The following is a 55,418-nucleotide window of genomic DNA, read 5'->3' on the forward strand; positions in this document are numbered from 1 at the left end:
GATTGAGCGTTTACGGTGAGCCTGTGTACTCGGCGAATCGGGTTGGTCATGAATGCTCTCAGGCTGGCGGGTAGGGAGTGTGGGGCTGATTTGCATAGTGGGCATCTCGTCATTGAAAGTGTGCGGTCTGTGTTAGCGCATTAGGTGGCCCTGGGCGTGGGAAGCGTTCCCGTCGTTATGTAAGTTCGTTCTAGTTGGCATCAGGGAAATGTGCGCAGAGTTGTTACCCAAGCTTTGCAGTGGAGGCGCAAACCATCTGATATGCCGCTGAACGCAGGCTGAACAACCCGCTTTGGGCCGCACGGAGCCCTGAACCGATCCACTATGATCGGTTCAAACGCCTGTCACTTTTTCTTACCGAGCCTGAACGATGAATCAGAACGCTGAGTACTCTGCGGTCAATGACGCGGTGCGTGGGCACTTCTTTCGCCGAACCTGGGCGATGATCACGCCTTATTGGCGCAGTGAAGAGAAGGGCAAGGCCTGGCTGCTGCTGGCTGCGGTGATTGGTTTGTCGTTGTTCAGCGTGGCGATTTCGGTGTGGATCAACCACTGGTACAAAGACTTCTACAACGCCCTGGAGAAGAAGGACACGGCGGCGTTCTGGCAGTTGATCGGCTATTTCGGCGGGATCGCGGCCGTGGCCATCCTCGGTGCGGTGTATCGCCTGTACCTGACCCAGATGCTGACCATTCGCTGGCGCGCCTGGCTCACCGAAAAGCACTTCGCGCGCTGGCTCGCGCACAAGAATTACTACCAGCTGGAGCAGGGCGGCTACACCGATAACCCGGACCAGCGGATTTCCGAAGACCTCAACAACTTCACCTCCAGCACGTTGAGCCTGGGCCTGGGCTTGCTGCGCAACGTGGTCAGCTTGGTGTCGTTCTCGATCATCCTGTGGGGCGTGTCGGGCAGCATCGAGGTGTTCGGTATCACCATTCCCGGCTACATGTTCTGGTGCGCATTGTTGTACGCCGCAGTAGGCAGTTGGGTGACGCACTTGATCGGCCGTCGCTTGATCGGCTTGAGCAACCAACAACAACGCTTCGAAGCGGACCTGCGTTTTTCCATGGTGCGTGTGCGCGAGAACGCCGAGAGCATCGCCTTGTACAACGGCGAACCGAACGAGAACCAGCGCTTGAGCGCACGCTTCGCCAAGGTCTGGCACAACTTCTGGGACATCATGAAAGTGTCCAAGCGCCTGACCTTCTTCACTGCCGGCTACAGCCAGATTGCGATCATCTTCCCGTTTATCGTCGCCGCGCCGCGCTACTTCACCGGCAAGATCGAGCTGGGCGAGCTGATGCAAATCAACTCGGCGTTCGGCAACGTGCAGGAGAATTTCAGCTGGTTTATCGACGCGTATTCGGAGTTGGCGGCGTGGCGCGCTACCAGCGACCGTCTGCTGAGCTTTCACCAGGCGATGACTGACAACGAGCAGCGCCCACCGGCGATTGATGTGCGCGCCCAAGGCGAACGCCTGGTCGTGCAGAACCTGGGCATGGACCTCGCGGACGGCCGCCACTTGCTCACCGATGCCGACATGACCGTAGAGCCGGGCCAGCGTCTGATGCTCAGCGGCCGCTCCGGCAGCGGTAAAAGTACCCTGCTGCGTGCCATGGGCCACCTGTGGCCAGCGGGCCATGGCAGCATTCGCTTGCCGGCGGCGCGCTACCTGTTCCTGCCGCAGAAGCCTTACCTGCCGATTGGTACGTTGAAGGCCGTGCTGAGTTATCCACAGGACGACAGCGTTTACTCGGCGCAACGTTATGCACAGGTCCTGGAAACCTGCCGCCTGCCACATTTGATCGCGCGTCTGGACGAGGCCAACCACTGGCAGCGCATGCTCTCGCCGGGTGAGCAGCAGCGCCTGGCCTTTGCTCGCGCGTTGCTGTTCGCGCCGCAATGGCTGTACATGGACGAAGCCACCTCGGCCATGGATGAAGAGGACGAGGCGACGCTGTACCAGGCGTTGATCGATGAGTTGCCGGGGCTGAGCATTGTCAGCGTGGGGCACCGCAGCAGCCTCAAGCGCTTCCATGGGCGGCATGTGCGCATCGAGGGCGGGCGGTTGCAGGAACAACCCGTGGCTTGAAGCGTCGCTCGGTTAATGTGGGAGGGGGCTTGCCCCCGATAGCGGTGTGTCAGCTGCAGGTGTTGTGACTGACACACTGCCATCGGGAGCAAGCCCCCTCCCACATTTGACCTCATTGTTCCGGCTACTGAGCGCGCACAAAAAAGCCCGGCTGATCATCGATCAGCCGGGCTTTTTCAGTGCTTGAAGAGGGCTTACTTCTTCAAGCCGTAATGCTCATCCAGCATGCCTGGGGCGTTCGGCGTTTTTGGCGCGTAGTCCCGTGGCGGCTCCTGGTTTTCCCGGGGTGGGGTCAGGCGCTCGCGTGGAGCTTGCGGTGCATCGGAATGCAGCGCGGCCAGCAGGCGCTGACGGGTGATGTCGTCGAGGGCCAGGCGGTTGGCGCCATCGGCGAGGTGATCCTGTACTTCCTGGTAGCTCTGGGTGAGCTTCTTGACCAGGGTCGCGGTGCTGTTGAAGTGGGTAACAACCTCGTTCTGATAACTGTCAAAACGTTCCTGGATGTCATCCAGCTGACGCTGCGTGCGGTTAGGCGCGGCATTCGGCAGCAAGCGAGCAACCAGGAAACCAATGGCGACACCGGCAACCAGGGCAAGAGTCGGCAACAACCAAACTAAGAGCGAGTGTTCCACGAGTCCTTCCTCTATAAACGGCTTTGCTTTACGTTAACGGCTCGGACCTGCGCTGTATACCGCGATTAAGCTCGCAATGATGCCATGCACAGACTTTTAGCTAGACGAGTCGACCCTTTGAGAGGTCACGGAGTTCATTCCTTGCTCATGCGTGAAACCCCCGTTTTGATCGATGGCCCGGTAGGCCAACTGGAAGCCTTGTACCTGGATCACCCCGAGCCACTTGGCCTGGCGCTGATCTGCCACCCCAACCCGGTGCAGGGCGGGACCATGCTCAATAAAGTCGTATCGACCTTGCAGCGCACCGCGCGCGATGCCGGTTTGATTACTTTGCGTTTCAATTACCGTGGCGTTGGTGCCAGCGCTGGTACTCATGACATGGCCACCGGTGAAGTCGACGATGCCGAAGCGGCGGCCACCTGGCTGCGGGAAAAACACCCGGACCTGCCGATCACCCTCCTGGGGTTTTCCTTCGGCGGGTATGTGGCCGCCAGTCTCGGTGGCCGCCTGGAAGCCAAGGGCGAAAAGCTCGCGCATCTGTTCATGGTCGCCGCTGCGGTGATGCGCCTGCGCGACAGTGACGTGCTGCCACAAGGCTGCCCGCTGACCCTGATCCAGCCGGAAACCGACGAAGTGGTCGACCCGCAACTGGTCTACGACTGGTCCGCCGCCCTGAATCGCCCCCATGAGCTGCTGAAAGTGGCAGAATGCGGACACTTTTTTCATGGCAAGCTGACCGATCTCAAGGATCTGGTACTGCCGCGTCTTTCGAATTGATAGCAGTCTGATAAGCGATTACCCATGACGACTCGTACCCGTATCCTCACCGGCATCACCACCACCGGCACGCCGCACCTGGGCAACTACGCCGGTGCGATCCGCCCGGCGATCCTCGCCAGCCAGGACGCGAATGCCGACTCCTTTTACTTTCTGGCCGACTACCACGCCCTGATCAAGTGCGATGACCCGCAGCGCATCCAGCGCTCGCGTATGGAAATCGCCGCGACCTGGCTGGCCGGTGGCCTGGATGTGAACCGGGTGACGTTCTACCGCCAGTCCGACATCCCGGAAATCCCCGAGTTGACCTGGCTGCTCACCTGCGTCGCCGCCAAGGGCTTGCTCAACCGCGCCCACGCCTACAAGGCCTCGGTGGACAAGAACGTGGAAGCCGGCGAAGACCCGGATGCGGGCATCACCATGGGCCTTTACAGCTACCCGGTGCTGATGGCGGCGGACATCCTGATGTTCAACGCGCACAAGGTGCCGGTCGGTCGCGACCAGATCCAGCACGTGGAAATGGCCCGCGATATCGGCCAGCGTTTCAACCACCTGTTCGGCAACGGCAAAGAGTTCTTCACCATGCCCGAGGCGCTGATTGAAGAAAGCGTCGCCACCTTGCCGGGCCTGGATGGCCGCAAGATGTCCAAGAGCTACGACAACACCATCCCGTTGTTCACCAGCGCCAAGGACATGAAGGACGCCATCTCGCGGATCGTCACCGATTCGCGCGCGCCGGGCGAAGCCAAAGACCCGGACAACTCGCACCTGTTCACCCTGTACCAGGCGTTTGCGAGCAAGGCCCAGGAAGCAGAATTCCGCGCCGAGCTGCTGCAAGGCCTGGGTTGGGGCGAGGCGAAGAACCGTCTGTTCCAGCTGCTGGACGGCCAACTGGGTGAGGCCCGCGAGCGCTATCACACACTGATGTCGCGTCCCTCGGACATGGAAGACTTGCTGTTGGTTGGCGCCAAGAAGGCCCGCGCTGTGGCGGCGCCGTTCCTGGCTGAGTTGCGCGAAGCGGTGGGCCTGCGTTCATTCGTCAATCAGGCGGCTGCACCAGTCGCGACCAAAAAGAAAACCGCGAAAGCCGCGCGTTTCGTGAGCTTCCGCGAAGACGACGGTAGCTTCCGCTTCCGCCTGTTGGCGGCTGATGGTGAGCAACTGCTGCTGTCGCGCAACTTTGCTGACGGCAAAGCGGCCGGCGCAGTGACCAAGCAGCTGCAAAGCGGCGTGATGCTCGACGTGCGCCCCGAGGCCCTGGGCTTCAGCGTATGGCTGGACGACGCGGCCGTGGCCGACAGCGCCGAGTTCGCCGACGCGGCCTCCCGCGATGCCGCCATCGCCGCCTTGCGCGTTGCGTTGACCCCCACCGAGGATTAACCCGACCAAGGGTTGATTGCCATTATCCAGGGCCGTCGTTACAGTGACGGCCCGTTTTTGTTGCCTTGCTAACGAAATTATGACGCCCCTAGAACGATATCAAGCTGATCTGAAACGCCCTGAATTCTTCCACGACGCGGCCCAGGAAAACGCCGTGCGTCATTTGCAGCGCCTGTACGACGACCTGGTCGCGGCCTCGCAAAGCAAGCCGGGGATGCTCAGCAAGCTGTTTGGCAAGAAAGACCACACGCCGGTCAAAGGCCTGTACTTCTGGGGTGGCGTCGGCCGGGGCAAGACTTACCTGGTAGACACCTTCTTCGAAGCGCTGCCGTTCAAGCAAAAGGTGCGCACGCACTTTCACCGCTTCATGAAGCGTGTGCACGAAGAGATGAAAACCCTGCCGGGCGAGAAAAACCCGCTGACCATCATCGCCAAGCGTTTTTCCGAAGAAGCGCGGGTGATCTGCTTCGATGAGTTCTTCGTCTCCGACATCACTGATGCCATGATCCTCGGCACCCTGATGGAAGAGCTGTTCAAGAACGGCGTGACCCTGGTCGCCACCTCGAACATCGTGCCTGACGGCCTGTACAAGGACGGTCTGCAACGCGCGCGTTTCCTGCCGGCCATTGCGCTGATCAAGCAGAACACCGAGATCGTCAACGTCGACAGCGGCGTCGACTACCGCCTGCGTCACCTTGAGCAAGCGGAGCTGTTCCACTTCCCGTTGAACGAAGCAGCCCATGATAGCCTGAAAAAGAGCTTCCGCGCCCTGACGCCGGAATGCACCCAGGCGGTGGAAAACGACAAGCTGATGATCGAGAACCGCGAAATCATCGCCCTGCGCACCTGCGATGATGTGGCGTGGTTCGAGTTCCGCCAGCTGTGCGACGGCCCGCGCAGCCAGAACGACTACATCGAACTGGGCAAGATCTTCCACGCGGTGATCTTGAGCGGCGTAGAGCAGATGGGCGTCACCACTGACGACATCGCGCGCCGTTTCATCAACATGGTCGATGAGTTCTACGACCGCAACGTGAAGTTGATCATCTCGGCGGAAGTCGAGCTGAAGGACCTCTACACTGGCGGTCGCTTGAACTTCGAATTCCAGCGCACGCTGAGCCGGTTGCTGGAAATGCAGTCCCACGAATTCCTGTCGCGCGGCCACAAACCTTAATCGTTCTCCAGAACAATAGAGATCCAATGTGGGAGGGGGCTTGCCCCCGATAGCGGTGCATCAGTCAATATCTACAGTGACTGACACTCTGCCATCGGGAGCAAGCCCCCTCCCACATTTTTTACAGAGTTTGACCTGGCTTACGCGGCCTGCTGGAATTGCTGACGGTACTGGTTCGGTGACAACTCGGTGTGCTGCCTGAACAGCCGCGCAAAGAAACTCGCATCGTCGTAACCCACCTCGTAACTGATGGTCTTGATGCTTTTGCGGCTGCCCGAAAGCAGGCCTTTGGCGGTCTCGATACGTAGCCTTTGCAGGTAATGCAGCGGCTTGTCACCGGTGGCGGTCTGGAAGCGGCGCATGAAGTTGCGAATGCTCATGCCGTGCTCCCGGGCGACGTCTTCGAAGCGGAACTTGTCGGCGAAATGCTCTTCGAGCCAGTGCTGGATCTGCAGGATGATCACGTCCTGGTGCAGCTTTTGCCCACCAAACCCGATGCGCCCCGGCGAGTAGCTGCGTTGCACTTCATAGAGAATGTCGCGGGCCACGGCCTGGGCGATGTTGGCGCCGCAGAAGCGTTCGATCAGGTAGATGTAGAGGTCGCACGCCGAGGTGGTGCCGCCGGCGCAATACAAGTTATCGGCGTCGGTGAGGTGCTTGTCCTGGTTGAGCTGGACCTTGGGGAAACGCTCGCTGAAGGCCGTGAAGAACCGCCAGTAGGTGGTCGCTTCCTTGCCATCGAGCAGCCCGGCTTCGGCCAGCCAGAACACTCCGGTGGCCTCGCCGCAGAGCACCGCGCCACGCGCGTGCTGTTCGCGCAGCCATGGCAGCACCTGTGGGTAGTGCGTGCACAGGGCGTCGAAGTCGTCCCAGAAGGCCGGCAGCACGATGATGTCGGCGTCTTCAAGGCCGCCGTCCACCGGCATGATCACATCACTGAAACTGCGCACCGATTGCCCGTCGGGGCTGACCAGCCGCGTTTCGAACGCCGGGGTCAGGCCCAGGCCTTGTTGTTTGCCATAACGCAGGCTGGCGAGGTGGAAGAAATCCTTGGCTTGCATGAGGGTTGAAGCGAATACCCGATCAATGGCCAAAATGCTGACGCGCCGCAACGGCGTGGAGATTTGGTTAGACATAATTTCATTTATTCTTATAGGGGAAAGTGGTCACCAGACGGCTGGATCGTCTTATTTTTTGTCGCATGTGTCCAGTGTCCCGTGACGTACGCGCGGCTTAGGCTCTGTTGGCTGGTTTTTGTCCGACAATCCACGCAGGTGCCCCATGATTCCCAGAACCTTGTTCAGCCCCGAGCACGAACTCTTTCGCGACAGCGTGCGCACTTTTCTTGAAAAGGATGCGGCTCCGTTTCATGCGCAATGGGAGAAGCAGGGCTACATCGACCGTGCCCTGTGGAGCAAGGCGGGGGAGGCGGGGATGCTGTGTTCGCATCTACCGGAGGAATATGGCGGGCTGGGCGCGGACTTTCTGTACAGCGCGGTGGTGATCGAGGAGATCAGCCGCCTGGGACTGACGGGGATCGGTTTCTCGTTGCATTCGGACATTGTCGCGCCGTACATCCTGCATTACGGCAGTGAGGCGCTGAAGCACAAATACCTGCCCAAGTTGATCTCTGGGGAGATGGTCACGGCCATTGCCATGACAGAGCCGGGGGCCGGGTCCGACCTGCAAGGGGTCAAGACCACGGCGGTGCTGGACGGCGATGAGTATGTGATCAATGGCTCCAAGACCTTTATCACCAACGGCTATCTGGCCGAGCTGGTGATCGTGGTGGCCAAGACCGATCCCAAGGCCGGCGCCAAGGGCACCAGCCTGTTCCTGGTGGAGGCCGACACGCCGGGCTTCGCCAAGGGCAAGCGGCTGGAGAAGGTCGGCATGAAGGCCCAGGACACCTCGGAGCTGTTCTTCCAGGATGTGCGCGTATCCAAGGAAAACCTGCTGGGTCAGGCAGGCATGGGCTTCGCGTACCTGATGCAGGAGTTGCCCCAGGAGCGTCTGACTGTGGCGATTGGCGCGCTGTCCTCCGCCGAGGCGGCGCTGCAGTGGACGCTGGACTACACCCGTGAGCGCAAGGCGTTCGGCCGGGCGATTGCCGATTTCCAGAACACCCGGTTCAAGCTGGCCGAGATGGCCACCGAGATTCAGATCGGCCGCGTGTTTGTCGACCGATGCATGGCGTTGCACCTGGAAGGCAAGCTGGACGTGCCCACGGCTGCGATGGTCAAGTACTGGGCTACCGACCTGCAATGCAAGGTGCTCGACGAGTGCGTGCAGTTGCACGGCGGTTACGGCTTCATGTGGGAGTACCCGATTGCCCGGGCGTGGGCGGATGCGCGGGTGCAGCGGATTTATGCGGGGACCAATGAGATCATGAAGGAGATTATTGCGCGGGCGCTTTGAGTCTTGTGGTGTTTGTCACGGCCTCATCGGGGGCAAGCCCCCTCCCACATTCGATCGCATTCCAAAGAGATGTACTCGGTCAAATGTGGGAGGGGGCTTGCTCGCGAAAGCGGTCTAACTGCCAATCAAGGCGCAGGGTTCGGATGATCCTTCTGAATCGCCTCAATCCCCTCCAACACCTCTTTCGACAATGTCAGATCAGCACTGGCAATGTTGCTGTCCAACTGCTCCAGGCTGGTCGCGCCAATGATGTTGCTGGTCACAAATGGCTGCTGCGTCACGAATGCCAGCGCCATCTGTGCCGGGTCCAAACCATGTTCCCGCGCCAGCGCCACATAACGGCTGCACGCCGCTTCCGACTGCGGGTTGAAATAGCGGCTGAAGCGGCTGTATTCGGTCAGGCGTGCCTTGGCCGGGCGGGCGCCGTTTTCGTACTTGCCGCTGAGCATGCCGAACGCCAGCGGCGAGTAGGCCAGCAAACCGCACTGTTCGCGGATGGCGACTTCCGCCAAACCCACTTCAAAGCTGCGGTTGAGCAGGTTGTAGGGGTTCTGGATCGACACCGCGCGTGGCCAGCCACGGGCTTCGGCCAGGGCCAGGAATTTCATGGTGCCCCACGGGGTTTCGTTGGACAGGCCGATGTGTCGGATCTTGCCGGCCTTTACCTGTTCGTCCAGCGCTTCGAGGGTTTCCTCCAGCGGGGTGAGGTTGTCTTCGTCCTTGTGCTTGTAGCTCAGTTGGCCGAAAAAGTTGGTGCTGCGTTCCGGCCAGTGCAGCTGGTAGAGGTCGATCCAGTCCGTCTGCAGGCGCTTGAGGCTGGCATCCAGGGCGTCGACGATGTGCTTGCGGTTGTGGCGCAGGTGACCATCGCGGATGTAGTCGATGGTGTTGCCGGGGCCGGCGATCTTGCTGGCGAGGATCCAGTCGGCGCGGTCGCCACGGCTTTTGAAGTAATTACCGATGTAACGCTCGGTGGTGGCATAGGTGTCGGCCTTGGGCGGCACCGGGTACATTTCTGCCGTGTCGAGGAAGTTGATCCCCGCGCCCTTGGCTCGCTCGATCTGCGCGAAGGCCTCTGCCTCGCTGTTCTGCTCGCCCCAGGTCATGGTGCCCAAGGCGATCGCGCTCACGTTCAGATCGGTGCGGCCCAGCTGTCGATAATCCATCGGGTACTCCTTAGGGGAAAACAATCATAAAAGCAGGTTGAATTTTTTTTCGCAATCTGCATAATTGCCCACCTCTTTCTGCAGTGGAAGTGATGCGCCGCCTGCCGAAGAATCTTGCCGTTGAACGGACGCGCCGACCCGAGCCCCCGATAGCGTCTGTATCCGGCTGCCTTTGACTTGTCAAAGTACGCACTATTCAGTAAGATCCGCCGTCTAATTTACAGGGCGGCCCCTGAGGCTATTAAAGAATGACAACTTTTACTGCAAAACCGGAAACAGTTCAGCGCGACTGGTTTGTCGTCGACGCCGCTGGTCAGACCCTGGGTCGTCTGGCCACTGAAGTCGCCAGCCGTCTGCGTGGCAAGCACAAGCCTGAGTACACCCCTCACGTTGATACCGGTGACTACATTGTCATCATCAACGCTGAGCAGGTTCGTGTAACCGGCAACAAAGCAAGCGACAAAATGTACTACCGTCACTCCGGTTTCCCAGGCGGTATCAAGTCTTCCAACTTCGAAGGCCTGATTGCCAAGAAGCCTGAAGCCCCGATCGAAATCGCGGTCAAAGGCATGCTGCCTAAGGGCCCACTGGGTCGCGATATGTTTCGCAAGCTGAAAGTCTATGCGGGCGCTGTACACCCTCATGCTGCTCAGCAGCCCCAAGAACTGAAGTTTTAACGGAATAGTTCATTATGTCGGCGACTCAAAATTACGGCACTGGCCGTCGCAAAACCGCAACCGCACGCGTTTTCCTGCGTCCGGGCACTGGTAACATCTCGATCAACAACCGCTCCCTGGACAACTTCTTCGGCCGCGAAACTGCCCGCATGGTAGTTCGTCAGCCGCTGGAACTGACCGAGACCGTTGAAAAGTTCGACATCTACGTCACCGTTATCGGTGGCGGTGTAAGTGGTCAAGCTGGCGCAATCCGCCACGGTATCACTCGCGCTCTGATGCAGTACGACGAAACCCTGCGTGGCGCTCTGCGCAAAGCTGGCTTCGTGACTCGCGATGCCCGTGAAGTTGAACGTAAGAAAGTCGGTCTGCGTAAAGCGCGTAAGCGTCCGCAGTACTCGAAGCGTTAATTCGCTTTACGTTCCACAAAAACGCCCAGTCTCCTCACGGAGCTGGGCGTTTTTTATTGCCTGCGATTTATGCACAAATTTACGCGTGACAACTTGCCACATCCGTAGACCCCCTATACTACAAGGCCTGGAGGCGGAGGCCCGGGCAATTCCCTTGTCATACGTGGGGCTTTTCATTACCATCCGACAAAATTTTTATAAGTAAAAGATTCAACACTTAGTAGACGCCTGATTTAACAGGCCAAAAAGCTGATGGGAGAGGACTGAATGAGCAATGACGGCGTGAATGCAGGCCGGCGTCGCTTCTTGGTAGCAGCCACATCCGTGGTGGGTGCTGCAGGAGCGGTGGGGGCTGCGGTCCCGTTCGTGGGGTCATGGTTTCCCAGTGCCAAGGCGAAAGCCGCAGGTGCACCGGTGAAGGTGAATGTCAGCAAGATCGACCCAGGCCAGCAGATGATTGCTGAGTGGCGCGGTCAACCGGTCTTCATCGTTCGTCGCACTGAGGAAATCCTGGGGAATCTCAAGAAAATCGAAGGTCAGCTGTCTGACCCCGACTCGAAAAATTCCGACCAGCCCGCCTACGTCGATAAGGAAAATCGCTCGATCAAGCCAGAGATTCTGCTGCTGATCGGTATCTGCACCCACTTGGGTTGCTCGCCTACCTTCCGCCCGGAAGTTGCTCCTGCCGACCTCGGCAAGGATTGGGTCGGTGGCTATTTCTGCCCTTGCCACGGTTCCCACTACGACCTCGCCGGTCGCGTCTACAAGTCACAACCCGCACCACTGAACCTGCCGGTTCCGCCACATCACTACGAGACTGACAGTGTCATTGTCATTGGCGTCGACGAGGGGGAGAAAGCCTGATGAGCAAGTTCATGGATTGGGTGGATGCACGCTTCCCCGCCACCAAAATGTGGGAAGACCATCTCAGCAAATATTACGCGCCAAAAAACTTTAACTTCTTCTACTTCTTTGGCTCCCTGGCTCTGCTGGTGCTGGTCAACCAGATCGTCACCGGTGTGTGGTTGACGATGAGCTACACGCCGTCGGCGGAAGAGGCGTTTGCCTCCGTCGAGTACATCATGCGTGACGTCGAGTACGGCTCGATCCTGCGCCTGCTGCACTCCACCGGCGCTTCGGCGTTCTTTATCGTGGTCTACATGCACATGTTCCGTGGCCTGCTCTACGGTTCGTACCAGAAGCCGCGCGAGTTGGTATGGGTGTTCGGCATGCTGATCTACCTGGCGCTGATGGCTGAGGCCTTCATGGGCTACCTGCTGCCGTGGGGCCAGATGTCGTATTGGGGCGCCCAGGTGATTATCTCGCTGTTCGGCGCGATCCCGGTGATCGGCAACGACCTCACGCAGTGGATTCGTGGTGACTACCTGATCTCGGGCATCACCCTGAACCGCTTCTTTGCCTTGCATGTGGTGGCCCTGCCGATCGTGATTCTGGGCCTGGTGGTGCTGCACATCCTGGCGCTGCACGAAGTGGGTTCCAACAACCCGGATGGCGTGGACATCAAGAAGCACAAGGACGAGAACGGCATCCCGCTGGACGGCATTCCGTTCCACCCGTACTACACCGTAAAAGACATTGTCGGTGTGGTGGTGTTTCTGTTCGTGTTCTGCTCGATCGTGTTCTTTTTCCCGGAGATGGGCGGTTATTTCCTGGAGAAGCCTAACTTCGAACAGGCCAACGCCTTCAAGACACCTGAGCATATTGCCCCGGTCTGGTACTTCACGCCGTTCTACGCGATCTTGCGGGCGATCCCTGACAAACTCATGGGCGTGATCGCCATGGGGGCGGCGATTGCCGTGCTGTTCGTGTTGCCTTGGCTCGACCGAAGCCCGGTCAAGTCCATGCGCTACAAGGGCTGGCTGAGCAAGATCTGGCTGTGGGTGTTCTGCATTTCGTTCGTGATCCTGGGTGTGCTGGGCGTATTGGCGCCGACCCCTGAGCGTACGTTGCTGTCGCAGGTCTGCACCTTCCTGTACTTCGCCTACTTCATTCTGATGCCGTTCTACACCCGGCTCGAGAAGACCAAACCGGTTCCGGAAAGGGTGACTGGCTGATGAAAAAGTTATTCGTTGCTTTGATGCTTGCGGCACTGCCGCTACTGTCCTTCGCTGCCGAGCACGGCGGCCCGGAGCTGGAAAAAGTCGACATCGACGTATCCGACAAGGCCGCCATGCAGGATGGGCTGCGTACGTTCACCAACTACTGCATGGGCTGCCACAGCGCCAAGTTCCAGCGCTACGAGCGTGTTGCCGATGACTTGGGCATCCCGCATGACGTGATGCTCAGCCACTCGGTGTTCACCGGTGCGAAGATCGGCGACCACATGAGCATCGGCATGCAACCTGCCGACGCCAAGACCTGGTTCGGGGCTGCGCCGCCCGACCTGACCCTGGTGGCACGTGTGCGCGGTACCGATTGGCTCTACGGTTACCTCAAGTCCTTCTATGAAGACCCGGCGCGCCCCTACGGCGTAAACAACAAAGTCTTCCCGAACGTCGGTATGCCTAACGTTCTGGTCGGCCTGCAGGGTCGTCAAGTGGTAGGATGCAAGCAGGTTCAGGTCGTTGAAGACGGCAAGAAGCAATATGATCCGTTGACCGGCACGCCGCTGACGCATGAAGCGTGCGATCAACTGACCATCGTGCCCAAGACCGGTACGCTGAACGAGGAGCAGTTTGACGAGAAGGTCAAGAACCTGGTGACCTTCCTGGCCTACTCGGCCAACCCGGTCAAATTGCAGCACCAGCGCATCGGTACTTATGTGTTGCTGTACCTGGCGTTCTTCTTTGTATTCGCCTATCTGCTCAAACGCGAATACTGGAAGGATGTGCATTGATCCAACCGTAAGCAATTGCTGTTAATCTTGCGCGCCCAGCGGCATCTCTGAATACGTAGCAGCCTGGTTTGAACCCGGCTCTACAGAGATGCTCTCTGGGCGCGCTCGTTTTTGAGCTTTCGATAATTTCAACAAGCGAGGAGGACCGCCATGGGCGTGACCAACCGGTTGGCCTGTTACTCCGACCCCGCCGACCACTATTCCCACCGAGTACGCATCGTGCTCGCAGAGAAGGGTGTCAGCGCCGAGATCATCAGTGTGGAGGCAGGTCGTCATCCGCCGAAACTGATCGAAGTGAACCCTTACGGCAGCTTGCCCACCCTGGTCGATCGTGACCTGGCGTTGTGGGAGTCAACCGTGGTGATGGAATACCTGGATGAGCGTTACCCGCATCCGCCTTTGCTGCCGGTGTACCCGGTAGCGCGTGCCAACAGCCGCCTGCTGATCCATCGGATCCAGCGTGACTGGTGCGGGTTGGTGGATGTGATTCTGGATTCACGCAGTAAAGAAGCTGCACGGGTGCAGGCACGTAAGGAATTGCGTGAAAGCCTGACCGGTGTTTCTCCATTGTTCGCCGATAAGCCTTTTTTCCTCAGCGAGGAACAAAGCTTGGTGGATTGCTGCCTATTACCGATACTGTGGCGTTTGCCGATTCTCGGTATTGAACTGCCGCGGCCTGCCAAGCCGCTGCTTGATTATATGGAGCGCCAGTTTGCGCGTGAGGCTTTCCAGGCGAGTCTGTCTGGTGTCGAACGCGACATGCGCTAAGGCTTAAGGAGCCGCTGATGAACTCCAGTCGACCTTATTTGGTCCGCGCGCTCTACGAGTGGATTGTGGACAACGATTGCACCCCGCACATGCTGGTCAATTCTGAATTCCCCAAGGTGGATGTGCCGCAGGGTTTCGCCAGCGACGGGCAGATTGTGCTGAACGTATCACCCAGTGCTGTGCGTCACCTGCACATGGACAATGACGCTGTCAGCTTCGAAGGGCGTTTCGGCGGTGTGCCGCATACGCTGTTCGTGCCGATTGGCGCTATTCTCGGGATCTATGCCCGGGAAAATGGCCAAGGCATGGTGTTTGATCTGGAGTCGCCTTTCGAGGATGACGACGCGATCGAAAGCGAAGGTGGCGATGATGTGCCACCACCGGACGCCGAGCCGCCGCGTCCAAGCGGCCGGCCGAGCCTGAAAGTGGTGAAATAAGCGCTTTTCACCCCAGGGTGAAGCGTAAAAGTGCCTCGGCGTCTGCCGGGGCATTTTTTTGCGCGCAGGATATAAATGAAAGTCGTCTTAGAACGGTGATCGTACAACCGCCATGGGCTATCATGCGTGCTCAAGCTCACCGAGAAAGATGATCCGTCATGGAAAATGCCAACACCGCCCCTCGTCTTCCCCGCAAGCGCCGCAGCCTTGCCCAGGAACTGGTCACGGTGTTGTCCGAGCAAATCCGCGACGGCCAGCTCAAGCGTGGCGATAAGCTGCCCACCGAGTCGGCGATCATGGACGCCCATGGGGTCAGCCGGACGGTGGTGCGCGAGGCTATTTCTCGTCTGCAGGCGGCCGGGCAGGTTGAGACCCGTCACGGCATCGGTACTTTTGTGTTGGATACGCCCAGCCCCAGTGGTTTCCGGATCGACCCGGCCACGGTCGTGACCCTGCGTGATGTGCTGGCGATTCTCGAGTTGCGTATCAGCCTCGAAGTGGAGTCTGCCGGCCTGGCGGCCTTGCGCCGCAGTGATGAACAGCTGGCGGCCATGCGCGCGGCACTCGATGCCCTGAATGAAAGCGCGGCCCACGCCGGCGATGCGGTCGCCTCGGATTTCGCCTTTCACCTGGAAATCGCGCTGTCCACCGGCAACCGCTACTTCACCGACATCATGACCCACCTGGGCACCAGCATTATTCCGCGTACACGCCTGAATTCGGCGCGCCTGGCCCACGATGACCAGCAGCACTACATGGGCCGCCTGAGCCGCGAACACGAAGAGATTTATGAGGCGATTGCCCGCAAGGATTCGGACGCGGCGCGCGCGGCCATGCGCCTGCACCTGACCAACAGCCGTGAGCGACTGCGCCATGCCCATGAAGAGGCAGAAGCGCAGCGCAATTAATCGCGAAAAAAGACACATCCCATGTGGCGAGCGGGCTTGCCCGCGTTGGGCTGCGCAGCAGCCCCAAAATCAGGCACTGAGTTCTTTTCAGGAAAAATTCAGTGACTCTAATGGGCTGCTGCGCAGCCCAGCGCGGGCAAGCCCGCTCGCCACAGTTGATCTCCATTATTTGGATGTGTGTGTCGATTTAGTTGACTGGCGTGTTCGGCTTGTAGTCCTTGAGCAACAGATAAGTGCTCCAACCCCACCAGTCATTGGTCCAGTGTTTGTCGTTCAGGTCATTCACGTCCTTGCGGCGCAGCACCTTGTTCCCCTCCATCTTGAACAGCGGCGAAAAGTTATTGGCCGGGTTCTGTGCGGCGTTCAGGTCTGGCACATACAACGGAGCCTTGAAGCCGGCCGGGGAGGGCGCTACGCCGCTGATAAAAGTGTCGAAGACCTCATCCGCCGAGGCCTGTACCGCGCGTTTAACTTGCACCCGATTGTCAGCGTCGATGGCGTCGAAATAGCGTTTATCCCCATACGCATGCCATTGATCACCCAGAGCGTTGCGCACCTTGAGCCCGAATTTGCTGTCTTCATCGTGCATGAAGCGGCTGATCAATGAACCCAATTCTGCCGGCGTCACCACCGCTGCCAGCTGTTTGCGCGGTACGCGCAGGTGGCCGGCGGAGAACAGGTCGGTCAAAAAGTGATCAGCGAAACTGTTCATCGCATACGCCAGCTCCAGCGCCTGGTCGGTGCCGGTCTGATGGGCGATAACCGCCTGTTGCAGCGCTGCCGTGTGGCCTGCCAAGTACGCAGACAACGCCCACTCGCCAAAGTGGTCGGCGTTGTCCGCTGCCAGTTTCAGGTAGCGCCCTAGAGGAATCAGCGCTGACACTGCACTACCGCCGCCGGTAATGCGATTCCATTCTTCCGACAAGCTATCGCCCAGGGCGTCGTAGGCTTCATGCGCTTGCTTGCCGTTGTTGATTGCCTGGTTGACCGCGCTGATCTCCTTTTGCATCACCGCGAGTATCTTGTGCGCTTCTTCCCGTGAGGCGGGCAGCACCGCCAGCGAGTTGAAGGCCGCGACAAAGCGCTGCACGCGTTCGGCGGGGGAGGCGCCATCGCTGATGGGCTGGCCGGGGATGCCATAGAAATCACCGCCCAGGGCGATCACTTGGCCGTAAGTGAGGGCCAGCCCATTGGGCAGGTGCAACTCGATTTGCCGGGCGGGAATCGGCGGGGCGTCTTTGACGAAGCGCAGCAGCGTGTCATCGCCGATGGCTGTGTGTTCACCACCTTCGAAGCGCAGGGTTGGCGGGTTTTTTTCGGGTGCTGCGAGTACAAGACCTGACATGTTAGCTCCTTGCTATGTCGTAGGAATCTTCCTTGATCACTGTATGTATATACAGTCAAATCGAGCATAGAGGAATAATTTCCTACGTCAAGAAACTCGCCGAATAAACCCCATAAACACCGCAAACCCCCTGTGGGAGCGGGCTTGCTCGCGAATACGGTCTGTCAGTGACGACCTAAGTAACTGACAGACCGTATTCGTGAGCAAGCCCGCTCCCCCATTTTTGTGCGTGGAGTGTTCTATGCGCTCGCACTCAATCACCGATGAATTGCAGTTGACGAAATTATTTATAGTTGTACGATGACGTACGACATCACCAAAACCAACAATAACCTTTCCATAGAAAGTTTTCGCCCAGGGTGTTCGAATAATGAATCCACAAGAACTGAAGTCCATCCTCTCCCACGGTCTGCTGTCTTTCCCGGTAACCGATTTCAATGCCCAGGGTGACTTCCACCAGGCGGGCTATATCAAGCGTCTGGAATGGCTGGCCCCTTACGGCGCCACTGCGCTGTTCGCTGCGGGCGGTACCGGTGAGTTTTTCTCCCTCGCTGCCAGCGAATATTCCCAGGTGGTAAAAACCGCCGTTGATACCTGCGCTACCAGCGTGCCGATCCTCGCCGGTGTCGGCGGTTCGACCCGCCAGGCCATCGAATATGCCCAAGAGGCCGAGCGCCTTGGCGCCAAAGGCTTGCTGCTGCTGCCGCACTACCTCACCGAAGCCAGCCAGGACGGCGTTGCCGCCCACGTTGAAGCTGTGTGCAAATCGGTAAAAATCGGCGTCGTGGTGTACAACCGCAACGTTTGCCGCCTGACTGCGCCGCTGTTGGAACGCCTGGCCGAACGCTGCCCGAACCTGATCGGCTACAAAGACGGCCTGGGTGACATCGAGTTGATGGTGTCGATTCGTCGCCGCCTCGGTGATCGTTTCAGCTACCTCGGCGGCCTGCCGACTGCAGAGGTTTACGCCGCTGCCTACAAAGCCCTGGGCGTACCGGTGTACTCCTCGGCGGTGTTCAACTTCATCCCTAAAACCGCGATGGACTTCTACCACGCGATTGCCAAGGATGATCACGCCACCGTTTCCAGGATCATCGACGACTTCTTCCTGCCGTACCTGGACATCCGTAACCGCAAGGCCGGGTATGCCGTGAGCATCGTCAAGGCAGGTGCAAAAATCGCCGGCTACGACGCAGGCCCGGTGCGCACGCCGCTGACCGATCTGCTGCCGGAAGAATACGAAGCCCTGGCCGCGCTGATCGACAAGCAAGGCGCGCAATAACTTATCTACAAGGCCGCTGAGCAATCAGCGGCCTTTTGCGTCAGGAGAAGATTCGTGTCCCAAGCAAAGCGTTTTGAAAACTACATCAATGGCGAGTGGGTAACCGGTGCCGACTACTGCACCAATATCAACCCGTCGGAGTTGTCTGACGTCATTGGCGAATACGCCAAGGCCGATGTAGCCCAAGTCAACGCCGCCATTGATGCTGCCCGCGCCGCGTTCCCGGCCTGGTCCACTTCCGGCATCCAGGCTCGCCATGACGCCCTGGACAAAGTCGGCAGTGAGATCCTCGCCCGTCGCGAAGAGCTCGGCACCCTGCTGGCCCGGGAAGAGGGCAAGACCCTGCCCGAAGCCATTGGCGAAGTGACCCGCGCCGGTAATATCTTCAAGTTCTTCGCCGGTGAATGCCTGCGCCTGTCCGGTGACTACGTGCCGTCGGTACGCCCCGGTGTAAACGTTGAAGTGACCCGCGAAGCGCTGGGTGTGGTTGGCCTGATCACCCCGTGGAACTTCCCGATTGCGATCCCCGCGTGGAAAATTGCTCCGGCCCTGGCCTACGGCAACTGCGTAGTGATCAAGCCTGCCGAACTGGTACCGGGCTGTGCCTGGGCCCTGGCAGAAATCATCTCCCGCGCCGGCTTCCCTGCCGGTGTGTTCAACCTGGTGATGGGCAGCGGTCGTGTGGTTGGCGACGTGCTGGTCAACAGCCCTAAAGTCGACGGCATCAGCTTCACCGGTTCGGTGGGCGTGGGTCGTCAGATCGCCGTCAGCTGCGTGTCGCGCCAGGCCAAAGTGCAGTTGGAGATGGGTGGCAAGAACCCGCAAATCATCCTCGACGACGCCGACCTCAAGCAGGCCGTCGAGTTGTCGGTGCAGAGCGCGTTCTACTCCACTGGTCAACGTTGCACGGCGTCCAGTCGCTTGATCGTGACCGCCGGTATTCACGACCAGTTCGTGGCGGCCATGGCTGAGCGCATGAAGTCGATCAAGGTCGGCCACGCCCTCAAAAGCGGTACCGACATCGGCCCGGTGGTTTCCCAGGCCCAGTTGGACCAGGACATGAAGTACATCGACATCGGCCAAAGCGAAGGTGCGCGGCTGGTCAGCGGTGGCGGCCTGGTGACCTGCGACACCGAAGGCTACTACCTGGCGCCGACGCTGTTTGCCGACAGCGAAGCCGCCATGCGTATCAGCCGTGAAGAAATCTTTGGCCCGGTGGCCAACGTCGTGCGCGTGGCGGACTACGAGGCGGCGCTGGCCATGGCCAACGACACCGAGTTCGGTCTGTCGGCGGGCATTGCCACCACCTCGTTGAAGTACGCCAACCACTTCAAGCGCCATTCCCAGGCCGGGATGGTGATGGTCAACCTGCCGACTGCCGGCGTGGACTATCACGTTCCATTCGGCGGCCGTAAAGGTTCGTCCTACGGTTCGCGTGAGCAAGGTCGCTATGCGCAAGAGTTCTACACAGTTGTAAAAACCAGCTACATCGGTTCGTAAGACGCAGTACCTTGTGGGGGCCGGATGCCTGCCGGTTCCCACAACAAAAACAGAAAACAATTACCCGCAAAAAAAATAATTAGTGGGAGTACTTCTACATGCAAGCGACCAAGCCGACCCACGTCCGCTATTTGATCCTGCTCATGCTGTTCCTGGTGACCACGATCAACTACGCCGACCGGGCCACCATCGCCATCGCGGGCTCCAGCCTGCAAAAAGACCTCGGCATCGACGCGGTCACCCTCGGTTATATCTTCTCTGCATTCGGTTGGGCCTACGTGGCCGGGCAAATCCCCGGTGGCTGGCTGCTGGACCGTTTCGGCTCGAAAAAAGTCTACGCCCTGAGCATCTTCACCTGGTCACTGTTCACCGTGCTGCAAGGCTATGTCGGTGAGTTCGGTGTCTCCACCGCAGTGGTTGCGCTGTTTATGCTGCGCTTCCTGGTGGGCCTGGCCGAAGCGCCATCCTTCCCCGGTAACGCGCGGATTGTGGCGGCCTGGTTCCCTACGGCCGAGCGCGGTACGGCTTCGGCGATCTTCAACTCGGCGCAATACTTCGCCACGGTGCTGTTTGCACCGCTGATGGGTTGGATCGTCTACAGTTTCGGCTGGCAGCACGTGTTTATCGTGATGGGCCTGATCGGCATCGTGTTCTCGCTGATCTGGCTGAAAGTGATCCACAGCCCGCGTCAGCATCCGATGATCAACGAAGCCGAGTTCAATCACATTGCCGCCAATGGCGCGATGGTCGACATGGACCAGGACAAAGGCAAGGGTAAGAAAACTGACGGTCCAAAGTGGGATTACATCCGCCAGTTGCTGACCAACCGTATGATGCTCGGCGTTTATCTGGGCCAGTACTGCATCAACGGCATCACCTACTTCTTCCTGACCTGGTTCCCGGTGTACCTGGTGCAGGACCGTGGCATGACCATCCTCAAGGCTGGTTTCATTGCCTCGTTGCCGGCGATCTGCGGCTTTATCGGTGGTGTGCTGGGCGGGGTGATTTCCGACTACCTGCTGCGCAAGGGGCATTCGCTGACGTTCGCTCGCAAGGCGCCGATCATCGCTGGCCTGCTGGTTTCCAGCAGCATCATTGCGTGCAACTACGTAGACGTCGAATGGATGGTAGTGGGCTTCATGGCGTTGGCCTTCTTCGGCAAAGGCGTTGGCGCACTGGGTTGGGCGGTGGTGTCCGACACGTCGCCGAAACAAATCGCCGGCCTCAGTGGCGGCTTGTTCAATACCTTCGGTAACCTGGCATCGATCACCACGCCAATCGTGATCGGCTACATCATCAGCACCACCGGTTCGTTCAAGTGGGCTCTGGTGTTCGTCGGCGCCAACGCGCTGGTGGCAGTGTTCAGCTATCTGGTCATCGTCGGCCCGATCAAGCGTGTAGTACTCAAAGAGCCGCCAACCAAGGGGCCAGAGTTGACCAACCTAACCGAAGCGCATTCCTGAGAGGCCCCGTGATGCAGTTGATTGAACATGCCGACTCGCCGCGCTCGATTCGTTTGCACGAGCGCGACAACGTGGTGATCGTGGTCAATGACCAGGGCGTACCGGCCGGGACGGAGTTCCCGGACGGCCTGGTGACCGTGGACTTCATCCCCCAGAGCCACAAGGTGACCCTGGAAGATATCCCCCAGGGCGGTCAGATTATTCGCTACGGCCAGACCATTGGTTATGCCCTGGCGCCGATTCCGCGCGGCAGTTGGGTCCAGGAAGATCAACTGCGCATGCCCACCGCGCCACCGCTGGACAGCTTGCCGCTGTCCACCGAGGTGCCTGAAACCCAGGCGCCGCTGGAGGGGTTTACGTTCGAGGGTTACCGCAATGCCGACGGCACCGTCGGCACGCGCAATATCCTCGGCATTACCACTACGGTGCAATGCGTCACGGGTGTGCTGGACCATGCGGTCAAGCGCATCAAGGACGAGTTGTTGCCCAAGTACCCCCACGTCGATGACGTGGTGGCGCTGACCCACAGCTATGGCTGTGGGGTGGCGATTACCGCGACGGATGCCTACATCCCGATCCGTACCGTGCGTAACCTGGCGCGCAACCCGAACCTGGGCGGCGAGGCCCTGGTGATCAGCCTGGGCTGCGAGAAGTTGCAGGCCGGGCAGGTGATGCACGACAACGACAGCTCCGTCGACCTGAGCGACCCGTGGCTGTATCGGCTGCAGGATTCCAGCCACGGGTTTACCGAGATGATCGAGCAGATCATGGAGCTGGCCGAGGTCCGCTTGAAGAAGCTCGACCAGCGCCGCCGGGAAACCGTGCCAGCGTCCGAGCTGATCCTGGGCATGCAGTGCGGCGGCAGTGATGCGTTTTCCGGTATCACCGCCAACCCGGCGCTGGGCTATGCCTCGGATCTGCTGTTGCGGGCGGGGGCGACGGTGATGTTTTCCGAGGTCACTGAAGTCCGTGATGCCATCTATCTGCTGACTTCTCGCGCAGAAACGAAGGAAGTGGCCGAGGAACTGGTCCGGGAAATGGACTGGTACGACCGTTACCTGGCCAAGGGCGAGGCGGATCGCAGCGCCAACACCACGCCGGGCAACAAAAAGGGCGGGTTGTCGAATATTGTCGAGAAGTCCTTGGGCTCCATCGTCAAGTCCGGCAGCAGCGCGATCAACGGCGTACTGGGCCCGGGCGAGCGTTTCAAGCGCAAGGGCCTGATCTTTTGCGCCACGCCGGCCAGCGACTTTGTGTGCGGTACCTTGCAATTGGCGGCGGGGATGAACCTGCATGTGTTCACCACCGGGCGTGGCACGCCTTACGGGCTGGCAATGGCACCGGTGGTGAAAGTCTCGACCCGTACGGAGTTGGCACAACGCTGGCCGGACCTCATCGACATCGACGCCGGGCGCATTGCCACTGGGCGCGCGACCATCGAGGAGCTGGGCTGGGAGTTGTTCCACTTCTACCTGGAAGTGGCCAGCGGCAAGAAGCAAACGTGGGCGGAGCATCACAAGCTGTTCAACGACATTACCTTGTTCAATCCGGCGCCGATTACCTGAGACCAAGGTGGCATGCATGTTCTGGCGGTCGGGCTTGTTGTGGCGAGCGGGCTTGCCCGCGTTGGGGCGCGCAGCGCCCCCAGAACAGTCAACAAAGGTACATCAGGCACCCCTCAGCGTCTGGCTTTGGGGCCGCTTCGCGCCCCAACGCGGGCAAGCCCGCTCGCCACAGGGTGTTGAGATATGCCGGTAGACCAGACGAAGCGGCCTACACTGGCTTATCATTAGCCACCTAACGACGCTCACCAAGGTTCTCCCCGGCATGCTGGCTATCTTCCTAACCACCCTCACCATCACCGCGCCGGTGTTTGCCATGCTGTTTCTGGGGGTGCTGCTCAAGCGCATCAACTGGATCAACGACAACTTTATCCACACGGCTTCGTCCCTGGTGTTCAACGTCACCATGCCGGCGTTGCTGTTCCTCGGCATCCTGCATGCCGACCTGCACTCGGCGCTCAAGCCGGGTTTGCTGATCTACTTTGCCGTCGCCACACTGCTGAGCTTCGCCCTGGCCTGGGGCTGGGCGATCTTTCGTTGCCCGCGTGAAGACCGCGGCATCTACACCCAGGGTGCGTTTCGCGGCAATAACGGCGTGATCGGCTTGGCGCTGGCGGCCAGCATGTATGGCGACTACGGCATCTCTCTCGGCGCGATCCTCGCGGCACTGGTGATCCTGTTCTACAACACGCTGTCGACCATTGTGCTGGCGGTGTACAGCCCGGTGATCAAGTCCGACCCGTGGAGCATCTGTAAAAGTGTGGTGGCCAACCCGCTGATCATCAGCGTGATTGCGGCCGCGCCGTTCGCGATTTTCAAGATCGGCCTGCCTGGCTGGCTGGAGTCGTCCGGGCAGTATCTGGCGGACATGACCTTGCCGCTGGCGCTGATCTGTATCGGCGGCACCTTGTCGCTGGCAGCCTTGCGCAAAAGCGGGAGCATGGCCTTGAGTGCGAGCCTGGTGAAGATGGTCGGCTTGCCGCTGGTGGCCACGCTGGGCGCCTGGCTGCTGGGCTTCCGAGGGCCGGAGCTGGGGATTCTGTTCCTGTACTTCGGCGCGCCGACCGCAGCAGCCAGCTTCGTGATGGCCAGGGCGGCCGAGGGGAATCATGAGCTGGCGGCGGCGATTATCGTGATCACCACGTTGATGGCGGCGGTGACCACCAATATCGGGATTTTCGTGTTGCAGGCGGGGGGGTGGATCTGAGTTTTTCGGTGTATTTGAGGGCCATTCGCGAGCAAGCCCGCTCCCACATTTGAATGTATTCACACATCGAAATGTGGGAGCGGGCTTGCTCGCGAAAGCTATCTAACCGTCACTGCTGATCTGCCTGATACGCCTCAATCACTTCCTGCGCCGCACGAAACGCATCAATCGCCGCCGGCACCCCGGCATACACCGCACAGTGCAGCAGCGCCTCGCGAATCTCTTCCACGGTGCAGCCATTGTTCAGTGCGCCACGCACGTGGCCCTTGAGTTCCTGCGGGCACTTGAGCGCAGTCAGGGCGGCGAGGGTAATCAGGCTGCGCGTCTTGAGCGACAGGCCATCGCGGTTCCATACACTGCCCCAGGCGTGTTCGTTGACGAAGTCCTGCAGCGGCTGGGTGAACGCGGTGGCATTGCCCAGGGCGCGGTCGACAAAGACATCGCCCATTACCTGGCGACGCATCTCAACCCCGGGCTTTTTCTGATCGGTCATTGCGATTCCCTCTTGTGTTGGCGGCGCCAGGCTCGCAGGGTGCTGAACAGCAGAAAGGCCACCAGCACTGGCAGGACGTAATACAGCATCAGTTGCTCAAGCTTGTTGGCCAGGGGCATGCCGGTGGTGAACGACATCACGTGCAGCCCATACGCCAGGTACAGCCCCAGCAGCACCAGGCCTTCGGCGCGGGTCACGCGGTAACCGCTGTAGAACACCGGCAGGCACAGCACCACTACGCCGAGCATCACCGGCAGGTCGAAGTCCAGGGCGTTGGGCGACACTGACAGCGGCGACGGCGCCAGCAGGGCAGTAACGCCCAGCACCCCCAACAGGTTGAACAGGTTGCTGCCGATCACATTGCCGACGGCGATGTCCCGTTGGCCGCGCAGGGCGGCAATCAGCGAGGTGGCCAGGCACGGCAGCGAGGTGCCGACGCCGATCAAGGTGAGCCCGATAATGCGCTCCGACAAGCCCAGGTCACTGGCCACGTCCACCGCTGCGCCCAGCAGCAAGTGGCCGGCCAGCACCAGGATCAGCAGCCCGCCAAACATCAGCAGCACACTGCTCAGCCAGGGCGCCCGGGCGACGGTATCCAGCGTGCGCGGGCGGCGCGAGTGGCGCGTCTGGTAATGCAGCACGCCGAGGTAGGCGACCAGCGCCACCAGCAGCAGCAGGCCGTCGACCGGCGTAAGCTCTTCATTGGCCGCCAGGATAAACACCAGCAGCCCGGCCAGGATCATCACCGGGATATCCAGGCGCACCAGCTGGCGCGAAACCCGCAGCGGGATGATCAGCGCCGACAGGCCCAGGGTGACCAGGATGTTGAAAATACTGCTGCCGATCACGCTGCCCACGGCGATATCGGTGTTACCAGCCAGGGTGGCTTGCAGGCTCACGGTCATCTGCGGCGCACTGCTGCCGAAGGCGACGATGGTCAGGCCGATGATCAGCGGCCGCACCTTGAGGCTGGCGGCCAGGCGTACGGCGGCGCGCACGAGGATTTCGGCGCCGACGATCAGCAGCAGCAGGCCGCTGACCAGTTCCAGCAGGCTCCAGGGCGAGAGGGCGGTTAATCCGAAAATGGCCAGGGCTCCGTCTTCAGTTGCTCAAGGCTTGCACGCGAACCCGCGCGGTGCCGCTGCTCAGCATACCCAGTTGCTCGGCAGCCTTGCGTGAAAGATCGATCAAGCGCCCACGGGTATGCGGGCCGCGATCATTAATGCGGACCACGACGGATTTGTCGTTGTTGAGGTTGGTGACCTTGACCTGGGTGCCGAACGGCAGTTGCCGGTGGGCGGCGGTCAGGGCGTTCTGGTTGAAGGGTTCACCGCTGGCAGTCTTGTTGCCATGGTGCCTGGCGCCGTAATAGGAGGCGGTGCCGGTTTCGTCGTAGCCGTTGGGGTCGACGGGGCCGCTGGCGCAGCCGGCCAGTAGAGAGAACAGGGCCCATAGGCCTAATAGACGCTTCATTATCAAGGTGCCCCCATCACAAATGTGGGAGGGGGCTTGCCCCCGATAGCGGTGATTCAGTCAAAACAGTAGTGACTGACACTCCGCTATCGGGGGCAAGCCCCCTCCCACAGGGGGTCCGAGTTAAGCGTGAATTCTCACCCGGACCATTCATTGCAATCAGCCTTCGAGCTTGCTTTTCAGCAGTTCGTTCACCTGTTGCGGGTTGGCCTTGCCCTTGGAGGCTTTCATGGCCTGGCCGACAAAGAAGCCGAACATTTTGCCGCGCTTGGCTTCATCCGCCGCACGGTATTGCTCGACCTGCTCGGCGTTGGCCGCGAGCATTTCATCGAGCACCGCCGAGATGGCGCCGCTGTCGGTGACTTGCTTGAGGCCACGCTTCTCGATGATCTCGTCGGCATTGCCTTCACCGCTGGCCATCGCCTCAAACACCGTCTTGGCGATTTTGCCGGAGATGGTGTTGTCCTTGATACGCAGCAGCATGCCACCCAGTTGCTCGGCGGTGACCGGCGCCTCGTCGATCTCCAGGCCTTGCTTGTTCAACAGGCTGCCCAGCTCAACCATCACCCAGTTGGCCGCCAGCTTGGCGTCACCGGCAATGCTCACGACCTTCTCGAAGTAGTTGGCTTGCTCGCGGCTGGAGGCCAATACGCTGGCATCGTAGACCGACAGGCCAAACTGCGCCTGGAAGCGCTCGCGTTTCTGCTGTGGCAATTCCGGCAGGGTGGCGCGCACGTCATTGAGGAACGAGTCCTCGATGACCACGGGCAACAGGTCCGGATCGGGGAAGTAACGGTAGTCGTTGGCTTCCTCTTTGCTGCGCATGGCGCGGGTTTCGTCTTTGTTCGGGTCGTACAGGCGGGTCTGCTGGATCACCTTGCCGCCGTCTTCGATCAGCTCGATCTGGCGACGCACTTCGCTGTTGATCGCTTTCTCGATGAAGCGGAACGAGTTGACGTTCTTGATCTCGCAGCGGGTGCCGAACTCGACCTGGCCTTTTGGACGGATCGACACGTTGCAGTCGCAACGCAGCGAGCCTTCGGCCATGTTGCCGTCGCAGATGCCCAGGTAACGCACCAATGCGTGGATGGTCTTGACGTAGGCCACGGCCTCTTTGGCGCTGCGCATGTCCGGCTCGGACACGATCTCCAGCAACGGCGTGCCGGCGCGGTTCAGGTCGATACCGGTGGCGCCCGGGAATTCTTCATGCAGGCTCTTGCCGGCATCTTCTTCCAGGTGTGCGCGGGTCACGCCGACACGCTTGATGGTGCCGTCTTCGAGCGGGATGTCCAGGTAGCCCTTGCCGACAATCGGCAATTCCATCTGGCTGATCTGGTAGCCCTTGGGCAGGTCCGGGTAGAAGTAGTTCTTGCGTGCGAACACGTTGTGCTGGCCGATTTCGGCGTCAATCGCCAGGCCGAACATCACCGCCATGCGCACCGCTTCCTGGTTCAGCACCGGCAGTACGCCGGGCATGCCCAGGTCTACCAGGCTGGCCTGGGTGTTGGGCTCGGAGCCGAACGTGGTGGCGCTACCGGAGAAAATCTTCGATTGGGTGGCGAGCTGGGTATGAATCTCCAGCCCGATCACAACTTCCCATTGCATAGTGTTCTCCTCAGAAGCCGGTAGGGGTGCGGGTGTGCCAGTCGGTGTTCAACTGGTACTGGTGCGCCACATTGAGCAGGCGGCCTTCCTGGAAATACGGGGCGAGCAGTTGCACGCCAACCGGCAGGCCATCGACGAAACCGGCAGGCATGGACAAGCCCGGCAAGCCCGCGAGGTTGGCGGTGATGGTGTAGAGGTCTTCGAGGTACGCAGCCACCGGGTCGCCGTTCTTGGCGCCGAGCTTCCAGGCCGGGTTCGGCGTGGTTGGGCCGAGGATCACGTCAACCTGTTCAAAGGCGGCCATGAAGTCGTTCTTCACCAGGCGACGGATCTTTTGCGCCTTGAGGTAGTACGCGTCGTAGTAACCGGCCGACAGGGCGTAGGCACCGACCATGATGCGGCGTTGTACTTCGGCGCCGAAGCCTTCGCCACGCGAGCGTTTGTACAGGTCGGTGAGGTCTTTCGGGTTTTCGCAGCGATAGCCGAAACGCACACCGTCGAAACGCGACAGGTTGGAGGATGCTTCCGCCGGGGCGATCACATAGTAAGCAGGAATCGCGTGCTGGTTGTTCGGCAGGCTGATTTCCTTGATCACCGCGCCGAGGCCTTCCAGCGTCTTGACGCTGTTGTGCACCAGCTCGGCGATACGCGGGTCGAGGCCGGCGCTGAAGTATTCCTTGGGCACGCCGATGCGCAGGCCTTTGAGCGAAGTGTTGAGGCTGGCGCTGTAGTCCGGCACCGGCTCATCGATGCTGGTGGAGTCCTGCGTATCGAAGCCTGCCATGCCTTGTAACAAAATCGCGCAGTCTTCGGCGGTGCGGGCCAGAGGGCCGCCCTGATCGAGACTCGACGCGTAGGCGATCATGCCCCAGCGGGATACGCGACCGTAGGTCGGCTTCAAACCGGTGAGGTTGGTGAAGGCCGCCGGCTGGCGGATCGAGCCGCCGGTGTCGGTGGCAGTGGCGGCTGGCAGGAAGCGCGCGGCAACCGCGGCAGCCGAACCACCGGACGAACCACCCGGCACGTGTTCCAGGTTCCACGGGTTTTTCACCGCGCCGTAGTAGCTCGACTCGTTGGCCGAACCCATGGCGAATTCGTCCATGTTGGTCTTGCCCAGGGTCACGGCCCCGGCGGCGGCCAGCTTGGACACCACGGTGGCGTCGTAGGGCGCTTTAAAGTTGTCGAGCATCTTCGAGCCGCAACTGGTGCGAATGCCCTGGGTGCAGAACAGGTCTTTGTGGGCGATCGGTGCGCCCAGCAGCGCGCCATTTTCACCGTTGGCGCGACGTGCGTCGGCGGCCTTGGCCTGGCTCAGGGCCAGTTCTTCGGTGAGGCTGATGAAGCTGTTGACCTTGGGGTCCAGCTCGGCGATACGCGCCAGCAGGGTCTTGGTCAGCTCTTCGGAAGAAAACTTTTTGTCGGCGAGACCGCGGGCGATCTCGGCCAGAGTCATGTGATGCATGAAAGGCTCTTTCCCTTTAGTCGATGACTTTCGGAACCAGGTACAGGCCGTTTTCGACCGCTGGTGCGATGGACTGGTAGGCCTCGCGGTTATTGCGCTCGGTCACGACGTCTGCGCGCAGGCGCTGGCTGGCTTCCAGCGGGTGAGCCAGGGGCTCGATGCCGTCGGTATTGACGGCCTGCATTTGGTCGACCAGCCCGAGAATGCTGTTCAGGGCTGCAGTGGTCTGTGGAAGATCGGCATCATTGAGGCCAAGCGAGGCCAGATGCGCGATTTTTTCCACGTCGGAGCGTTCAAGCGTCATGGGAATCTCCAGTGGAAAACAGAACGGAGGCTGTCCGTGTGTTAGATTGTCGGAACACTACCGCATTTCTACGGTCTTACGGCCGCGATTGTGGGGGTTGGTGCACAGAAAGTCGGCCAATTTAGCACATTGGCGCCTTGCCCAAAATCCCTGTCGTTGTTAGAGTTTGCCGCACTTTTTTACCCACGCGTTGCCTAGGGTCCCTTTCCCATGTTCAAGAAACTGCGTGGCATGTTTTCCAGCGATCTTTCCATTGACCTGGGCACTGCCAACACCCTTATTTACGTGCGCGAGCGCGGTATCGTTCTGAATGAGCCATCGGTTGTGGCCATTCGGACCCATGGTAATCAGAAAAGTGTCGTTGCCGTCGGCACCGAGGCCAAGCGTATGCTGGGCCGTACACCAGGCAATATTGCTGCCATTCGTCCGATGAAAGACGGCGTGATCGCCGACTTCAGCGTTTGCGAGAAGATGCTGCAGTACTTCATCAACAAGGTTCACGAAAACAGTTTCCTGCAGCCCAGCCCTCGTGTGCTGATCTGCGTTCCATGCAAGTCCACCCAGGTGGAGCGTCGTGCCATCCGTGAATCGGCCCTTGGCGCCGGTGCCCGCGAAGTGTTCCTGATCGAAGAGCCGATGGCTGCTGCGATCGGTGCCGGCCTGCCGGTAGAAGAAGCCCGCGGTTCGATGGTGGTGGATATCGGTGGTGGTACCACTGAAATCGCCCTGATTTCCCTCAACGGTGTGGTGTATGCCGAATCCGTACGCGTTGGCGGCGACCGCTTCGACGAAGCGATCATCACCTATGTGCGTCGTAACTACGGCAGCCTGATCGGTGAATCCACCGCCGAACGTATCAAACAGGAAATCGGCACCGCTTACCCGGGCGGCGAAGTTCGCGAAGTCGATGTTCGCGGTCGCAACCTGGCCGAAGGCGTTCCACGTGCCTTTACCCTGAACTCCAATGAAGTGCTGGAAGCTCTGCAAGAGTCCCTGGCCACCATCGTTCAGGCTGTGAAAAGCGCGCTGGAGCAATCGCCGCCGGAGCTGGCTTCCGATATCGCCGAGCGTGGCCTGGTGCTGACCGGTGGTGGCGCCCTGTTGCGCGACCTCGACAAGTTGCTGGCCCAGGAAACCGGCCTGCCGGTGATCGTCGCCGAAGACCCGCTGACCTGCGTCGCCCGTGGCGGTGGCCGTGCACTGGAAATGATGGATAAACACACCATGGACCTGCTCTCCAGCGAATAAGATCGTTGGTTGCGCCATGTTTCGCCCGCAGGCAGCACTTTGCAGTGCTGCCTGTTGGCGTTTATCTTCTTCAATCTGCATCCAGGCCGGTTAGATGCCGTATGAATAAAGAGAACATTTGCCTGGGAGGAGCGGCTTATTAAACCGCTTTTCGCCAAAGGCCCCTCATTGGGCGTGCGCTTGTTGGTGCTGGTCGTGCTTTCGGTCGCGCTGATGGTGGTCGATGCCCGCTTTGCACTGCTCAAGCCTGTGCGTAGCCAGATGTCGCTGGTGTTGATGCAGACTTACTGGATCACCGACCTGCCGCAACGTCTCTACCAGGGCGTGGCCAGCCAATTTGGCAGCCGCACCGAGCTTGTCGCCGAGAACGAAAAACTCAAGACCGAAAACCTGCTGTTGCAGGGGCGCATGCAGAAGCTCGCGGCCCTCACCGAGCAGAATGTTCGGCTGCGCGAGTTGCTCAACTCTTCGGCACTGGTCAACGAAAAGGTCGAAGTGGCCGAGTTGATCGGCATGGACCCCAACCCCTTTACCCATCGGATCATCATCAACAAGGGTGAGCGTGACGGTGTGGTCCTCGGCCAGCCGGTGCTGGATGCCCGTGGCCTGATGGGCCAGGTGGTCGAGTTGATGCCCTACACCTCGCGGGTGTTGCTGCTGACGGACACCACCCACAGCATCCCGGTGCAGGTCAACCGTAATGGCCTGCGCGCGATTGCCAGTGGCACCGGTAACCCGGAGCGTCTGGAGCTGCGCCACGTCGCCGACACTGCCGACATCAAGGAAGGCGACCTGCTGGTCAGTTCCGGCCTGGGGCAACGGTTCCCGGCGGGTTACCCGGTGGCGACGGTCAAGGAAGTGATCCACGATTCCGGCCAGCCCTTCGCCATTGTGCGTGCGGTGCCCACGGCGGCCTTGAACCGCAGTCGCTACCTGCTGCTGGTGTTCAGCGATAACCGTACGCCGGAAGAACGTGCCAACGATGCTGCGCAAGCCCAGGAAGCGGAAGACAAGCAAAATGGCACTGCGCCAGTCATTCCCAGCACGGTGCCCAAGCCGGCATTCGTGGGGCCTCCTGCACCGTCGGCTGCAGCAACCCCTGTGGCGACACCGGCCAAGCCGGTGGTCCACAGCACGCGCCCGGCTAAACCGGCTGCGACCCAGCCAGCGGCCACCACGCCTGCTACCACGGCGCCTGTGGTGAAGCCTGCGGCTACCGCCCCGGCAACTACGCGGCAGAGGGAGGAATAATGGCCGGTACTCATTCACGTAACGGTTGGATTGTCTGGCTGACCTTTGCCGTTGGCTTGCTGCTCAGTGTTTCGCCGCTGCCTCAATTCATGGAAATCCTGCGCCCGCTCTGGCTGGCGTTGCTGCTGGCTTTCTGGTCGCTGAACCTGCCGCACAAAGTGGGCATGGTCACCGCGATGTTCCTGGGCTTGGCGGAAGATGTGCTCTATGGCACCTTGCTGGGTCAGAACGCGTTGATCCTGACCCTGATCACCTTCCTGGTGCTGTCGTTGCAGCAGCGTCTGCGGATGTTTCCGATGTGGCAGCAGTGCCTGGTGATCCTGGTGATCTTCGGCCTGGCGCAGTTGGTGCAGCTGTGGCTGAGCGCCTTGACCGGTAACCGTCAGCCAACCCTGGCGCTGGTGTTGCCGGCCCTGGTCAGTGCCTTGCTGTGGCCATGGATCAGTTTCGGTCTGCGTGGGTTACGCCGCCGCTATAAAATCAATTGAATGGATTGCGAGGCTCTGCCTGGTTATCGAACTCTACAGGGAGAGTCTGCAATGAATTCGCTGTATCTGGCCTCGGGTTCACCGAGGCGTCGTGAGCTGCTGACGCAGATCGGTGTGCCTTTCACCGTGGTCAGCGCCGCCATTGATGAAACCCCTCTTACCCATGAAACCCCTGTTTCCTACGTAGAGCGTCTTGCTCGCGGCAAGGCGGCGGCGGGTTTTGCTGCACTTGAACACACCTTGGGCGCCTGCGTGCTGGGTGCCGACACGGCCGTGATCGTTGATGGTCAGATACTCGGCAAGCCCGTGGATCAGGCCGATGCCCTGGCAATGCTGATGGCGTTGGCCGGGCGCGAACACGAAGTGCTGACCGCCATCGCCCTCACTGACGGCACGCGTTGCGAAACCCGCTGTGTCAGCAGTCGCGTCCGCTTTCGTGAGGTGTGTGTCGAAGAAGCGACAACCTACTGGCACAGTGGCGAACCCCAGGACAAAGCGGGCGGCTATGCTATCCAAGGCTTGGGATCGGTGTTCGTCGCCGGTCTCAATGGCAGTTATTCCGCCGTGGTGGGCCTGCCGGTGTGCGAAACCGCGCAACTGCTCGACCAATTCGGCATACCCTGTTGGCAAAACCTTACCGCGCGCTGAACGCCGTTACTTGCGCGCCCAGCCATAAGCGACCGGTCACTATTGTGAAAACGCCTGAACGAGATCCAGCCATGAGTGAAGAGATTCTGATCAATATCACGCCGATGGAATCACGCGTGGCGGTAGTTGAGAACGGTGTTCTGCAAGAAGTGCACGTCGAGCGCACCCAGAAGCGCGGTATTGTCGGCAATATCTACAAAGGCAAGGTGGTGCGCGTATTGCCGGGGATGCAGGCGGCATTTGTCGATATCGGCCTGGACCGTGCGGCGTTCATCCATGCTTCGGAAATCTCCCTGCGGGAAGGGCCGGCAGTGGAAAGCATCAGTGCACTGGTGCATGAAGGGCAGAGCCTGGTGGTGCAGGTCACCAAGGACCCTATCGGCTCCAAGGGCGCGCGGCTGACCACGCAACTGTCGATTCCGTCGCGTTACCTGGTGTACATGCCGCGTACCGCGCATGTCGGCATCTCCCTCAAGATCGAAGACGAAGCCGAGCGCGAGCGCCTGAAAAAGGTGGTCAGCGACTGCGTGGCCGCCGAAGGCATCAAGGAAGCGGGAGGGTTTATCCTGCGCACCGCGGCTGAAGGCGCTGGCGCTGATGAAATCCTCATGGACATCCGCTACCTGCGCCGCCTCTGGGACCAGATCGGAGCACAGATCAAGACCATCGGCGCGCCGAGCGTGATCTATGAAGACCTGGGCCTGGCCCTGCGTACCTTGCGTGATCTGGTCAGCCCCAAGATCGAGAAAATTCGCATCGACTCGCGGGAAACCTTCCAGCGCACCACGCAATTTGTGGCCGAGCTGATGCCGGAAATTGCCGATCGCCTCGAACACTACCCTGGGGAGCGGCCGATTTTTGATCTGTATGGCGTCGAAGACGAAATCCAGAAAGCCCTGGAGCGCAAAGTGCCGCTCAAGTCCGGCGGCTATCTGGTAGTCGACCCGGCAGAAGCGATGACCACCATCGACGTCAACACCGGCGCGTTCGTCGGTCATCGCAACCTCGAAGAAACCATCTTCAAGACCAACCTCGAAGCGGCCACGGCAATTGCCCGCCAACTGCGCCTGCGTAACCTGGGCGGCATCATCATCATCGACTTCATCGACATGGAAGATGAAGAGCACCAGCGCCAGGTGTTGCGCACCCTGGAAAAACAGCTGGAACGCGATCACGCCAAGACCAATATCATCGGCATTACCGAGCTGGGCCTGGTGCAGATGACCCGCAAGCGCACCCGCGAAAGCCTTGAACAAGTGCTGTGCGAGCCGTGCAGCAGCTGCCAGGGGCGCGGTAAATTGAAGACCCCGGAAACGGTTTGCTACGAGATTTTCCGGGAAATCTTACGGGAGGCGCGAGCCTACCAGGCCGAAGGTTATAGAGTGCTTGCCAACCAGAAAGTGGTCGACCGATTGCTGGATGAAGAGTCCGGTAACGTCGCTGAGCTGGAGGGTTTTATCGGGCGCACGATCCGCTTCCAGGTCGAGACCATGTATTCGCAGGAACAATACGACGTGGTGCTGCTCTGATCCCCAATCATTTTGTGTTTTCACCAGACCGGCAGACCTTGATCAGCCGTCCGCCTACTGCCTTGAGGGTCGCCTGACATGGAGCGTCTGATACGCTTTTTTGCCGCTTTGACCCGTTGGGGCCTTGGCCTGTGCGCCCTCCTGTTGGTGCTGGCTGCGGTGTATGTGAGCCTCGGCCGTGAATTGACCCCGTTGGTAGCCGAGTACCGCGCCGAAGTCGAGGCCAAGGCCCAGGCTGCGGTGGACATGCCGCTGCACATCGGCCGCCTGGAAGGGCGCTGGAGCGGTTTCGCCCCGGTGTTGCTGGCCCACGACGTGATGGTGGGCGAGGGCAGCAGCGCCTTGCGCCTGGATCAGGTTGAAGTGGTGCCGGATATCTGGGCCAGCCTGATGGCGCGTGAAGTGCGCCTCGCACACCTGGAACTCAGCGGCCTGCAACTGAGCGTCAAAGAGGACCAGGACGGCCACTGGGCATTACAAGGCTTGCCGGTGCAGGACGACCAGCCGCTGGACCCGGAGCAATTGCTCAAGCGGATGCAGGTGGTCAAGCGCCTGTCGCTGTTCGACAGCCAGGTCACCTTGCAGCCCTTCGACCAGGCACCGCGAACCCTGACCTATGTGGGCCTGAGCCTGCACACCGGCCTCAACCGCCAGCGTCTGGATGCCCGCGTGACCCTGCCCGACGGCCAGCCTCTTGCCCTTAGCCTGCGCACCCGGATTCGTGCGAGCCAATGGAAGGACGGTGAAGTCGACGCCTATCTGAGCCTGCCCCAAAGCGATTGGGCCAAGTGGGTTCCTGCCAAGCTGACCCAGCAATGGAAGCTTACGCAGTTCAAGGCCGGCGGCGAATTTTGGCTGAGTTGGGCCAAGGGCACCGTGCAAAGCGCGGTGGTGCGCCTCAACTCGCCACAGGTTAAGGGCAGCTACGCCGAGCGCAAACCTGTGCATATCGAGAACCTCGCCCTGACCGCCTACGTGCAGCGCGGTGAAACCGGGCTCAAGGTGTTGTTCGATTCCCTCGCGATGAACCTGGGCGAGACACGCTGGGAATCGCGTCTGCAATTGCAGCAAACGCTGGCGACCGACAAGGCCCAGGAAGTCTGGAAACTGCAGGCTGACCGCCTCGACCTCACGCCCATCACGCCGCTGCTGAATGCCTTGGCACCGTTACCCGAAGGCTTTGCCAAAACCGTCGAGCACCTCAAGGCCACTGGCCTGTTGCGTAACGTGCTGGTGGATTTCCGTCCCCAGGACACCAGCGACCAGAAAGTCAGTTTTGCCGCCAACCTGGAACGCGTAGGGTTCGATGCGTATTTCGGTGCGCCGGCTGCGCGAAACGTTTCCGGCAGCATCAGTGGCGACTTGGGGCAGGGCGAGTTGCGCATGGACAGCAAGGATTTTTCCCTGCACCTGGACCCGATCTTCGCCAAGCCCTGGCAGTACATCCAGGCCAACGCCCGCCTGACGTGGAAGCTGGATAAACAAGGCTTCACCCTGATTGCCCCGTATATCAAGGTGCTGGGTGAAGAGGGCAAGATCGCTGCAGACTTCCTCATTCGCCTGCATTTTGACCACAGCCAGGAAGACTATATGGACCTGCGGGTCGGCCTGGTCGACGGTGACGGGCGTTTCACTCCCAAGTACCTGCCCGCGGTGCTGAGCCCGGCCCTGGACGAATGGCTGCGCACCGCGATTCTCAAGGGCGCGGTCGATCAAGGCTTCTTCCAGTACCAGGGTTCGTTGAACCACGACGCGCTGCCCGCTTCGCGCAATATCAGCCTGTTCTTCAAGGTGCATGACGCCGAGCTGGCGTTCCAGCCTGGCTGGCCCCATGTGAGCAAGGTCAAGGGTGAAGTGTTTGTCGAGGAAACCGGTGTGCGCATCCTTGCCAGCAAGGGCCAGTTGCTCGACACCAAGGTCAAGGACATCTACGTCAATATTCCCCACGCGCCAGCGGGCAAGGACAGCCACCTGTTGCTCACCGGTGGTTTTGCCGGTGGCCTGGGCGATGGCCTGAAAATCCTTCAGGAAGCGCCTATCGGCACCGCGTCTACGTTTGCCGGCTGGAAAGGCGAAGGCGACCTGCAAGGTAAGTTGGACCTGGACATTCCGCTGGCCAAGGGCACCGAACCCAAGATCGTGGTGGACTTCCAGACTGACAAGGCACGCCTGCAACTGGCCGAGCCCACCCTGGACCTGAGCCAGCTCAAGGGTGAATTCCGTTTTGACAGTGCCAAGGGCCTGAGTGGGCAGAACATCACGGCCCAGGCGTTCGACCGACCGATCACCGCGCAGATTTTTGCCGACGGCAAACCGGGCGATATCAGCACCCGTATCACCGCCAAGGGCCAGGTCACGGTCAAGCGGCTGACCGACTGGCTGAAAATCAGCCAGCCACTGCCGGTGTCCGGGGATATCCCGTATCAGCTGCAGGTCAATCTGGACGGTGCCGACAGCCAGTTGATGGTCAACTCCAACCTCAAAGGCGTAGCGGTGGACCTGCCGGCACCGTTCGGCATGCCGGCCAGCCAGGGGCGTGACAGCACGTTCCGCATGACCTTGCAGGGGGCCGAGCGTCGTTACTGGTTCGACTATGGCGAGCTGGCGAACTTCACCTTTGCCGCGCCGCCGGACAAACTCAATGATGGCCGTGGCGAACTGTTCCTGGGCGACGGCGATGCTGTGCTGCCAGCTGCCAAAGGCTTGCGCATCCGGGGTGTGCTTTCGGAGCTGGACATCGACCCGTGGCGAAAACTGGTTAACCAGTACGCCGGCAATGACCCGGGCGGCAGTGCCAAGCAACTGCTGAGCGGGGCCGACTTCAAGATTGGCAAGCTCACAGGGTTGGGCACGCAGTTCGATCAGGTCAGCCTGCAACTGGACCGTAAGCCCGCGGCTTGGGGCCTGAAACTCGACAGCCAGCAGGCAAAAGGCAGCGTGAACCTGCCGGACGCCAAGGGCGCGCCGATTGCGATCAACCTGCAGTACGTGAAGCTGCCAGCGGTGGACCCGACGGTACAGGCTGACGAAAATGCACCGGACCCGTTGGCTGATATTGATCCCAAGGATATTCCGGCACTCGATATCGCTATTGATCAACTGTTCCAGGGGCCGGACCTGATAGGCGCCTGGTCGCTGAAAATCCGCCCAACCGCCAAAGGCCTGGCCTTCAATAGCCTGGACCTGGGGCTCAAGGGCCTGCAACTCAAGGGCGCCGGTGGTTGGGAAGGCGCGCCGGGGGCCAGCAACAGCTGGTACAAGGGCCGCCTGGATGGCAAGAATATCGCCGATGTGCTCAAGGGCTGGGGCTTTGCGCCGACCGTGACCAGTGAAGACTTCCACTTGGACGTGGATGGCCGGTGGCCGGGTTCGCCGGCCTGGGTCGGGCCCAAGCGCTTTTCCGGCAGCCTGGATGCAGCGTTCCGTAAGGGCCAGTTCGTTGAAGTGGAAGGTGGTGCCCAGGCGCTGCGGGTGTTCGGCCTGCTTAACTTCAACTCCATCGGCCGCCGCCTGCGGCTGGACTTCTCTGATTTGCTCGGTAAAGGGTTGAGTTATGACCGGGTCAAAGGTTTGCTTGCGGCCAGTAACGGCGTGTTTGTGACCCGCGAGCCCATCACCATGACCGGGCCTTCCACCAATCTGGAACTCAATGGCACCTTGGACTTGGTGGCAGACCGCGTCGACGCCAAGCTGCTGGTTACCTTGCCGGTGACCAATAACCTGCCGATCGCCGCATTGATTGTTGGCGCGCCTGCCATTGGCGGCGCGTTGTTCCTGATCGACAAGCTCATCGGTGACCGTGTTGCGCGCTTTGCCAGTGTGCAATACAAAGTGGAAGGCCCTTGGAAGGACCCGAAAATCACCTTCGACAAGCCATTTGAAAAACCAAACTGAGAGCCTGTGGAGTAGCATGGCCGCATGCCCATTACGGAGTGTCGGCCCATGTCCTTTGCGGTAATTCAAATGGTCAGCCAGAGCGATGTGCTGGCCAACCTGGCCCAGGCTCGGCGCTTGCTGGAGCAAGCGGCAGCAGGCGGTGCGAAACTGGCGGTACTGCCGGAAAATTTCGCTGCCATGGGCCGCCGTGACGTGGCCGATATCGGTCGCGCCGAGGCGTTGGGCGAAGGCCCGATCCTGCCGTGGTTGAAACAGACCGCCCGCGACCTCACCTTATGGATAGTGGCCGGCACGCTGCCGTTGCCGCCAGAGGGCCAACCACACGCCAAGCCCAATGCCTGCTCGTTGCTAGTCGATGATCGCGGCGAAATAGTCGCCCGTTACGACAAGCTGCACCTGTTTGATGTGGATGTAGCGGATGCGCGCGGGCGTTATCGCGAATCCGACGACTATGCTTTCGGTGGCAACGTGGTAGTGGCGGATACACCGGTGGGGCGTGTGGGGTTGTCGGTGTGCTACGACTTGCGCTTCCCTGAGTTGTACAGCGAGTTGCGTGCAGCAGGGGCTGAATTGATCACCGCGCCTTCCGCCTTTACGGCGGTGACCGGCGCAGCGCACTGGGATGTGCTGATTCGCGCGCGGGCTGTCGAGACGCAGTGCTATGTGCTGGCGGCCGCCCAGGGTGGTGTGCATCCGGGGCCACGGGAAACCTATGGCCACGCGGCGATTATCGACCCGTGGGGGCGCGTACTGAGCCAACAGGATCAAGGCGAAGCGGTGTTGCTGGCCGAGCGCGACAGCAGTGAACAGGCGTCGATACGGGCGCGCATGCCGGTGGTCAACCATCGGCGCTTTTTCTCGCAGGGCGCGCAGCGACCTGCATCAGAACGATGAATTTAAGGCCAAACCTATGAGCGAGTTGTTGTCCTCAGTCAGTGAACACCTCCTGGCACCCGGTGGCGTGACCATCGAAAGTCTGCAAACCGTGCTCGGCGATCTGGCCGGACCCGGCATCGACGCGGCCGACCTGTATTTCCAGGGGCAAATCTCCGAGTCCTGGGCCCTCGAGGACGGCATCGTCAAGGAAGGCAGCTTCAACCTTGACCAAGGCGTGGGCGTGCGTGCGCAATCCGGTGAAAAAACCGGTTTTGCCTACAGCAACGCGATCACCCTTGAAGCCCTGGGCCTGGCGGCGCGTGCCGCGCGGTCGATTTCCCGTGCTGGCCAGAATGGCACGGTACAGGCGTTCAGCACCCAGGACGTGGCGCAGTTGTACGCGCCGGATAACCCCCTGGAAGTGATCAGCCGTGCGGAAAAAGTCGATTTGCTCAAGCGTATCGATGCCGCCACTCGCGCCTTGGACCCGCGTATCCAGCAGGTCACCGTGAGCATGGCCGGCGTGTGGGAGCGCATTCTGGTGGCCTCCACCGACGGCGGGCTGGCGGCGGATGTGCGACCGCTGGTGCGTTTCAATGTCAGTGTGATCGTCGAGCAGAATGGTCGCCGCGAGCGCGGTGGTCATGGGGGTGGCGGGCGTACCGACTACCGTTACTTCCTGGCTGAAGACCGTGCCATGGGCTATGCCCGTGAAGCGCTGCGCCAGGCGTTGGTGAACCTGGAAGCGATCCCGGCACCGGCGGGTACATTGCCGGTGGTACTCGGCTCGGGTTGGTCCGGTGTGTTGCTGCACGAAGCCGTGGGCCATGGCCTGGAAGGCGACTTCAACCGCAAGGGCAGTTCGGCCTACAGCGGGCGCATGGGTGAAATGGTGGCCTCCAAGCTCTGCACGATTGTCGATGACGGCACCCTGGCCGGTCGCCGTGGCTCGCTGAGCGTCGACGATGAAGGCACGCCGACCGAGTGCACCACGCTGATCGAAAACGGCGTACTCAAGGGTTACATGCAAGACAAACTCAATGCCCGCCTGATGGGCGTGGCGCGTACGGGTAACGGCCGTCGCGAATCCTATGCGCACCTGCCGATGCCGCGCATGACCAACACCTACATGCTTGGTGGCGAAAGCGATCCGGCAGAAATCATTGCTTCGGTGAAACGCGGGATCTACTGCGCGAACCTCGGCGGTGGCCAGGTGGATATCACCAGTGGCAAGTTCGTGTTCTCCACCAGCGAGGCGTACCTGATCGAAGACGGCAAGATCACCGCGCCGGTCAAAGGGGCCACGTTGATTGGTAACGGGCCGGAAGCCATGAGCAAGGTGTCGATGGTCGGTAACGACCTGTCGCTGGACAGTGGCGTGGGTACATGCGGGAAAGATGGGCAGTCGGTGCCGGTGGGTGTCGGCCAGCCAACGCTGAAAATCGATGCGATCACCGTGGGTGGCACGGGGTCGTAACAGGTGGAGCTTAGGGTGGCGATGACCGCCACCCCGGGAAGGGCATCAACGCAGGCCGCGTTGAGTCTCGTCCAGCTCACGGATGTATTTGAAGATTTTACGGCTGGTGGCCGGCGCCTTGTTATGCGCCTGCTCGTGCTGGGCCTGACGGATCAGGGAGCGCAGTTGCTGGCGGTCCGCGTCCGGGTAGTCCAGCACGAATTTCTCCAGCACCGCGTCATCGCCCGAAATCAGGCGGTCACGCCAACGCTCCAGGTTATGGAAGCGTTCGTTGTACTGGCGAGTGGAGGCATCGGTTTGATCAAGCAGGGCCAGAATGGCGTCAGTGTCCTGATCGCGCATCAGCTTGCCGATAAACATGATGTGCCGTTTACGCGCGATATTCGCGGTGTGCTTGGGTGCATCCGCAAGCGCCCGGCGCATTTCGTCGGTCAGTGGCAGTTTTGCAATCAAGTCTTTTTTGAGCGTTGTAAGGCGCTCGCCGAGGTCAACCAGAGCATGCAGCTCACGTTTGACCTGGGTTTTGCTTTTCTCCCCATCGAGGGAGTCGTCGTAAGAATCAACCATGGTGGCAGTCCGCAAAGAAACGCCGCCATGATAACCAGTCGGGGGCCGCTTGTCCGGCCCGGTCGCTCGATGGCCTTAACCGAAAGCAGAATTTGAGTGGAGAAAACCATGAGTGCAGCCCAAAGCGTCGGTCCGCAAGCGTTACCGGCACTGCAGGAACAAGTCGAGCAGATCCTTGCCGAGGCCAAGCGCCAGGGGGCCAGCGCCTGTGAAGTGGCGGTTTCGCTGGAGCAGGGGCTGTCGACGTCGGTGCGCCAGCGGGAAGTGGAAACCGTCGAATTCAACCGTGACCAGGGTTTTGGCATCACGTTGTATGTTGGGCAGCGCAAAGGCTCGGCCAGCACTTCGGCCAGCGGCCCGGAGGCGATTCGCGAAACGGTCGCTGCCGCACTGGCGATTGCCAAGCACACCTCCGAGGATGAAAGCTCGGGCCTGGCCGACAAAGCGTTGATGGCCAAGGACCTCAAGGACTTTGACCTGTTCCATGCCTGGGACATCACGCCTGAACAAGCCATCGAACAAGCGCTGACCTGCGAAGCGGCGGCGTTCGATGCCGATCCCCGCATCAAGAACGCAGATGGCACCACGTTGAGCACCCACCAAGGTTGCCGCGTGTATGGCAACAGCCATGGTTTCATTGGCGGTTATGCCTCGACGCGCCATAGCTTGAGCTGCGTGATGATTGCCGAGGCCAATGGCCAGATGCAACGCGACTACTGGTACGACGTGAACCGTCAGGGCGACTTGCTGGCAGACCCTGCCAGCATTGGCCAGCGCGCGGCGCAACGCGCCGCGAGCCGTCTGGGCGCGCGCCCGGTACCGACCTGTGAAGTGCCGGTGCTGTTTTCGGCCGAGCTGGCGGGTGGCTTGTTCGGCAGCTTCCTGGGCGCAATTTCGGGCGGCAACCTGTACCGCAAGTCGTCGTTCCTGGAAGGCGCGATTGGCCAGAAACTGTTCCCCGAGTGGCTGACCATCGATGAGCGTCCACACCTGATGCGGGCCATGGGCAGCTCGGCGTTCGACGGTGATGGCCTGGCGACTTATGCCAAGCCGTTCGTCGAGAACGGTGAGTTGGTGTCCTACGTCTTGGGTACTTATTCCGGGCGCAAGCTTGGCCTGCCGAGCACTGCCAACTCCGGCGGCGTGCATAACCTGTTTGTAACCCATGGCGATGAAGACCAGGCGGCGCTGCTGCGGCGCATGGGCCGCGGCCTGCTGGTGACCGAGCTGATGGGGCATGGCCTGAACATGGTCACCGGTGATTATTCCCGTGGGGCGGCGGGTTTCTGGGTAGAAAACGGCGAGATTCAATTCGCGGTCCAGGAAGTCACCATCGCCGGCAATATGCGCGATATGTTCAAGCAGATTGTTGCCGTGGGCAATGACCTGGAACTGCGCAGCAACATTCGTACGGGGTCGGTATTGATCGAGCGCATGACGGTCGCCGGCAGCTGATTCGTCCGCCTCTCAAAAAAAGCGCGCTACCTCACGGATAGCGCGCTTTTTTTGTGCCTGCAATTCAGTGGGAGCATGATGCCGCCATTGCGTTGATTCTCAATATCATTTAATAATAAATATCATTACCGAATGAGTGTGGATCATGAGTTCTGTCCTGCATGAGGATCCCTACCTGGAGAGCTGGCGCTGGATGAGTCGTCAGATTCGCTGTGGCCTCGATCCCAATGAACCTCGCCTGATCGAACATTACCTCAACGAGGGTCGATACCTGGCGTGCTGCACCGCCACCCATCCGTGGACGATCGCCGAAACGTCATTCCGCCTGCTGATCGACACCGCGAGCGATATCGCTTTGCCATGGCATTGGCGGTCCACCTGCCTTGACCAGGCCTGGCGCCCATTGCGCGACCTGGAAAAACTCTCCCACTGTGCCTGCCGCCTCAAGCGCTGGCAGACCTTTGCCTGGCAATTGGCGACGTGCGAATTGCTGCCATCCCTATCTGTTTCTGACCTGGTGCAAGGATCTTCCGATGAGTAACACCCGTATCGAACGCGACAGCATGGGCGAACTGCAAGTGCCTGCCGAGGCGCTGTATGGCGCGCAAACCCAGCGCGCGGTGAACAATTTCCCGATCAGCAACCAACGCATGCCAGCGCAGTTCGTTCGCGCCCTGATCCTGGCGAAGGCCGCTGCCGCCAAGGTCAACGTCGACCTCCAGCAGATCAGCGAAGGGCAGGGCAAAGCCATCGTCGACGCAGCGCAAGGCTTGCTGGAAGGCGATTTCATGCAGCACTTCCCGGTGGACATCTTCCAGACCGGCTCGGGCACCAGCTCCAACATGAACGCCAACGAAGTGATCGCAACCCTCGCCAGCCGTTTGCTGGGCGAGGCGGTCAACCCTAACGATCATGTGAACTGCGGCCAAAGCAGCAACGACATCATCCCGACCACCATCCACGTGAGCGCCGCGCTGGTGCTGCACGAGCAGACGCTGCCGGCGCTGCTGCACCTGGTACAGGTGATCGAGCAGAAGGCCCAGGAGGTTCACCCCTTCATCAAGACCGGTCGTACCCACCTGATGGACGCGATGCCGGTTCGCATGAGCCAGGTGCTCAATGGCTGGGCGCAACAGCTCAAGGCCAATATCGCCCATCTGCAGGACCTGCTGCCGAGCCTGCAAGCCCTGGCCCAGGGCGGTACGGCGGTGGGGACCGGGATCAACGCACACCCGCAATTCGCTGCACGCTTCAGCCAGCAGCTGAGCAGCCTGACCGGTGTGAAGTTCACCCCGGGCAAGAACCTGTTCGCGCTGATCGGTTCCCAGGACACCGCCGTCGCCGTTTCCGGCCAACTCAAAGCCACCGCCGTGTCACTGATGAAAATCGCCAACGACCTGCGCTGGATGAACTCCGGCCCATTGGCCGGCCTTGGCGAAATCGAGCTGGAAGGTCTGCAGCCGGGCTCGTCGATCATGCCTGGCAAGGTCAATCCGGTGATCCCGGAAGCAACCGCGATGGTCGCCGCACAGGTTATCGGCAATGACACAGTGATCACCGTGGCCGGTCAATCGGGCAACTTCGAGCTGAACGTGATGCTGCCGATCATCGCTCAGAACCTGCTCAGCAGCCTTGAACTGCTGGCCAATTCCAGTCGCCTGCTGGCGGACAAGGCCATCGCCAGCTTCAAGGTCAACGAGGCCAAGCTCAAGGAGGCGCTGTCGCGCAACCCGATCCTGGTCACCGCACTCAACCCGATCATTGGTTACCAGAAGGCTGCTGAAATCGCCAAGAAGGCTTATCAGCAGGGCCGTCCGGTGATTGATGTCGCCCTCGAGCACACCGACTTGCCGCGCAGCCAACTGGAGGTCCTGCTGGACCCGGAAAAGCTCACGGCCGGCGGCGTGTAATCACCGACTCTGCTTTGGAGGCACACCATGGAGCACTGGAAACGCACGATCGAACGGGCCAATCGCTGCTTTATGCAGGGCGAGCTGGTTGACGCTCGCGAGGCCTATTTGCAAGCCCTGGCCCTGGCTCAAGTGTTGTTCGAACGCTGGGCGGATGCCGACGAAGCAGTGGCGGCTTGCGTCATTTCCCATCACAACCTGGCGGACCTGCACCTGCGCCTGAACCAGCCCGAGGAAAGCGCCGAATACCTCTGCGCCATTCATCAGCGCTTGCTGCAGACCATGCAGGACCCGCGCCTGAGCCCGCAATTGCGCGAAGCGGCCCTGCGCCAGAGCAGCAAAACCTACGTCGAATTGTTGAATTTCATCAGCGACCACGGTGAATACCCGCGCACCCATCGCTTGCTGGGCGGTACTGCGACGCAACCGACCACGTCTCAATACGGAGCACATTGATATGACCTACACCTTGCCTGCATTGCCTTACGCCTACGATGCCCTGGAACCGCATATCGATGCGCAAACCATGGAGATTCACTACACCAAGCACCACCAAACCTACATCAACAACCTCAATGCGGCGGTTGAGGGCACGGAGTTCGCGGGTTGGCCGGTAGAAAAGCTGGTATCCAGCGTGCAACAACTGCCGGAAAAGCTACGCGCAGCGGTGATTAACCAGGGCGGCGGCCACGCCAACCATTCGTTGTTCTGGGCGGTGATGTCGCCAAAAGGCGGCGGCAAGCCTGAAGGCGCACTGGGCAAGGCTATCGACGAGCAGTTGGGTGGTTTTGACAGCTTCAAGGAAGCGTTCACCAAGGCGGCCTTGACGCGTTTCGGCAGCGGCTGGGCGTGGCTGAGCGTTACCCCGCAAAAAACTCTGGTGGTCGAAAGCAGCGGTAACCAGGACAGCCCGCTGATGAACGGTAATACACCAATCCTCGGCCTGGACGTCTGGGAACATGCTTACTACCTGCTGTATCAAAACCGTCGCCCGGAATACATCAACGCCTTCTACAGTGTTATTAACTGGCCTGAAGTCGCCGCACGCTATCAGGCTGCTTTGGCCTGACATTCAACCCACATAACAAGATCTAAGGCCGACTATGGGCACTGAAACACTGGCGATCAGCAGCGGGCGAATGTTTCGTTATGCGTTTGGCTCGCTGCTGCTATTGGCAGGTACTGCATTGCTGGTGGCTCACGGGCTGGCCTGGCTGGACTTGGAGCCGCGCATCCTGCGCGCCTTGCAGGGCGGCGCGATCTGCGCCCTTGGCACGGCGTTGGGCGCGGTTCCGGTGCTGGTGATCCGGCGGATGCCGGTGGCGTTGAGCGACACCTTGCTGGGCTTCGGGGCCGGGGTGATGTTGGCCGCCACCGCGTTCTCGCTGATTGTGCCGGGCATCGCCGCCGCGGAAAGCCTCGGGCTGTCGCCCTGGGGTGCGAGCGGCCTGATCAGCTTTGGCATCATGCTGGGTGCATTCGGGCTGTATCTGGTAGATCGCAAGGTCTCGGGCGCGAGCCCGGAAATGCTGGTGGGTACGCCGGATAAACCGGTCATCCCGCCACGTATCTGGCTGTTTGTGTTCGCCATCATCGCCCATAACATTCCCGAAGGCATGGCCGTGGGCGTTTCCGCCGGCGGCGGCATGCCGGATGCCGACAGTCTGGCCATGGGCATTGCCTTGCAGGACGTGCCCGAAGGCCTGGTGATTGCGTTGGTATTGGCTGGGGCGGGGATGTCGCGGGTCAAGGCCTTCCTGATCGGGGCAGCCTCAGGCTTGGTGGAGCCGGTATTTGCCGTACTGTGCGCTTGGCTGGTCAGCTTGGCTGAGGTGCTGCTGCCGTTGGGTCTGGCCCTTGCCGCAGGCGCCATGCTGTTGGTGGTGACCCACGAAGTGATCCCGGAGTCGCGGCGCAACGGCCATGAAAAGCTCGCCAGCCTGGGGCTGTGCGTCGGGTTCTGCTTGATGATGGTTATGGATACGGCATTGGGGTGAAGCCTTGCGGCTTCACGTCGGGCCTAGGGGGTGAGGTTACTCACCTTCATCAAAATAGTTATTGATCAGCGCCACCAGGGCGTCCATCGCCTCCTGTTCCTGCTCGCCTTCTGTCTTCAAGTGAATCTTGGTGCCCTTGCCGGCTGCCAGCATCATCATGGCCATGATGCTCTTGCCATCGACCATGGATTCCGGGGTGCGCCCGGCGCGGATCTGGCAGGGGAACTGCCCGGCAACACCGACGAATTTGGCCGAGGCCCGGGCGTGCAGGCCCAGTTTGTTGATGATTTCAATTTCCAGAGCGGGCATCGCGCAGGTGTTCCTTTCAGCTAAGGTCGCGGTGGCGAACCTGGACGTTCTTGAGGGTTTGTTGCAGCACCTTGCCCAGGCGCTCGGTCAGGTAGACGGAGCGGTGGTGGCCGCCGGTGCAGCCGATGGCAATGGTGACATAGGCTCGATTGCTCGCGGCAAAACGCGGCAGCCATTTGAGCAGATAGCCGGAGATGTCCTGGAACATCTCTTCAACATCCGGTTGCGCCGCCAGGTACTCCGCCACAGGTTGATCGAGGCCGGACTGATCGCGCAACTCCGGCTTCCAGTAAGGGTTGGGCAGGCAGCGCACATCAAACACCAGGTCGGCGTCCACCGGCATGCCACGCTTGAAGCCAAAAGACTCCACAAGGAATGCGGTGCCGGGCTCTGGCTGGTTCAGCAGGCGCAGCTTGATGGCATCGCGCAACTGGTACAGGTTGAGGCCGGTGGTGTTGATCTTGAGGTCGGCGAGGTCAATGATCGGGCCCAGCAGCTTGGTTTCGTCTTCGATGGCTTCGGCCAGCGAGCGGTGGGGGCTGCTGAGTGGGTGGCGTCGACGGGTTTCGGAGAAACGCTTGAGCAGGGTCTCTTCGTCGGCGTCCAGGTACAGCACATCGCAATGAATGTGCTTGGCCCGCACTTCCTCGAGCAATTGCGGGAATCGCTCAAGGTGACTGGGCAGGTTGCGCGCATCAATCGAAACGGCGACCAGAGGCTGCGCCAGTTCGGTGTGGATCAACGCACGTTCGGCCAGTTCCGGCAGCAGGCCGGCGGGCAGGTTGTCGATGCAATAGAAGCCGTTGTCCTCAAGAACGTTGAGGGCGGTGCTTTTACCCGAGCCGGAGCGGCCGCTGACGATGATCAAACGCATGGTTACTGCCCGTTTTGTTCATCCAGGACAACCTGGTACAGCGCCTCGTTGCTGCTGGCACTGCGCAGTTTGTCGCGTACTTCCTTGCGGTCGAGCATGCTGGCGATCTGCCGGAGCAGTTCCAGATGCGCATCGGTGGCGGCCTGTGGGACCAGCAGTACAAACAGCAGGTCTACCGGGGCACCGTCGATGGCGTCGAAATCGATGGGAGCGTCCAGGTGCAGCAGGGCGCTGACTGGCGTATCGCAGCCTTTGAGGCGGCAGTGAGGAATGGCGATGCCGTTGCCAAAACCGGTGGAACCGAGTTTTTCACGGGCGATCAGGGCCTCGTAGACATCTTGCATCTCCAGTTCAGGCACTTCGCGGCTGATCAGGTTGGCAATTTGTTCCAGGGCTTTCTTCTTGCTGCCACCCGGCGCGTTCACAAGTGAACGGCCGGGGGTCAGGATGGTTTCAAGTCGGATCATGGGGGGAGAGTTAACGACCTGTACCTTGCATCAGGTGCAGATTCTTTTCCTTATGCTTTATGAGTTGGCGGTCCAGCTTGTCGTAGAGCGAGTCAATCGCTGCGTACATATCTTCATGTTCCGCATTGGCGACGAGCTTCGCATTGGGTACGTGCAGGGTGGCCTCGATTTTCTGCTTGAGCTTATCGACCTCCATGATGACCTGCACGTTGGTGATCTTGTCAAAATGCCCCGCAAGCTTGTTCAGCTTGCTCTCGGTGTACTCACGCAGGGGCTTGGTGACTTCCAGCTGGTGTCCACTGATGTTGACTTGCATACAGCTTCTCCTTCGTTGCCAGTGCATAAAGCGACAGGCAAAAGCGCCTGCCACTGGAACGCTGTGGCCCGCCCGTCACATCAAACGCTTTCGCTCGCTGGAAGGCGCGATCCCGAGGGACTCGCGGTACTTGGCGACGGTTCGACGGGCGACCTGAATGCCTTGTGCCTCCAGTAAACCAGCGATCTTGCTGTCACTCAACGGCTTTTTCTGATTTTCCGCGGCAACCAGTTTTTTGATGATCGCGCGGATCGCCGTGGACGAGCATTCGCCGCCTTCGGAGGTGCTTACATGGCTGGAGAAAAAGTATTTCAGTTCATAAATACCCCGTGGGGTATGCATGAATTTTTGCGTGGTCACCCGTGAAATGGTCGATTCATGCATGCCCACCGCTTCAGCGATATCGTGCAGAACCAGAGGTTTCATCGCTTCGTCGCCATATTCCAGGAAGCCGCGCTGGTGCTCGACGATCTGGGTGGCCACTTTCATCAGGGTTTCGTTGCGGCTTTGCAGGCTCTTGATGAACCAGCGCGCTTCCTGCAACTGGTTGCGCATAAACGTGTTGTCGGCGCTGGTGTCGGCGCGGCGCACGAAACCGGCGTATTGCGGGTTGACCCGCAGGCGGGGCACCGACTCCTGGTTCAGCTCGACCAGCCAGCGTTCGTTGTCCTTGCGCACGATAACGTCAGGGACCACGTATTCGGCTTCGCTGGACTCGATCTGCGAGCCTGGGCGCGGGTTGAGGCTTTGCACCAGCTCGATGACCTGGCGCAGGTCGTCTTCCTTGAGCTTCATGCGGCGCATCAGCTGGCTGTAGTCGCGGCTGCCGAGCAAATCGATGTAATCGGTGACCAGGCGCTGGGCCTCGGCCAGCCAAGGGGTCTTGGCGGGGAGCTGGCGCAGTTGCAGCAGCAGGCATTCGCTGAGCGAGCGGGCGCCGATGCCGGCGGGCTCGAACTGCTGGATGCGGTGCAGGACGGCTTCGATTTCGTCCAGTTCGATGTCCAGTTCCGGGTCGAACGCTTCCAGAATTTCTTCGAGCGTCTCGTCCAGATAGCCCTGGTTATTGATGCAGTCGATCAAGGTCACGGCGATCAGGCGATCGGTGTCCGACATCGGTGCAAGGTTCAGTTGCCACAGCAGGTGGCTCTGCAAGCTTTCGCCGGCGGAGGTGCGGGTGGTGAAGTCCCACTCGTCATCGTCATTGCTGGGCAGGCTGCTGGCGCTGGTCTGGTAGACGTCTTCCCAGGCGGTGTCCACCGGGAGTTCGTTGGGGATGCGTTCGTTCCAGTCGCCTTCTTCGAGGTTGTCCACCGTAGGGGCGGTTTCCTGGTAGGAGGGTTCCTGCACGTCGGAATTGGGTTTGTGCTCTATGTTGTCGGCCAGCGGGTCTGCGTTATCGAAGTCGTCGCCTTCTTCCTGGCGTTCGAGCATCGGATTGGACTCCAGGGCCTCCTGGATTTCCTGTTGCAGGTCCAGGGTCGACAATTGGAGCAGGCGGATGGCCTGTTGCAGCTGCGGTGTCATCGTCAGCTGCTGGCCCATTCTCAGGACTAGCGATGGTTTCATGGCAGGGGCTTAACACCTTATTCGCCGGCGCAATGCGCCATCCACGACAGGGCGCGTGAGCGCCAAACATAAGCAAATTATATGCCTGATATCCGGGGCTTTGCCTAGAGCGCGGTAACAATAAAAATCCGGAGGTTTTCATTGACGTCCGCGCTTGAGGCAAACGACCTGCCAACGCCTCGTGTTGAAAGGCTGGTTTACAGGCGGAACTCGTGACCCAGGTACACTTCCTTGACCAGCTCGTTGGCCAGGATGGTGGCAGAGTCGCCTTCGGCGATCAGCTGGCCATCGTTGACGATATAGGCGGTTTCGCAGATGTCGAGGGTCTCACGCACGTTGTGGTCGGTGATGAGTACGCCGATCCCCTTGGCCTTGAGGTGATGGATGATCTGTTTGATATCGCCGACCGAGATCGGGTCGACGCCGGCAAACGGTTCGTCCAGCAGGATGAACTTGGGGGCAGTTGCCAGTGCTCGGGCGATCTCCACACGGCGACGTTCACCGCCGGACAGGCTCATGCCCAGGTTGTCGCGAATGTGGTTGATATGGAACTCCTGCAACAGGCTTTCCAATTCCTTGCGACGGCCATCGCGGTCGAGTTCCTTGCGTGTCTCAAGGATCGCCATGATGTTGTCGGCTACCGACAATTTGCGGAAGATCGACGCTTCCTGCGGAAGATAGCCGATGCCGGCACGGGCGCGGCCGTGCATGGGCTGGTGGCTGACATCCAGGTCGTCGATCAATACACGACCCTGGTCCGCCTGGACCAGGCCGACGATCATGTAGAAGCAGGTGGTCTTGCCGGCGCCGTTGGGGCCGAGCAAGCCGACGATCTGGCCGCTGTCGATCGACAGGCTGACGTCGCGCACGACCTGACGGCTTTTGTAGGCCTTGGCCAGATGCTGGGCTTTCAGGGTTGCCATTTACTCGGCCTTCTTCTTAGGCTGGATAACCATATCGATACGTGGGCGTGGCGCGGTCACCTTGGAGCCATTGGCGCGGCCGGCGTTTGCGATCTGCTTCACGGTGTCATAGGTGATTTTTTCACCTTCCGTGGAGTTGCCGTCGGGGCTGAGCACCTTGGCCTGGTCGATCAGCACGATGCGGTTCTGCTGGGCGTGGTACTGGATAGTCTTGCCGTAGCCCTTCATCGGGCCGGTATCGGCGGCGGACTGCTTCTGTTCGAAGTAAGCCAGGTTGCCTACCGAGGTCACGACGTCGATGTCACCGCTTTGGGTGCGCGTCAGTGTCACGGTATTGCCGGTGATCTTCATCGACCCTTGGGTGATGATCACGCCGCCGGTGTAGGTGGCAACACCTTGCTTGTCATCCAGCTGCGCATCGTCAGCCGAGATGTGGATCGGTTGCTGGCTATCGTTCGGCAGAGCCCAGGCGCTCACGCTTCCCAGTGCTGCGCCCAGACCGAGCAAAATAGGGAGAGTTTTAACGAGCCTCATACTGTCCTCTTACGTTCGATAGCAGGTGTATCCTGCTTTCTTTCAAATACGCTTTCATTCCCTTGCCAGTCGATACACCGCCAGCGCCGTCGATTCTAACGTCTTGCTCGGTCTGCGCATATTGCTTCTGCGGGAATACGGTCATGCGACTGCTGGTAATCACGGTCTCACGTTTTTTATCGTCAGTGCGCGCAACGCGCACCGAGTCGATCAGTTCTACCTCGGTACCGTCCGGGTTGACCTCGCCACGCTTGCTGGTGACGTGCCACGGGAACTCGGTGCCGCGGTAAATGTTCATGTCCGGGTTGGTCAGCAAGGTGACTTCGGTGGCCTTCAAGTGCTCGACCTTGTCCGAGGTCATTTCGTACTGCACCTTGCCATCGGGCAGGAACTGCACGCTTTTGGCATTGGTGGCGTAGTAGTCGATAGCGCCTTCGTCCACCTGCGCAGCAGGTTGGTCAAGGAAGCGCTCCGGGCTGATGTTCCAGTAGCCCACCGCGAGGAACAGCGCGGCGATGACCCCGAAAAGCAGGAAGTTGCGAATCTTTTTACTCAGCATAAAACGCTCTATAAGTAGGCGGCGTGGGCTGCTTCAAGGCTGCCCTGGGCACGCAGAATCAGCTCGCAGAACTCGCGGGCGGCACCTTCGCCACCACGCGCAGTGGTGATGCCATGGGCGTGCTCGCGCACGAACGCCGCAGCATTGGCAACGGCCATGCCCAGGCCGACTCGGCGAATGACCGGCAGGTCGGGCAAATCATCGCCCAAGTAAGCGACCTGCTCATAGCTTAGGTTGAGTTGGCCAAGAAGCTCGTCCAGAACCACCAGTTTATCCTCGCGGCCCTGATACAGGTGAGGAATCCCCAGGTTTTGTGCGCGACGTTCCACAACCGGAGTTTTTCTGCCGCTGATGATCGCCGTTTGTACGCCCGCCGCCATCAGCATTTTGATGCCCTGGCCGTCGAGGGTGTTGAACGTCTTGAATTCACTGCCATCTTCGAGGAAATACAGGCGGCCGTCGGTCAGTACGCCGTCCACATCGAAAATCGCCAGTTTGATGTTTTTACCGCGTTGCATCAGGTCGCTGGTCATTTACATCACTCCTGCACGCAGCAAGTCGTGCATGTTCAGGGCGCCGATCGGGTAGTCGTGGGTATCGACTACCACCAGCGCACCGATCTTATGGTCTTCCATGATCTTCAATGCTTCTGCAGCCAGCATCTCGGGGCGAGCGGTCTTGCCGTGCGGGGTCATCACCGCGTCGATGGTGGCTGTGTGGATGTCGATGGTGCGGTCCAGGGTGCGGCGCAAGTCGCCGTCGGTGAAGACCCCGGCCAGGCGCCCATCAGCTTCCAGGATCACGGTCATGCCCAGGCCCTTGCGGGTCATTTCCATCAGCGCGTCCTTGAGCAGGGTGCCGCGTTGGACATGGGGCAATTCATCGCCCGAATGCATGACGTTTTCCACTTTGAGCAGCAGTCGGCGGCCCAGTGCGCCACCCGGATGGGAAAACGCGAAGTCCTCCGCCGTAAAGCCGCGGGCCTCCAGGAGCGCCACGGCCAGGGCGTCGCCCATGACCAGCGCGGCGGTGGTGGAGGAGGTCGGTGCCAGGTTCAGCGGGCACGCCTCGTGGGCCACGTGCACATTCAAGTTGACTTCGGCGGCCTTGGCCAGCGTCGATTCCGGGTTGCCGGTAATGCTGATCATCTTGATGCCCAGGCGCTTGATCAGCGGCAGCAGGGTCACGATTTCGTTGGTTGTGCCGGAGTTGGACAGCGCCAGGATGATGTCATCCTTGGTGATCATGCCCATGTCACCGTGGCTGGCTTCGGCCGGGTGCACGAAAAATGCGGTGGTGCCGGTGCTTGCCAGGGTGGCGGCGATCTTGTTGCCGACGTGGCCCGACTTGCCCATGCCGACCACGACAACGCGGCCCTTGCTGGCCAGAATCATCTCGCAGGCGCGTACGAAATCCGCGTCGATGTGGGCCAGCAAGCCCTCTACGGCTTCTAGCTCTAGGCGGATGGTGCGTTGTGCGGATTGAATAAGGTCGCTGGATTGGCTCATGTCTGAAATCGTATAGCCTGACGAAAAGTCGCCGATTATAGCGGTAATGATCAATTCCCTCACGCAAGTTCGTCAGGGTTTATTCTTGTTGCGCCTGAGATTCATCCTAAGCAACGTTTTTTCCCTGTCCTCAATCTGAACAAGGACTGTTCCGGCCTTGGGCGCGTTGTACCAGCAGTGATATAGTTCGCCGCCAGTTCGGTCCGCCCAGCCCATGTGGCTATCTATTGTGCAATCGTTGCAAACGTTTGTCGCAAGCGTGGTGTCTGAGTGAGAGGCTGCATCCCAAGGAGTTTAGATGAGTGCCGATAACGCCTACGCGGTCGAGCTGAAGGGACTGACCTTCAAGCGCGGGACGCGCAGCATCTTCAATAACGTCGATATTCGCATTCCACGCGGCAAGGTCACGGGCATCATGGGGCCTTCCGGTTGCGGCAAGACCACCCTGTTGCGCCTGATGGGCATGCAATTGCGCCCAAGCGCCGGCGAAGTGTGGGTCAACGGCCAGAACCTGCCGACCTTGTCGCGCAGTGATCTGTTCGATGCGCGCAAGCACATGGGTGTGCTGTTCCAGAGCGGTGCGCTGTTCACCGACCTTGATGTGTTCGAGAATGTTGCCTTTCCGCTGCGGGTGCATACCCAGCTGTCCGATGAAATGATTCGTGACATTGTGTTGCTGAAACTGCAGGCCGTAGGCCTTCGCGGTGCCATCGACTTGATGCCCGACGAACTGTCCGGCGGCATGAAGCGCCGGGTCGCACTCGCGCGTGCCATTGCCCTCGACCCGCAGATCCTCATGTACGACGAACCCTTCGTCGGCCAGGACCCGATCGCCATGGGTGTACTGGTACGTCTGATCCGCCTGCTCAACGATGCGCTGGGGATTACCAGTATCGTTGTCTCCCACGACCTTGCAGAAACCGCGAGCATTGCCGATTACCTCTATGTGGTCGGCGATGGTCAGGTGCTGGGCCAGGGCACGCCCGAAGAACTCATGAACGCCGATAACCCGCGCATTCGCCAATTCATGACCGGCGATCCCGATGGCCCTGTGCCGTTTCACTTTCCGGCAGCGGATTACCGCTCAGATCTTCTGGGGAAGCGCTGATGCGCAAGACATCTCTTATCGAAAAGGTTCGCCTTTTCGGTCGCTCCGGCATCGACATCGTCGAAGTGCTCGGCCGTTCGACGATTTTCCTGTTCCATGCCTTGCTTGGGCGCGGTGGCATTGGCGGCGGGTTTGGCCTGCTGATCAAGCAACTGCACTCGGTGGGCGTGATGTCCCTGGTTATCATCGTGGTTTCCGGGGTGTTCATCGGCATGGTGCTGGCGTTGCAGGGGTTCAATATCCTGTCCAGTTACGGTTCCGAGCAGGCAGTGGGGCAGATGGTTGCCCTGACGCTGTTGCGTGAACTGGGGCCGGTGGTCACTGCCTTGCTGTTTGCCGGGCGCGCGGGTTCTGCGCTGACCGCCGAAATCGGCAACATGAAGTCCACCGAGCAGTTGTCCAGCCTGGAAATGATCGGCGTGGACCCGCTCAAATACATTGTTGCTCCGCGCCTGTGGGCCGGCTTCATTTCCCTGCCACTGCTGGCGATGATCTTCAGCGTGGTGGGTATCTGGG

Annotated in this window: 56 protein-coding genes (2 of these 56 cut by a window edge); 34 read left to right on the forward strand and 22 right to left on the reverse strand. The window is 60.2% G+C overall.

All coding sequences use genetic code 11. The features are described 5' to 3' along the window. On the reverse strand, positions 1-96 hold the start of the coding sequence (locus tag GIW02_RS03450; protein WP_236416788.1) for a dermonecrotic toxin domain-containing protein. 2,946 nt of this gene lie to the left of the window's left edge; 96 of the gene's 3,042 nt are visible here — the first part of the coding sequence; its start codon is at positions 94-96; the stop codon falls past the left edge of the window. A gap of 274 nt (positions 97-370) precedes the next feature. Between GIW02_RS03450 and GIW02_RS03455 the strand changes: the two genes are divergently transcribed. Further along, positions 371-2,095, forward strand: a complete 1,725-nt coding sequence (locus tag GIW02_RS03455; RefSeq protein ID WP_236421775.1) for an ABC transporter ATP-binding protein/permease — start codon at positions 371-373, stop codon at positions 2,093-2,095. A gap of 194 nt (positions 2,096-2,289) precedes the next feature. Here GIW02_RS03455 and GIW02_RS03460 read toward each other — a convergent pair whose 3' ends face one another. Further along, positions 2,290-2,727: a YhcB family protein gene (locus tag GIW02_RS03460; protein ID WP_017138275.1), complete on the reverse strand. Its 438-nt coding sequence runs from the start codon at positions 2,725-2,727 to the stop codon at positions 2,290-2,292. A gap of 147 nt (positions 2,728-2,874) precedes the next feature. On the opposite strand from GIW02_RS03460, the gene GIW02_RS03465 reads away from it, so the two are divergent. The 3 genes from GIW02_RS03465 (at position 2,875) to zapE (ending at position 6,058) form a co-directional block, all read left to right on the forward strand. Beyond that, complete coding sequence (locus tag GIW02_RS03465; protein WP_236419948.1) at positions 2,875-3,504, forward strand: alpha/beta fold hydrolase; 630 nt, start codon at positions 2,875-2,877, stop codon at positions 3,502-3,504. A 24-nt stretch (positions 3,505-3,528) separates the two neighbouring features. Then, complete coding sequence (locus GIW02_RS03470) at positions 3,529-4,884, forward strand: tryptophan--tRNA ligase (protein WP_236421776.1); 1,356 nt, start codon at positions 3,529-3,531, stop codon at positions 4,882-4,884. Positions 4,885-4,963: 79 nt separating this feature from the next. Next, positions 4,964-6,058 carry a cell division protein ZapE gene (gene zapE / locus GIW02_RS03475; protein WP_236418257.1) on the forward strand — a complete coding sequence of 365 codons (1,095 nt, stop codon included), beginning with the start codon at positions 4,964-4,966 and terminating at the stop codon, positions 6,056-6,058. Positions 6,059-6,198: 140 nt separating this feature from the next. Here zapE and GIW02_RS03480 read toward each other — a convergent pair whose 3' ends face one another. Continuing rightward, a complete protein-coding gene (locus GIW02_RS03480; RefSeq protein ID WP_236418263.1) occupies positions 6,199-7,119 on the reverse strand; it encodes a GlxA family transcriptional regulator in 921 nt (306 codons plus the stop codon). Positions 7,120-7,339: 220 nt separating this feature from the next. Between GIW02_RS03480 and GIW02_RS03485 the strand changes: the two genes are divergently transcribed. Then, the gene (locus GIW02_RS03485; protein ID WP_236418259.1) at positions 7,340-8,476 is read left to right on the forward strand and encodes an acyl-CoA dehydrogenase family protein; all 1,137 of its coding nucleotides are present in this window, start codon (positions 7,340-7,342) and stop codon (positions 8,474-8,476) included. A 125-nt stretch (positions 8,477-8,601) separates the two neighbouring features. Here the strand turns inward: GIW02_RS03485 and GIW02_RS03490 are convergent, their stop codons facing one another. Further along, on the reverse strand, positions 8,602-9,642 hold the full coding sequence (locus tag GIW02_RS03490) for an NADP(H)-dependent aldo-keto reductase (RefSeq protein ID WP_236418260.1): 1,041 nt from the start codon (positions 9,640-9,642) through the stop codon (positions 8,602-8,604). Positions 9,643-9,890: 248 nt separating this feature from the next. On the opposite strand from GIW02_RS03490, the gene rplM reads away from it, so the two are divergent. The 8 genes from rplM to GIW02_RS03530 all read left to right on the forward strand — a co-directional run bounded on the left by rplM (position 9,891) and on the right by GIW02_RS03530 (position 15,696). Next, on the forward strand, positions 9,891-10,319 hold the full coding sequence (gene rplM / locus GIW02_RS03495; protein ID WP_003188508.1) for a 50S ribosomal protein L13: 429 nt from the start codon (positions 9,891-9,893) through the stop codon (positions 10,317-10,319). Between the two features lie 14 nt (positions 10,320-10,333). Next, positions 10,334-10,726, forward strand: coding sequence for a 30S ribosomal protein S9 (gene rpsI, locus GIW02_RS03500; protein ID WP_002555064.1), 393 nt, complete (start codon positions 10,334-10,336; stop codon positions 10,724-10,726). A gap of 267 nt (positions 10,727-10,993) precedes the next feature. Further along, on the forward strand, positions 10,994-11,590 hold the full coding sequence (gene petA / locus GIW02_RS03505; protein WP_088422708.1) for a ubiquinol-cytochrome c reductase iron-sulfur subunit: 597 nt from the start codon (positions 10,994-10,996) through the stop codon (positions 11,588-11,590). After that, positions 11,590-12,801: a cytochrome b gene (locus GIW02_RS03510; RefSeq protein WP_032877803.1), complete on the forward strand. Its 1,212-nt coding sequence runs from the start codon at positions 11,590-11,592 to the stop codon at positions 12,799-12,801. The genes petA and GIW02_RS03510 overlap by 1 nt, the downstream gene beginning before the upstream one ends. Beyond that, complete coding sequence (locus tag GIW02_RS03515) at positions 12,801-13,583, forward strand: cytochrome c1 (RefSeq protein ID WP_101266504.1); 783 nt, start codon at positions 12,801-12,803, stop codon at positions 13,581-13,583. Before GIW02_RS03510 ends, GIW02_RS03515 begins: the two co-directional genes overlap by 1 nt. Before the next feature lie 150 nt (positions 13,584-13,733). Further along, positions 13,734-14,351, forward strand: a complete 618-nt coding sequence (locus GIW02_RS03520) for a glutathione S-transferase N-terminal domain-containing protein (RefSeq protein WP_005784778.1) — start codon at positions 13,734-13,736, stop codon at positions 14,349-14,351. Positions 14,352-14,368: 17 nt separating this feature from the next. Beyond that, positions 14,369-14,788 carry a ClpXP protease specificity-enhancing factor gene (locus GIW02_RS03525; protein WP_236418261.1) on the forward strand — a complete coding sequence of 140 codons (420 nt, stop codon included), beginning with the start codon at positions 14,369-14,371 and terminating at the stop codon, positions 14,786-14,788. Between the two features lie 158 nt (positions 14,789-14,946). After that, entirely contained in the window at positions 14,947-15,696 is a 750-nt protein-coding gene (locus GIW02_RS03530) for a FadR/GntR family transcriptional regulator (RefSeq protein WP_236418262.1), read from the forward strand. Positions 15,697-15,883: 187 nt separating this feature from the next. On the opposite strand, the gene GIW02_RS03535 is transcribed toward GIW02_RS03530, so the two are convergent. Beyond that, positions 15,884-17,041 carry a phospholipase gene (locus GIW02_RS03535; RefSeq protein WP_236415039.1) on the reverse strand — a complete coding sequence of 386 codons (1,158 nt, stop codon included), beginning with the start codon at positions 17,039-17,041 and terminating at the stop codon, positions 15,884-15,886. Positions 17,042-17,411: 370 nt separating this feature from the next. On the opposite strand from GIW02_RS03535, the gene kdgD reads away from it, so the two are divergent. The 5 genes from kdgD to GIW02_RS03560 all read left to right on the forward strand — a co-directional run bounded on the left by kdgD (position 17,412) and on the right by GIW02_RS03560 (position 24,055). Next, on the forward strand, positions 17,412-18,323 hold the full coding sequence (gene kdgD / locus GIW02_RS03540) for a 5-dehydro-4-deoxyglucarate dehydratase (RefSeq protein ID WP_236415041.1): 912 nt from the start codon (positions 17,412-17,414) through the stop codon (positions 18,321-18,323). Positions 18,324-18,377: 54 nt separating this feature from the next. Beyond that, on the forward strand, positions 18,378-19,823 hold the full coding sequence (locus GIW02_RS03545) for an aldehyde dehydrogenase family protein (RefSeq protein WP_116629119.1): 1,446 nt from the start codon (positions 18,378-18,380) through the stop codon (positions 19,821-19,823). A 98-nt stretch (positions 19,824-19,921) separates the two neighbouring features. Further along, a complete protein-coding gene (locus GIW02_RS03550) occupies positions 19,922-21,286 on the forward strand; it encodes an MFS transporter (RefSeq protein WP_236415043.1) in 1,365 nt (454 codons plus the stop codon). 11 nt (positions 21,287-21,297) lie between these two features. Further along, the gene (gene garD / locus GIW02_RS03555) at positions 21,298-22,851 is read left to right on the forward strand and encodes a galactarate dehydratase (protein WP_236415078.1); all 1,554 of its coding nucleotides are present in this window, start codon (positions 21,298-21,300) and stop codon (positions 22,849-22,851) included. Between the two features lie 262 nt (positions 22,852-23,113). After that, on the forward strand, positions 23,114-24,055 hold the full coding sequence (locus tag GIW02_RS03560) for an AEC family transporter (RefSeq protein WP_236415045.1): 942 nt from the start codon (positions 23,114-23,116) through the stop codon (positions 24,053-24,055). A 109-nt stretch (positions 24,056-24,164) separates the two neighbouring features. Here the strand turns inward: GIW02_RS03560 and GIW02_RS03565 are convergent, their stop codons facing one another. The 6 genes from GIW02_RS03565 to gatC form a co-directional block, all read right to left on the reverse strand. Beyond that, positions 24,165-24,548, reverse strand: a complete 384-nt coding sequence (locus GIW02_RS03565) for a carboxymuconolactone decarboxylase family protein (RefSeq protein WP_236416288.1) — start codon at positions 24,546-24,548, stop codon at positions 24,165-24,167. Continuing rightward, positions 24,545-25,591: a calcium/sodium antiporter gene (locus GIW02_RS03570; protein WP_236416322.1), complete on the reverse strand. Its 1,047-nt coding sequence runs from the start codon at positions 25,589-25,591 to the stop codon at positions 24,545-24,547. The genes GIW02_RS03565 and GIW02_RS03570 overlap by 4 nt, the downstream gene beginning before the upstream one ends. A gap of 58 nt (positions 25,592-25,649) precedes the next feature. Beyond that, positions 25,650-26,021: a septal ring lytic transglycosylase RlpA family protein gene (locus tag GIW02_RS03575; protein WP_236416291.1), complete on the reverse strand. Its 372-nt coding sequence runs from the start codon at positions 26,019-26,021 to the stop codon at positions 25,650-25,652. 159 nt (positions 26,022-26,180) lie between these two features. Continuing rightward, positions 26,181-27,626: an Asp-tRNA(Asn)/Glu-tRNA(Gln) amidotransferase subunit GatB gene (gatB, locus tag GIW02_RS03580; RefSeq protein ID WP_236416293.1), complete on the reverse strand. Its 1,446-nt coding sequence runs from the start codon at positions 27,624-27,626 to the stop codon at positions 26,181-26,183. A gap of 10 nt (positions 27,627-27,636) precedes the next feature. Continuing rightward, on the reverse strand, positions 27,637-29,088 hold the full coding sequence (gene gatA, locus GIW02_RS03585) for an Asp-tRNA(Asn)/Glu-tRNA(Gln) amidotransferase subunit GatA (protein WP_236416295.1): 1,452 nt from the start codon (positions 29,086-29,088) through the stop codon (positions 27,637-27,639). A gap of 16 nt (positions 29,089-29,104) precedes the next feature. Continuing rightward, positions 29,105-29,392, reverse strand: a complete 288-nt coding sequence (gatC, locus tag GIW02_RS03590) for an Asp-tRNA(Asn)/Glu-tRNA(Gln) amidotransferase subunit GatC (protein ID WP_065875103.1) — start codon at positions 29,390-29,392, stop codon at positions 29,105-29,107. A 210-nt stretch (positions 29,393-29,602) separates the two neighbouring features. On the opposite strand from gatC, the gene mreB reads away from it, so the two are divergent. From mreB to tldD, 8 genes are all read left to right on the forward strand, one after another. Continuing rightward, positions 29,603-30,640, forward strand: a complete 1,038-nt coding sequence (mreB, locus tag GIW02_RS03595) for a rod shape-determining protein MreB (RefSeq protein WP_002555108.1) — start codon at positions 29,603-29,605, stop codon at positions 30,638-30,640. A gap of 186 nt (positions 30,641-30,826) precedes the next feature. Beyond that, a complete protein-coding gene (gene mreC, locus GIW02_RS03600; RefSeq protein ID WP_456361598.1) occupies positions 30,827-31,891 on the forward strand; it encodes a rod shape-determining protein MreC in 1,065 nt (354 codons plus the stop codon). After that, positions 31,891-32,379 carry a rod shape-determining protein MreD gene (gene mreD, locus GIW02_RS03605; protein ID WP_017530097.1) on the forward strand — a complete coding sequence of 163 codons (489 nt, stop codon included), beginning with the start codon at positions 31,891-31,893 and terminating at the stop codon, positions 32,377-32,379. Before mreC ends, mreD begins: the two co-directional genes overlap by 1 nt. A gap of 51 nt (positions 32,380-32,430) precedes the next feature. Then, a complete protein-coding gene (locus tag GIW02_RS03610; RefSeq protein WP_236416301.1) occupies positions 32,431-33,027 on the forward strand; it encodes a Maf family protein in 597 nt (198 codons plus the stop codon). Positions 33,028-33,098: 71 nt separating this feature from the next. Further along, the gene (rng, locus tag GIW02_RS03615; RefSeq protein ID WP_010213134.1) at positions 33,099-34,556 is read left to right on the forward strand and encodes a ribonuclease G; all 1,458 of its coding nucleotides are present in this window, start codon (positions 33,099-33,101) and stop codon (positions 34,554-34,556) included. 78 nt (positions 34,557-34,634) lie between these two features. Further along, complete coding sequence (locus GIW02_RS03620) at positions 34,635-38,450, forward strand: YhdP family protein (RefSeq protein ID WP_236416303.1); 3,816 nt, start codon at positions 34,635-34,637, stop codon at positions 38,448-38,450. 48 nt (positions 38,451-38,498) lie between these two features. Continuing rightward, positions 38,499-39,347, forward strand: a complete 849-nt coding sequence (locus GIW02_RS03625) for a carbon-nitrogen hydrolase family protein (RefSeq protein WP_236416305.1) — start codon at positions 38,499-38,501, stop codon at positions 39,345-39,347. A 16-nt stretch (positions 39,348-39,363) separates the two neighbouring features. Then, positions 39,364-40,806, forward strand: coding sequence for a metalloprotease TldD (gene tldD / locus GIW02_RS03630; RefSeq protein ID WP_064450712.1), 1,443 nt, complete (start codon positions 39,364-39,366; stop codon positions 40,804-40,806). Between the two features lie 45 nt (positions 40,807-40,851). On the opposite strand, the gene yjgA is transcribed toward tldD, so the two are convergent. Then, positions 40,852-41,373, reverse strand: a complete 522-nt coding sequence (gene yjgA, locus GIW02_RS03635; RefSeq protein WP_017138246.1) for a ribosome biogenesis factor YjgA — start codon at positions 41,371-41,373, stop codon at positions 40,852-40,854. Positions 41,374-41,481: 108 nt separating this feature from the next. On the opposite strand from yjgA, the gene pmbA reads away from it, so the two are divergent. The 6 genes from pmbA (at position 41,482) to GIW02_RS03665 (ending at position 46,735) form a co-directional block, all read left to right on the forward strand. Then, a complete protein-coding gene (gene pmbA, locus GIW02_RS03640) occupies positions 41,482-42,828 on the forward strand; it encodes a metalloprotease PmbA (protein ID WP_236421777.1) in 1,347 nt (448 codons plus the stop codon). A 145-nt stretch (positions 42,829-42,973) separates the two neighbouring features. After that, the gene (locus tag GIW02_RS03645) at positions 42,974-43,369 is read left to right on the forward strand and encodes a FagA protein (RefSeq protein ID WP_159933017.1); all 396 of its coding nucleotides are present in this window, start codon (positions 42,974-42,976) and stop codon (positions 43,367-43,369) included. After that, positions 43,362-44,738 carry a class II fumarate hydratase gene (locus tag GIW02_RS03650; RefSeq protein ID WP_236411172.1) on the forward strand — a complete coding sequence of 459 codons (1,377 nt, stop codon included), beginning with the start codon at positions 43,362-43,364 and terminating at the stop codon, positions 44,736-44,738. Before GIW02_RS03645 ends, GIW02_RS03650 begins: the two co-directional genes overlap by 8 nt. Before the next feature lie 27 nt (positions 44,739-44,765). After that, entirely contained in the window at positions 44,766-45,194 is a 429-nt protein-coding gene (locus GIW02_RS03655) for a hypothetical protein (protein ID WP_236411174.1), read from the forward strand. 1 nt (position 45,195) lies between these two features. Beyond that, complete coding sequence (locus GIW02_RS03660) at positions 45,196-45,807, forward strand: superoxide dismutase (protein ID WP_101266549.1); 612 nt, start codon at positions 45,196-45,198, stop codon at positions 45,805-45,807. Positions 45,808-45,841: 34 nt separating this feature from the next. Next, complete coding sequence (locus GIW02_RS03665; RefSeq protein ID WP_236411176.1) at positions 45,842-46,735, forward strand: ZIP family metal transporter; 894 nt, start codon at positions 45,842-45,844, stop codon at positions 46,733-46,735. Positions 46,736-46,771: 36 nt separating this feature from the next. Here GIW02_RS03665 and GIW02_RS03670 read toward each other — a convergent pair whose 3' ends face one another. The 10 genes from GIW02_RS03670 to GIW02_RS03715 all read right to left on the reverse strand — a co-directional run bounded on the left by GIW02_RS03670 (position 46,772) and on the right by GIW02_RS03715 (position 53,794). After that, positions 46,772-47,044 (reverse strand): HPr family phosphocarrier protein, encoded by a 273-nt coding sequence (locus GIW02_RS03670; RefSeq protein ID WP_012722237.1) that lies wholly within the window; start codon positions 47,042-47,044, stop codon positions 46,772-46,774. Positions 47,045-47,060: 16 nt separating this feature from the next. Further along, a complete protein-coding gene (gene rapZ, locus GIW02_RS03675; protein ID WP_236411177.1) occupies positions 47,061-47,918 on the reverse strand; it encodes an RNase adapter RapZ in 858 nt (285 codons plus the stop codon). 2 nt (positions 47,919-47,920) lie between these two features. Next, positions 47,921-48,385: a PTS IIA-like nitrogen regulatory protein PtsN gene (gene ptsN / locus GIW02_RS03680; protein ID WP_236411179.1), complete on the reverse strand. Its 465-nt coding sequence runs from the start codon at positions 48,383-48,385 to the stop codon at positions 47,921-47,923. Positions 48,386-48,395: 10 nt separating this feature from the next. Then, positions 48,396-48,701 (reverse strand): ribosome hibernation-promoting factor, HPF/YfiA family, encoded by a 306-nt coding sequence (gene hpf / locus GIW02_RS03685; protein WP_003171804.1) that lies wholly within the window; start codon positions 48,699-48,701, stop codon positions 48,396-48,398. 75 nt (positions 48,702-48,776) lie between these two features. Further along, positions 48,777-50,270 (reverse strand): RNA polymerase factor sigma-54, encoded by a 1,494-nt coding sequence (locus GIW02_RS03690; protein ID WP_236411181.1) that lies wholly within the window; start codon positions 50,268-50,270, stop codon positions 48,777-48,779. 197 nt (positions 50,271-50,467) lie between these two features. After that, on the reverse strand, positions 50,468-51,193 hold the full coding sequence (lptB, locus tag GIW02_RS03695) for an LPS export ABC transporter ATP-binding protein (protein WP_003171806.1): 726 nt from the start codon (positions 51,191-51,193) through the stop codon (positions 50,468-50,470). Continuing rightward, positions 51,194-51,727 (reverse strand): lipopolysaccharide transport periplasmic protein LptA, encoded by a 534-nt coding sequence (gene lptA, locus GIW02_RS03700; protein ID WP_116629094.1) that lies wholly within the window; start codon positions 51,725-51,727, stop codon positions 51,194-51,196. Next, positions 51,714-52,286, reverse strand: a complete 573-nt coding sequence (lptC, locus tag GIW02_RS03705; protein ID WP_236411182.1) for an LPS export ABC transporter periplasmic protein LptC — start codon at positions 52,284-52,286, stop codon at positions 51,714-51,716. The genes lptA and lptC overlap by 14 nt, the downstream gene beginning before the upstream one ends. 8 nt (positions 52,287-52,294) lie before the next feature. Next, positions 52,295-52,819, reverse strand: coding sequence for a KdsC family phosphatase (locus GIW02_RS03710; protein ID WP_003188588.1), 525 nt, complete (start codon positions 52,817-52,819; stop codon positions 52,295-52,297). Continuing rightward, positions 52,820-53,794 carry a KpsF/GutQ family sugar-phosphate isomerase gene (locus tag GIW02_RS03715; RefSeq protein ID WP_236411183.1) on the reverse strand — a complete coding sequence of 325 codons (975 nt, stop codon included), beginning with the start codon at positions 53,792-53,794 and terminating at the stop codon, positions 52,820-52,822. Between the two features lie 298 nt (positions 53,795-54,092). Here GIW02_RS03715 and GIW02_RS03720 point away from each other — a divergent pair, with 298 nt between their 5' ends. Together GIW02_RS03720 and mlaE are read left to right on the forward strand one after the other, a co-directional pair. Next, entirely contained in the window at positions 54,093-54,902 is an 810-nt protein-coding gene (locus tag GIW02_RS03720) for an ATP-binding cassette domain-containing protein (RefSeq protein ID WP_003171811.1), read from the forward strand. Beyond that, a protein-coding gene (gene mlaE, locus GIW02_RS03725; RefSeq protein ID WP_010213107.1) for a lipid asymmetry maintenance ABC transporter permease subunit MlaE crosses the window boundary here: on the forward strand, positions 54,902-55,418 show its 5' portion. The gene runs 281 nt beyond the window's last position; 517 of the gene's 798 nt are visible here — the first part of the coding sequence; it begins with the start codon at positions 54,902-54,904; its stop codon lies beyond the right edge, outside the window. Before GIW02_RS03720 ends, mlaE begins: the two co-directional genes overlap by 1 nt.

Source organism: Pseudomonas syringae, from assembly GCF_021606685.1.
In the GTDB taxonomy this organism is placed as follows: domain Bacteria; phylum Pseudomonadota; class Gammaproteobacteria; order Pseudomonadales; family Pseudomonadaceae; genus Aquipseudomonas; species Aquipseudomonas syringae_R.

Excerpts from the sequence above, each read along its gene's own strand:
- gatB (WP_236416293.1), bottom strand. The coding sequence starts at position 27,626 with ATGCAATGGGAAGTTGTGATCGGGCTGGAGATTCATACCCAGCTCGCC.
- petA (WP_088422708.1), top strand. The coding sequence starts at position 10,994 with ATGAGCAATGACGGCGTGAATGCAGGCCGGCGTCGCTTCTTGGTAGCA.
- gatC (WP_065875103.1), bottom strand. The coding sequence starts at position 29,392 with ATGACGCTTGAACGCTCCGACGTGGAAAAAATCGCGCATCTGGCCTCG.
- yjgA (WP_017138246.1), bottom strand. The coding sequence starts at position 41,373 with ATGGTTGATTCTTACGACGACTCCCTCGATGGGGAGAAAAGCAAAACC.
- GIW02_RS03575 (WP_236416291.1), bottom strand. The coding sequence starts at position 26,021 with ATGAAGCGTCTATTAGGCCTATGGGCCCTGTTCTCTCTACTGGCCGGC.
- GIW02_RS03655 (WP_236411174.1), top strand. The coding sequence starts at position 44,766 with ATGGAGCACTGGAAACGCACGATCGAACGGGCCAATCGCTGCTTTATG.
- GIW02_RS03525 (WP_236418261.1), top strand. The coding sequence starts at position 14,369 with ATGAACTCCAGTCGACCTTATTTGGTCCGCGCGCTCTACGAGTGGATT.
- GIW02_RS03565 (WP_236416288.1), bottom strand. The coding sequence starts at position 24,548 with ATGACCGATCAGAAAAAGCCCGGGGTTGAGATGCGTCGCCAGGTAATG.
- rng (WP_010213134.1), top strand. The coding sequence starts at position 33,099 with ATGAGTGAAGAGATTCTGATCAATATCACGCCGATGGAATCACGCGTG.
- pmbA (WP_236421777.1), top strand. The coding sequence starts at position 41,482 with ATGAGTGCAGCCCAAAGCGTCGGTCCGCAAGCGTTACCGGCACTGCAG.
- mreB (WP_002555108.1), top strand. The coding sequence starts at position 29,603 with ATGTTCAAGAAACTGCGTGGCATGTTTTCCAGCGATCTTTCCATTGAC.
- mreD (WP_017530097.1), top strand. The coding sequence starts at position 31,891 with ATGGCCGGTACTCATTCACGTAACGGTTGGATTGTCTGGCTGACCTTT.
- GIW02_RS03710 (WP_003188588.1), bottom strand. The coding sequence starts at position 52,819 with ATGACCAGCGACCTGATGCAACGCGGTAAAAACATCAAACTGGCGATT.
- rplM (WP_003188508.1), top strand. The coding sequence starts at position 9,891 with ATGACAACTTTTACTGCAAAACCGGAAACAGTTCAGCGCGACTGGTTT.
- lptA (WP_116629094.1), bottom strand. The coding sequence starts at position 51,727 with ATGAGGCTCGTTAAAACTCTCCCTATTTTGCTCGGTCTGGGCGCAGCA.
- GIW02_RS03665 (WP_236411176.1), top strand. The coding sequence starts at position 45,842 with ATGGGCACTGAAACACTGGCGATCAGCAGCGGGCGAATGTTTCGTTAT.
- GIW02_RS03510 (WP_032877803.1), top strand. The coding sequence starts at position 11,590 with ATGAGCAAGTTCATGGATTGGGTGGATGCACGCTTCCCCGCCACCAAA.
- zapE (WP_236418257.1), top strand. The coding sequence starts at position 4,964 with ATGACGCCCCTAGAACGATATCAAGCTGATCTGAAACGCCCTGAATTC.
- GIW02_RS03485 (WP_236418259.1), top strand. The coding sequence starts at position 7,340 with ATGATTCCCAGAACCTTGTTCAGCCCCGAGCACGAACTCTTTCGCGAC.
- GIW02_RS03620 (WP_236416303.1), top strand. The coding sequence starts at position 34,635 with ATGGAGCGTCTGATACGCTTTTTTGCCGCTTTGACCCGTTGGGGCCTT.
- GIW02_RS03610 (WP_236416301.1), top strand. The coding sequence starts at position 32,431 with ATGAATTCGCTGTATCTGGCCTCGGGTTCACCGAGGCGTCGTGAGCTG.
- GIW02_RS03670 (WP_012722237.1), bottom strand. The coding sequence starts at position 47,044 with ATGCCCGCTCTGGAAATTGAAATCATCAACAAACTGGGCCTGCACGCC.
- GIW02_RS03490 (WP_236418260.1), bottom strand. The coding sequence starts at position 9,642 with ATGGATTATCGACAGCTGGGCCGCACCGATCTGAACGTGAGCGCGATC.
- GIW02_RS03520 (WP_005784778.1), top strand. The coding sequence starts at position 13,734 with ATGGGCGTGACCAACCGGTTGGCCTGTTACTCCGACCCCGCCGACCAC.
- kdgD (WP_236415041.1), top strand. The coding sequence starts at position 17,412 with ATGAATCCACAAGAACTGAAGTCCATCCTCTCCCACGGTCTGCTGTCT.
- GIW02_RS03480 (WP_236418263.1), bottom strand. The coding sequence starts at position 7,119 with ATGCAAGCCAAGGATTTCTTCCACCTCGCCAGCCTGCGTTATGGCAAA.
- lptB (WP_003171806.1), bottom strand. The coding sequence starts at position 51,193 with ATGGCAACCCTGAAAGCCCAGCATCTGGCCAAGGCCTACAAAAGCCGT.
- rapZ (WP_236411177.1), bottom strand. The coding sequence starts at position 47,918 with ATGCGTTTGATCATCGTCAGCGGCCGCTCCGGCTCGGGTAAAAGCACC.
- ptsN (WP_236411179.1), bottom strand. The coding sequence starts at position 48,385 with ATGATCCGACTTGAAACCATCCTGACCCCCGGCCGTTCACTTGTGAAC.
- GIW02_RS03645 (WP_159933017.1), top strand. The coding sequence starts at position 42,974 with ATGAGTTCTGTCCTGCATGAGGATCCCTACCTGGAGAGCTGGCGCTGG.
- garD (WP_236415078.1), top strand. The coding sequence starts at position 21,298 with ATGCAGTTGATTGAACATGCCGACTCGCCGCGCTCGATTCGTTTGCAC.
- GIW02_RS03690 (WP_236411181.1), bottom strand. The coding sequence starts at position 50,270 with ATGAAACCATCGCTAGTCCTGAGAATGGGCCAGCAGCTGACGATGACA.
- GIW02_RS03560 (WP_236415045.1), top strand. The coding sequence starts at position 23,114 with ATGCTGGCTATCTTCCTAACCACCCTCACCATCACCGCGCCGGTGTTT.
- GIW02_RS03535 (WP_236415039.1), bottom strand. The coding sequence starts at position 17,041 with ATGTCAGGTCTTGTACTCGCAGCACCCGAAAAAAACCCGCCAACCCTG.
- GIW02_RS03720 (WP_003171811.1), top strand. The coding sequence starts at position 54,093 with ATGAGTGCCGATAACGCCTACGCGGTCGAGCTGAAGGGACTGACCTTC.
- hpf (WP_003171804.1), bottom strand. The coding sequence starts at position 48,701 with ATGCAAGTCAACATCAGTGGACACCAGCTGGAAGTCACCAAGCCCCTG.
- gatA (WP_236416295.1), bottom strand. The coding sequence starts at position 29,088 with ATGCATCACATGACTCTGGCCGAGATCGCCCGCGGTCTCGCCGACAAA.
- GIW02_RS03650 (WP_236411172.1), top strand. The coding sequence starts at position 43,362 with ATGAGTAACACCCGTATCGAACGCGACAGCATGGGCGAACTGCAAGTG.
- GIW02_RS03515 (WP_101266504.1), top strand. The coding sequence starts at position 12,801 with ATGAAAAAGTTATTCGTTGCTTTGATGCTTGCGGCACTGCCGCTACTG.
- tldD (WP_064450712.1), top strand. The coding sequence starts at position 39,364 with ATGAGCGAGTTGTTGTCCTCAGTCAGTGAACACCTCCTGGCACCCGGT.
- GIW02_RS03625 (WP_236416305.1), top strand. The coding sequence starts at position 38,499 with ATGTCCTTTGCGGTAATTCAAATGGTCAGCCAGAGCGATGTGCTGGCC.
- GIW02_RS03715 (WP_236411183.1), bottom strand. The coding sequence starts at position 53,794 with ATGAGCCAATCCAGCGACCTTATTCAATCCGCACAACGCACCATCCGC.
- lptC (WP_236411182.1), bottom strand. The coding sequence starts at position 52,286 with ATGCTGAGTAAAAAGATTCGCAACTTCCTGCTTTTCGGGGTCATCGCC.
- GIW02_RS03530 (WP_236418262.1), top strand. The coding sequence starts at position 14,947 with ATGGAAAATGCCAACACCGCCCCTCGTCTTCCCCGCAAGCGCCGCAGC.
- GIW02_RS03470 (WP_236421776.1), top strand. The coding sequence starts at position 3,529 with ATGACGACTCGTACCCGTATCCTCACCGGCATCACCACCACCGGCACG.
- GIW02_RS03550 (WP_236415043.1), top strand. The coding sequence starts at position 19,922 with ATGCAAGCGACCAAGCCGACCCACGTCCGCTATTTGATCCTGCTCATG.
- GIW02_RS03455 (WP_236421775.1), top strand. The coding sequence starts at position 371 with ATGAATCAGAACGCTGAGTACTCTGCGGTCAATGACGCGGTGCGTGGG.
- GIW02_RS03465 (WP_236419948.1), top strand. The coding sequence starts at position 2,875 with ATGCGTGAAACCCCCGTTTTGATCGATGGCCCGGTAGGCCAACTGGAA.
- rpsI (WP_002555064.1), top strand. The coding sequence starts at position 10,334 with ATGTCGGCGACTCAAAATTACGGCACTGGCCGTCGCAAAACCGCAACC.
- GIW02_RS03660 (WP_101266549.1), top strand. The coding sequence starts at position 45,196 with ATGACCTACACCTTGCCTGCATTGCCTTACGCCTACGATGCCCTGGAA.